Consider the following 43,169-nt stretch of genomic DNA (forward strand, 5'->3'; position numbering starts at 1 on the left):
ATAATAAAAGTAAGGGTCGTTAGTGATATCTATTAATAAAAAGTTGTGGTCGTTTAACTTCGGCTGCCTAATTGCAGGCACGTTTTTTTGGTTAGTCAGTTTTGGAGTCTCTGCTCCTATCTCTGAAGTATTTCATTCTTATCCCCATTTTATACTTAATTATCATGCCGGAGTTGTAACCGCTTTCACCGCATTCTTGTTAACGGGCGCTATTATTTTTATTATGCGCAGCTTGTTCAATGTCTGTGCAAGTGAACATACATTTTGGCTAATGTTACCAAGTTTAGGTTTTATTATTTTAGCGATACTCTTTAGTCAGTCAATATTAATAACCATGCTCTACGCCGCATTCCCAGCATTAATTGTTATCTTAACCAGTGCAATAAAGAGACGGATACCTAAATATAAAACGTTAGCGTAAAGTCCTCAGTTAAGTCTTAGTAGCTGATGTTTATTAATGACTGCTCATGTGATTATTTATTTTATTGGTTAACTAATCCTTTAAAAATTATCGAGTTTGCTCTGCAGAGGCAGTAAACTAGGCTTTACTGTCTCTATTGTTAATGCGCTTACAAAGCGCATTGACCAAAATATTACTGCACCGCTGCGTTGACATCTTGATATTAAAAAAATACGGGCAAGTCGACAAACAAAACTATTAATGATGCCAGTAGTAAATTCATTTCACTAATCTCTGATAATTACTTGCATGAACTGTCACCTATTCAAAATTTGTATTTGTTATTCGTATTAAAATAATTAATGTTAAATCAGTATTTATGCGTTATCACCGACAGCATAAAGAGCCGCTGCTACCTCTGGTGTATCTTTTTTATATTCATTGTGAAGCTATTGAAAATTTAAAAAACTATATCAATAAGGCGGATATTATTTCTTGTGCTACGCTAAATACACAAGCATTATCTTTTGGTTAATGATTACAAAAAGATCAACATTTAGATATGGTTGGAACCTATAGACCCGAGATGAGAGAAATGGATAATCTGTGCTTAGTGTGCGCATATTTTTTGTCGACAACATGGAAAGTGCCTTACATTAAACTGGCTATTTAGCTATGCTGTTAAAAGCGAAGGCTATACTTGCTGACCGTATTAATACTGATTTATTTTCGATGTCTGATAAACCTTATTTTGTAGAACATAAGGCAGTAGATATTATTATTTATAAGCTGCTAGTACAGGCACTAGAAGATATAACCGCAGCAAAATTTGTCGCTAGATATGTTAATACATCTAAGTCAAACCTTGCTCGTTAGAGGCGTTTTTTTTTATGCTGATTAATAGCTTTATGTCGTTATTTTTATTGACATTAAACAAGATCAATATTTAAATGATGTTATAAAAACTTTTTTAAGTAATACAGATAGTCGTATCTATTTTACTGCTTTTATTGATGGTGTGATAAATGGAAAAATCTGGATCCTTTAATAGTAAGTTAAGCCGTAGAGTACTTATTTACATATTGCTATGTAGTTCGGTATTGTCTATCAGCTCAACTTTTCTGCAATTGTATGTTAACTACAATGAAAGTCTAACGACGTTAAATCAAAGATTTAGCAATGTTGAAACAAGTTATCTTCAATCTATATCCACTAGCTTGTGGGATTTTAACGAGCCGTTAGTACAACAGCAAATTCAAGGTATTGTAAAATTACCTGATATTAGTCATGTGAAAATTGTCACAGGTTTTGGCAAAACTTATCAGTTTGGTGACGAAAATATCTCAGCCGATAAAGTCGTTGAGTACCCGATATTTTATAGCGAAAATGATATTGGTGTGCTTATTGTTACCGCGAGCTATAAAGATATTTATCAACGATTGTGGCAGCAAGCAGGATTTATTTTAACTGCCGAAGTGATCAAGATTTTTATTGTGGCGTTTTTTATTATATTCATTGTTCATTGGCTTATTACTCGTCATATTTATCATATTACTTATTACTCGCAACAAGTTGCGGCTGATGAAATAGATACGCCCTTGGTATTAAGCTCTCGTCCAAAAGCCAAAGACGAACTTGATGAGCTTGCCGAAACGATTAATAACATGCGTACCACTTTAAAAAACGATATCTTAAAGTTAGAAGATGCAGAAAATGCGTTAATTAACCTTAACGGTGAACTTGAAGTAAAAGTGTATGACCGAACGGCTAAATTGGCCTCGAGCAACAACCAATTACAACAATCTTTAGATGACTTAACGTTAGCAAAAGATCAACTAGTACAATCAGAGAAAATGGCCTCTTTAGGGCAATTGGTTGCAGGGGTTGCACACGAAGTTAATACGCCATTGGGTATCTGTGTTACATCAATAACGGCATTAAAAGAGAAAGTCTTGGAGTTAAGCCATTCGGTAGAGACTGAAAATCTGACCAAATCACATTTAACTAAAACCTTGAGTCTGTTGATTGAATATCAGAATATTATTGAAAGGAGTTTAAACAAAGCGGTTGAATTAATCAGAGGTTTTAAATCAGTTGCTGTTGAGCAACATACCGACCCAGAGTTGAAAATTAATTTATCCAGACACGTTAATGATGTTGTTAACACGGTAAAAACTCTCTTTAAACGTAAAAAATATGTCATTAATATCGAAGTTGATGAAAAACTTAATTTGCTCACTTATCCAAGTGCATGGAATCAAATTCTGACAAATTTTTTAACCAATTCGCACATTCATGGTTTTGACGAAAGAGAAAGTGGTGAAATCTCAATAAAGTTTGTTGAGGATAATGGCTTTTTAACACTGACCTATAGTGATAATGGCAAAGGATTAGATAGCAGTGTTGTTAATCGTATCTTCGACCCTTTTGTTACAACCAAACGTGGTCAAGGTGGTTCAGGTCTAGGAATGAATATTGTTTATAATTTAGTGGACGCAAAATTAAAAGGCACTATAAAATGCCTAGATACAAAAGTAGGCTGTAGTTTTGAGGTCAGGGTACCGATAAAGGATAAACAAGGTGAACTTGAAGCATAAACCTTATTTTTCTGTTAAAAAAAAAGCCCTTGAGGCTTTTTTTTTATTAATAGCCTGAAATGATTTTTAGGCTATTATGATTAAAGTCGTTGTTTGAGTTTAGTCTATTTTAGATAACTGCTTTAAGGGGATGTCACGAGCGTTAACCATATCATCAACAAATAAAGCGGAAATTAACTGCTGTAATTTATCATTAAAAATAATGGCCAATTCAAAATATTCATTTTTAGTGGTTGTTGTAGCTGCGTTAAGTTCTTTTAAGTTATTGTCTGGCTTTAACAAGGGTTTTTCTTTAGCGCCACCTTCATCTACCACTTTAGGAAAAGCAAACATATAAGTAATCGTCTTTAGCTCTTTGTTCATTTGTGCGTTACTTGATTCTGCTGAAGCAGTCGAAAGGGTACAGCACAATCCAATGATGCTGAATATGGCACTTAACGCTACCGTTCTAATTTGTGATTTCATGTTGCGATCCTCGTCTTATAAATTCACATAGCATTGACTACAAAATTTCTGTATTGAAAACAATGTTACTTGTACTATTCTATCTAATTGAAATTGTAACTATATTGTTTACACCCTAACTATAAATTGTTAAGAAATATATAGCCAACGATATAAGTTCAATGGTTAAAAATTTGAGTTTAATGGCTTTTTAGTCTTACTTAACTCAGGTAAATCATCATTAAAAGTGTATTAGTTAGTTAGATAGACAGGCAATTGTGGAGGAAAGTTTCATTGAGCTTAAATAAAAAAAGAAATATTAAGATTAATATTTCTTTTTTAGAGGGCGTATTAGACGAGACTAACTGAGTTGCTTCACTTTTAGTCGGTAACTATGTAATAAAGGTTCGGTATAACCATTAACTTGTGTTGTGCCTAAAAATACTAAATCACAAGCCGCTTTAAAAGCGATACTCTTTTCAAAGTTACTTGCCATTGGTTGATAGTTAACATCATTTTTATTTTGGCTATCAACAGTTTTAGCCATCTTTTTCAAACTAGCTAACACTTGTTGTTCACTACAAACCTCATGCTTCATCCAATTGGCCATATGTTGACTGGAGATACGTAAAGTTGCTCTGTCTTCCATTAAACCGACATTATTAATATCAGGCACTTTTGAACAACCGACACCTTGATCAATCCATCGTACAACGTAGCCTAAAATACCCTGAGCGTTATTATCGAGTTCATCAGAGATCTCCTGCTCACTCCAGTTGGTGTCTTTTGCGAGTGGTATCGTTAAGATATCATCTAAGTTAGCCGGAGTACGTAGCATTAACTTTTTCTGAAGCGCGAAAACATTCTCTCTATGATAATGCAAGGCGTGCAGGGTTGCTGCTGTAGGAGAAGGTACCCAAGCTGTATTTGCCCCTGCTTGTACGTGATTAATTTTAGTAGCTAACATATTCAACATTTGATCAGGAATGGGCCACATGCCCTTACCAATTTGTGCTCTGCCACTAAAGCCACAGGCTAAGCCTACATCAACGTTATTATCTTCATAAGCGCTTATCCAAGGTGTTAACTTGATATCTGCTTTTTTAGCCATAATACCAGCCGCCATTGATGTATGAATTTCATCACCGGTGCGGTCTAAGAAGCCAGTGTTAATAAAGACCACACGAGACTTAGCTTGAGCGATACAAGCCTTTAAATTAACACTTGTACGACGCTCTTCATCCATTATACCCATTTTTATGGTGTTTCTTGTTAACGCTAAAGCATCTTCGACTTGTTCAAATAATGTATTAGCAAAAGCGACCTCTTCTGGACCATGCATTTTTGGCTTAACAATATAAATTGATTTTTCTGCACTATTACAAAATGACTTGGCATCGGCAGTTTGTTGTAAATTAAGGCTAGCGATTAGTGAGGTTACCATGGCATCAATAATACCTTCTGGCACTTCAGAGCCATCAGCTAATAAGATGGCATTGTTCGTCATTAAATGCCCAACATTACGGACAAACATTAAACTACGGCCTTTTAGCGTTAAGTTCGCGCCATCAGTTTGATGATACTGTCTGTCAACCGCCATAGTGCGCTGAATAGTTTTACCATTTTTGACTAAGTCAGTGGTTAAGTTACCTTGCATTAATCCCAACCAGTTTTTATAAGCGACCACTTTATCATCAGCATCAACGGCTGCGACAGAGTCTTCACAATCCATAATGGTGGTTAAAGCCGACTCAAGGGTAATGTCAGAAATACCTGCTTTATCACTTTTTGCGATAACACTACTTTTATCAAAGTTAATTTCAAAGTGTAAACCATTATGTTCAAACAATAGCGCGGTTGGTGCATCTACTGTGCCTTGATAACCTTTAAAAGCATCGCCATTTGCAAGTTTAACGGTTTCGCCACTTTCAAGTGTAACCGTTAAAAAAGCACCAGATACGTTGTAGTGTTTCGCTTGGACGTGACTACCAGCAGTTAATGGAATACTTTGATCTAAAAATTGTCGGGCAAATTCAATAACCTTTTGACCACGAATGGCATTATAGCCACCAGCGTTTTCAGCCCCATTTTCTGAAGAAATAACGTCGCTACCATAAAGGGCATCATACAAGCTTCCCCAACGAGCATTAACGGCGTTAATGGCAAACCTAGCGTTCATTATTGGTACCACGAGTTGCGGGCCCGCCATTGTTGCTAATTCAGCATCTACATTTTTGGTTGTTATGGCAAAGTCATCAACCTCAGGTACCAGGTAATTGATGTCTTTTAGAAATTTTTTGTATGATGAAAAATCAAAGTTATCGGCAAAGTTATTCTGATGCCAGCCATCTATTTTTGTTTGTAAATCATCACGTGTTGCTAACAAGGCTTTATTAATAGGTGTTAATTTTTCAATGATTGTTGAGAAGTTTTGCCAAAAATCTGTTGGTGAAATTAGGCTATGAGGAAGTACATCCTGTTCAATAAATTGATGTAAACATTGCGCTACTTGGATATTTTGGATCTTTATGTACGGGGTCATCATGTTTCCTCTTGTGCAATCATTTACGCAACTTCTATTTGAATATTTAACTATGGCGTAAATATTTTTATCATAAATGTATTTAACCCTCTTTCTAAAAGAGCATTAAACATAATTAATAACAGTATCTAAGTGCAATGTAGGAGGTATTATTTTTTCATGCAAGAGCTGAAAAAAGTTTCCTAAAGAAATTAGTTGTTATTTTTGTATTTTGATAAGTGATTTTTATTATATCTAAATGATAATTATAGACTATTTAGTTTTTGATTTTATTAAAATCGGTCCAATAACTAATTATTGTTATTAATAATAGCTACCATAAATATTGTGAATGTAAGTTGTTTGATTTGTTTTTTTTGTGAATGTAACTTTTGATAAAGCGCGTCAATCATTTTTCATCAAAAATATTATGGTGAAGCTGTTGCCGAGTATTCATAGTGAGCACTCTATATAGTAAAATCGTTGTGGGCCGTTAGCGTAAAAAAAGTACCAAAGTATTAATAATCATTGGACTAAAGATGGCAGTGATAACCGCTGAAATAATCAAAGCCAAAGAACTGTAGGCGGCATGCTCATAACTCACTTTGCTAATTGTTGCGGTTCCCAATGCATGGCTCGCCGCGCCAATAGCTAAGCCTTGTGCTTTAGGTGAGGTGACCTTAATTAAAGATAGCCAAGGAGGACCTAATAAAGCGCCAAACAATCCGGCTAAAATTATCGCAAACGCAGTGATGGAATTACTGCCATTGAGTTGTTCCGTTAATGCTATGCCAATCGGTGTTGTTACTGATTTCAAAGAAAGCGATACGGCAATATCGTATTGATTAATGGTCAATAAAGTGATGATAAAACTTATCGATATGGCGATAAATACCCCAACCAATAGCAGTACCATTATATGTCGCCATTGTTTTTTAATCGTTTGAAGATGCTGGTATAACGGGAAACCCAAAGCCACAACAGCAGGCTCTAAGAGTTTATTTAATGAGGCGGTGGCTTGGTAATATTGTTCAAAAGGAATGTTAAATATTAGCAAAAATGGGATCAGCGTTAGAATCGACAACAGCATTGGATTTAACCAGGCTTTTTTTAATTTTTGTTGTAACTTGGCATAAGCATGATAAACCGCAAGTGTAAGCAGTATAAAAAATAAGGCAGCGCTTATCATTGATAAAAGGGGGGGGCTTATCACTTGTTTTGCTCGCTAGTTGCGGTTAATTGCTGTCGATTAAGTTGTCGCTGATAAACAAGTCCAACAAAGGTGAGTAATAAAAAGGTCGTAAAAAAGATGATGGCAATTAAGGTGAAGCCATGCGCTTTAATTAATTCGAAGTGATTAATGATGCCAACACCCGCAGGGACAAAACAAACCGCCATATTAGCCAACGCCCACTCAATACAAGGTTGAATACGCTTGGCATTAAGTATCTTAAAATGCAGTAGCATGGTGAACATCATCATGCCATATAAACTCGCAGGTAAGATAGGCAGGAAAGTCTCAATCACTTTTCCTGCTAACAAACAAATACCTACCGAGAATATACTGTAGATTATATGACTAAACATGGCGTAATATTACCCTTGTGCTGCCGCTTCAATAACCAGTTGTCTAAACCAAATATGGCTAGCATCATGATGTAATAACGGGCTCCAAATCATTTTTAATTCTATATCAGGAATGTCAAAAGGGGGATCAACAATGGTATATTTGTTATCATCTTTGTGTAATAAAGCCGCTTTTGTCGGTAAAGTGGCGATTAAGCCATCTTCATGAGCGAGTTGCATAGCAACATGATAATTACGGGTAAATACCTTTATATCTCTTTGCTTGCCTAAACGTGCTAACGCTTCATCTACCCAACCCAATTTTTGTACGTCTTTGGGATCCATACCCACTCCAACCCCAAAGCCAGTTTTTGACACCCAAACATGCTTTGATGACAGATAAGTATCTAAATTGAATTCAGCTACATAAGGGCTATTAGCACTTAACAAACATGAGAATGAATCACGCCAGATGGTTTTCTGATGAAATGACTGTGGTAATTCATCAAAGCGGTTAATCGCCATATCAATTTTACCAGCTTCAACATCGTGAAAAGTTACGTCACTTGGCGTCATAATATCAATGGTCACATTCGGGGCAATTTCATTTATTTTTCTTAATAAACTTGGCAGTAACGTTGAAGCCGCGTAATCACTTGCCATAATGCGGAAAACACGTTGGCTGTGCTTTTCATTAAACTCTTCTTCACCCTGCAACGCTTCTTCAAGTTCTAATAAGATTTTTCTGATCACCGGTGCTAAAGCGCGCGAGCGTTCGGTTGGTACCATGCCATCAGATGTTCTTACTAATATCGGATCATTAAATAAGTTTCTTAGTCTTTTTAAACCGTTACTCATTGCCGGTTGGGTAATATTAAGCTGGCTTGCTGAACGAGTAACATTTTTTTCTCTTAATAAAACATCAAGGTAAATAAGAAGATTTAAATCGATTTTAGCAATATTCATAGTTTTTATGACCAACAGAAATAATATAACTAATGTATATGTCATGTGCAGAAAAATAAATCAAGAAGTTTTCATTGTCTAATAAAAATATTAATAAGCTTTTAAAGCGGTAATACTGAGGTTTATGCTTATTACCTATTGAAAAATAAGTACAATTATTATTTGTGAGTTTGGTATTTATCTTGTGAATGGTAGTGATTGATATTATATATTTTAAGAATACTCTCAGGATGTTCTAGACTTTGTCTTGTTCGGTGTGTTTGCTTTAATTTTTACTTTTTATTTTAAGTGTTGAAGCGAACAAGACCTTTTAAAAATATTATCAGACTCTTGGAGAGTACTATGTCTAATTATCAAAATGCAATAGAAGCGGTTAAAGCGATTAAAGCAAATGCAGGTACCTCTTGGGATACTATTAATCCTGAGTCAATAGCTCGTATGAGAGCACAGAATAAATTCAAAACTGGTTTAGATATCGCTCAGTATACTGCCGACATCATGCGTCGCGATATGGATGCTTACGATGCTGATAGCTCTAAGTATACTCAGTCTTTAGGTTGCTGGCACGGTTTTGTTGGCCAACAAAAAATGATTTCTATTAAGAAACATTTTGGTGGCAAAACAGACCGTCGTTACTTATACCTTTCAGGTTGGATGGTTGCAGCACTTCGTTCAGAATTAGGTCCTCTTCCTGACCAATCAATGCACGAGAAAACATCTGTCGCTGCTTTAGTTAAAGAACTTTATACTTTTCTTCGTCAAGCCGATGCACGTGAACTCGGTGGTCTTTTTCGCGACCTAGACGCAGCAAGTGCCGCTGATAAAGCCGCTATTCAAGATAAAATTGATAACCATGTTACTCACGTTGTACCAATTATTGCTGACATCGATGCTGGTTTTGGTAATGCAGAAGCAACTTACCTTATGGCTAAGCAAATGATTGAAGCAGGCGCTTGTGCTCTTCAAATCGAAAACCAGGTTGCCGATGAAAAGCAATGTGGCCATCAAGATGGTAAAGTAACGGTTCCTCATGCAGATTTTCATTCAAAAATTCGTGCTTTACGTCATGCATTCCTAGAACTAGGTATCGACAACGGTATCATCGTTTCACGCACTGACTCTGAAGGTGCTGGCCTGACTAAAGAAATCGCGGTTGTTAAAACGCCAGGCGATCAAGGTGATATCTATAACTCTTTCTTAGATGTTGAAGAGATTGACGTAGCTGACATGGCTGAAGGCGATGTATGCTTTAACCGTGACGGTAAACTTGTTCGTCCTAAACGTTTACCTTCTGGTTTATACCAATTCCGTCAAGGTACTGGTGAAGAGCGTTGTGTTTTTGACAGCATAGAAGCAATTAAAGCGGGTGCTGATTTGTTATGGATAGAAACAGCGACACCTAACGTTGCCGATATCACAGCCATGATGGATGAAGTTCGTAAAGAAATTCCAAATGCTAAACTTGTTTACAACAACAGCCCATCGTTCAACTGGACATTAAACTTCCGCCAGCAAGCGTTTGACGCTATGGTTGCTGCGGGTGAAGATGTATCTAACTATGTACGTGCTGATTTAATGAATGTTGATTACGATACGACTGAGTTAGCTGCATCAGCAGATGACAAAATCCGTAGCTTCCAAGCTGAGACTTCACGTAAAGCTGGTATCTTCCATCACTTAATCACGCTTCCTACTTACCATACAACAGCATTGTCTGTAGATAACCTAGCTAAAGAATACTTTGGCGACGCGGCGATGCTTGGTTATGTTGAAGGTGTACAACGTAAAGAAATTCGTCAAGGTATTGCCTGTGTTAAACATCAAAACATGTCAGGCTCTGACATGGGTGATGATCACAAAGAATACTTTGCTGGTGAGAACGCGCTTAAAGCAGGTGGCGAGAACAACACCTCTAACCAGTTCTAATCACGATTAAAAACAGTTTTCTCTAGAAGTAAAAACCGAATAGCATTAAATGTTATTCGGTTTTTTTATGTACAGGATGTACGGTATGTCGTGGTGCCATGGATGGCAATGAACGACGAATGTATACGACTGCATGGATGCATGGATGCAGGAGGTAGAGCGAAGCATGGATGCCCGAGCCGAGGATGTACGGTATGTCGTGGTGCCATGGATGGCAATGAACGACGAATGGTCAGCATTCGTCTTGCGCACTTATCGTCATGCTGAATTTATTTCAGTATCTGTTCTTGAAGTTGCAGTAAAATATCCTAAAACCGTCATGGTAGAAATTACCGATCCTTGCTTAAAATAATACTGCTAAATGTCACTTATAAACAATCATTTAAAAATAAATGCAGCTTTATTAAAATAAACTGTAATAAAAAGTCTAAGGCTGAGACTATATGTTCGATATTTTAAAAGGAATAAAATAATGAAAATAAAATGGCAAAGCCTTTTAGCATTAAGTTTACTGAGTTTTAGCTCACTACTTTTAGCTGAAGACAATAATACACAAAATAATAATAAAGAAGTTTTAAGCTTGGAAAACTGCCACCTAAAGGGCATTAAGTCGCAAGTTCAGTGTGGCACATTACAAGTACCAGAAAATTATAGTTTACCTGAAGGTGAAAAAATAAGCGTTAATTTTGCGGTGTTGCCGGCTATTGATAGTAGTCAAAATAAAACGCCTTTAATGTTTTTAGCGGGTGGGCCAGGTCAAGCATCCGTTGAACTAGCTGCGCATATATTTAGTACTTTTGGTGAAATTAAAAAGTCGCATGACATTATTTTAGTGGATCAACGGGGTACGGGGAAATCACATCCTTTATCGTGTGATGAAAATGAAGTAAGAAACGCTTATGAAATTATTCCTGAAGACTTTTCTCCACAAGAAATCAAAGACTGTATCGCACAATTCAAAGGCGACTTAAGTCAATATAATTCAGAAAATGCTATTCGTGATTTTGATGCAGTACGCGTTGCACTCGGCCATGAAAAAATTAATATTTATGGTGGTTCTTACGGCACACGTGCGGCTTTGGTTTATATGCGCCTTTTTCCTGATGCACTTAACAGTGTCGTACTAGACAGTGTTGGTCCCATTGAAGTGCCTATTGGTACTTTTGGTCAAAGTTCCGCGCGTTCATTTAATTTATTACTCGAAAACTGCCAGCAAGATGAAAGTTGTAACAGCGCTTACCCTTCATTAAAAGATGACTTTACAGCGGTTATTGCTCGATTAGAACAAGCGCCGGTAAATCTTAAAATAGCGCATCCCCGTTTAGGTACAAAGACTGACTTCGTGTTAAGTCGTAGCAAGTTTATTAGTAATTTACGCATGCAATTATACTCTATGCAAACCCGTACTTTAGTGCCCTTGGTTATACATCAGGCTTTTTTAGGTAACTATCAACCTATGATTGGTTTAATTGCCATGTCAGAAGGGGGAATGGGTATGTATGTGGGCTTAACGTTAAATATTGTCTGTAATGAAGACTTTCCTAAAATTACTACTGAAATGTTTGCTGGCGATGCCAACAATACTTTTGGTGGCAACGACAGCCATAGTGCTTGGCTACAAGCCTGTCCGTTATGGCCTAAGTATGCGGTTAGCGATGATTTCTATCAAAGTGTAACGGCTAATATCCCAACACTTATTTTATCAGGAAATTTAGACCCAGTAACACCGCCGAGTAACGGTGATGAATCTGCCAAAACCTTACCTAATAATCACCACATTGTTTCTAAAAACAGTGCACATATTGTTGCTTCAACGCCTTGCGGTATTGAAATTGTTAATGAATTTCTAACAACACTCGATCCGAATGATTTAGATGAATCGTGTTTAGCTGAGTTAAAAAGTGAAACATTTATGACGCATTTAAACGGCAACCTATAAGGATATAATTATTATGATTGAAGTTAACAATTTACATAAAAGCTTTATCGATAAAAAAAATACGGTAAAAGCCCTAGATGGTTTGTCGTTTACCGCGAAAAATGGTGAGATCACTGGTATTTTAGGTCCAAATGGTGCGGGTAAAACGACTTGTTTACGTACTCTCTATGGTTTGCTAAAAGCTGATGAAGGTTCGGTATTAGTCGATGGTATTAATGTTTTAGAAGACCCTTTAGCGGTTAGGCAACGATTAGGAATCTTCCCCGATAAATTTGGTTTGTACGAGCGTTTAACTGCCTATGAACAAGTGGACTATTTTGCCAGCCTTCATGGTATGCAAGGAGCGAAGAAAAAAGCGGCAATAGCGCAAATATTTAAAGATTTAGAAATGGAAGAATTAGCGCATCGTAAAACGGTTGGCTTCTCGCAAGGGCAACGGATGAAAGTCACTTTAGCTCAGGCTTTAGTGCATCAGCCGAAAAACTTTGTTCTTGATGAACCGACTCGCGGACTCGATGTAATGAGCACACGAGTTTTGCGCAATCACTTAGCCAAATTTAAAGAGAAAGGTCATTGTATTTTATTTTCATCACATGTCATGCAAGAAGTTGCAGCCTTATGTGATCGGGTCATTATTGTTTCTAATGGCAAATTAGCCGCACAAGGCACGCCACAAGAGTTATGTGATTTAGCGGGTGAAAAATTATTAGAAGATGCCTTTGTTAAATTAATTGGCTCAGATGAAGGAGTTGCCGCATGATCCAGTTTAAAGCATTATTAATTAAAGAATTAAGAGAAGCCTTTCGTGATAAACGTGCCTTGATGGTCGCGTTAAGTATGGGCTTATTCGCACCAATAATGATTATGGTAATATCGAAAACCATGATCAAAGAAATCGTTGATAACCCCCCTATTTATGTGCAATTTACCGGCGCTGAATTTGCACCCAAATTGATTGAGAAGTTTGCCGTCAATAATATTTTACAATTTGCCGATGTACCTGAAGAAGAAAAGTACGCATGGCAAGAACGTAATATTGAAGTAGATATACCAAAAGATTTTGCTGAAAAAATGTTAGCGGGTCAGGCTATAGACGTTGTTTTACGTGCAGATTTTGGTAAAAAAGCCTCTAGTGCACCGATCCGAAGAGTCAAAGAAGTGGTACGAGAATACTCACTTGCTATCGGTTATAAGCGTTTACTGGTCAGGGGAGTTGATATTAATTTATTACAACCTATTGTTCTGCAAGAACAAGATACAGCACTTCCAACCAGCAATGCAGTGATGGTCTCGATGTTTTTAGGTATCTATTTATTGATGGGCGCTTTTGTTTCAGGGCTATCAATTGCCATTGACTCGAGTGCGGGTGAGCGGGAACGTAATGTTTTAGAGATGCTACTATGTCAGCCGGTCAGTACCCTTAAAATAGTGTTGGCAAAAATGACTTGTGCCAGTTCTATTTCAGTATTGTCTATTGTTATCATGTTGGTATTGACCACCGTTTCTGTTGGCTTTATTGATCTCACTAAAATAGGGGCAACCTTTAGTTTAAATGCCTTTAGTATTGCGGCCTTATTACTACTACTTATTCCACTATGTTTTTTTGCAACGGCTTTACAATTATTCTTTTCGTTTCAAGCGAAAAGTTTTAAAGAAGCACAGTCAACCGTCTCTATGCTAATTATGCTTCCTGCTATGGTACCGTTTGCCATTATGATGATTGATGATAAGCCTGAATGGGTGAATTGGTTACCTATTTCAGGACAATCAATGTTGATGGAAGATGTTTTTAAGGGCTTACCTGTCGATTGGACTGTGCTTGCAAGTACCACCGCAATTACGGTGGGGATGACCGTGGCATTAGTGCTGGCACTCGCACAAAAATTAAAATCAGAAAAAGTGGTGATGTCATTAAGTTAATCTTTATGACAATACGCTGAGTTGGTATTAAGATGAATAACTCGATAGAATTAACATTACAGCAACAAGACCGCTTTCAAACGGCGTATCAACATATATTGAGTTATTCTTTGAAACGTACTGCAAATTATCAGCAAACATTCACCCAATGGATGACAGAGTATGAAAAATTACTCCGTCATATCATTACCGGATTTGAAGCAAAACCGTCAATTCAAGATGAGCTTTTTCAAGAAATAGCCCTCAATCTTTGGCGGGCACTACCTAGCTTTAGAAATGACTGTACGGTAAAAACTTTTGTCGCTCGTATTGCTCATAATGTTTTAGCTACGCATGTTGCCAAAGCAGTAAAAAGTGTCAAGGTAGAGCAAAGTATTGATGATATTTGCCAAGAGACAGAGCAAGATAAAATTCAACCTACACCCCATCAGAGCTTAGAAAAACAACGTAGACAACAACGTTTAGCTCAATCTATTAGGCAACTTAAACTTGAACAACAGCAAGTGATCACCTTAGCGCTCGAAGGCATGAGTTATCAAGAAATTGCCGATATTTTAGTGATATCCGTTAATCTTGTTGGTGTGCGTTTACAACGCGCAAAAATCGCTTTGAGTAAGTTAATGGAGGCGGTATGAACGAAGAAGATTCCCTGTTACATAAAAAAAGTAAAGTGATTTTATCTACTCAAAGTCAAGCTGAGGCGATACTTGATGTTGCAACTTTACCCAAGAATAAAGCGACTAAACCACTCGATAGTTCGGTAATTGATGAACAATGGGCGCAGATGAGCCAAGACTGGCAAAGCCAACCTATTATTAAAACCGATATTAACCGTTTACTTAAACGAACAAAGCAAAGAACTGTGTGGGCTAAATCTTTATTAGTCATAGATATTATGGCTACGTTGGCTATGTTGTTTGTTGCTAGCTATATGTGGCTCAGTGGCTCGAAAGATCAAGCAACCATTATTTACTTAGGTGGTGGTGGCATTCTTTCCATTATTTTTGTAATATTTGCCATTAAAGCTCGTTTATCGGCATGGAAAATAAATTGTGGCAGTCCTGATAAAGCAATTGAACATGCCATTCTCGGTTGTCAGTCGTCTATTAGCTACATCAAGTTAATAAAGTTCTCTTGTCTCATTATTGGGCCCTTTGCCAATTGGTATGTTTTTGCTGTCACCGAGCAATTAGAAAAATCGCCCATTGTTGGTCTAGCTATTTTGAATATATTTCTGGTGAGTATTTGGCTTGTCAGTCAGTCTTTTTATATAAAAAGGCAAGAAGAGTTAAAACAACTAAATGATATTTTAATAAAATAAATATTGGTTATTTCTTAATAAGATAGATTATATTTTGTTTTTCTGCTTTATTTCTGTTTTAAATTTCTTGTTATTGCTTTTTTTCTTCGTTATATTCTATTTACTGTTAACGTTGATCAAAGCTGTAAAAGTTTTTATCGATAATAACAGCAACACTCTTGGCATATTAGATTACTAAATGAGCTAAAGCTTGTACCTTTATCCGTGTACAACTGAGCTGATTTCAGGCAATATACGCCGCATAAATTTTGCTATCCATTAGACAATTGTCTGTAACAGCTAAGGCTGAATAATTGAGGAAAAACCATGTTTACACGTGATATGAATATTGCTGATTTTGACCCGGAACTTTATCAAGCGATGAGCAATGAGAAAGTTCGCCAAGAAGAGCACATCGAACTTATTGCTTCAGAAAATTACTGTAGCCCGCGTGTTCTTGAAGCACAAGGTTCTCAATTAACTAATAAATATGCTGAAGGTTACCCAGGCAAACGTTACTACGGTGGTTGTGAATTCGTAGATATCGCTGAGCAATTAGCCATAGACCGTGCAAAAGAATTATTTGGCGCAACTTACGCGAACGTGCAACCTCATGCTGGTTCTCAAGCTAATGCTGCAGTTTTTCAAGCGCTTGTTACTCCAGGTGGTAAAGTGTTAGGAATGAGTTTAGCTCACGGTGGTCATTTAACGCATGGTTCTCATGTTAGTTTTTCTGGCAAGTCTTACGAAGCATTTCAATACGGTCTTCACCCAGAAACAGGTGACATAGATTACGAAGAAATGGAACGTTTAGCACAAGAACATAAACCAGAAATGATCATTGGTGGTTTTTCTGCTTTCTCTGGTGTTGTTGATTGGGCACGTATGCGTAAAATCGCAGACGGTGTTGGCGCATACTTTTTCGTTGATATGGCTCATGTTGCTGGTTTAATTGCCGCCGGTTTATATCCAAACCCAGTGCCACATGCGCATGTTGTTACTACAACTACTCATAAAACATTAGCCGGTCCTCGTGGCGGTTTAATTATTTCGGGTTGTGATGATGAAGCTATCTATAAAAAATTAAACTCTGCTGTTTTCCCAGGTGGCCAAGGTGGCCCATTAATGCACATTATTGCAGCTAAAGCGGTTGCATTTAAAGAAGCATTAGAACCTGAGTTTAAAGTTTATCAACAGAATGTTTTAGACAATGCTAAAGCTATGGTTGCTGTTCTTCAGGAACGCGGTTACAAAGTTGTTTCTAACGGCACTGAAAACCACTTATTGTTACTTGACTTAATTGATAAAGATATTACAGGTAAAGATGCTGATGCTGCATTAGGCCGTGCCCATATTACGGTAAATAAAAACTCAGTACCTAACGACCCACGTTCTCCGTTTGTAACTTCTGGTTTACGTTTAGGTACTCCGGCTATTACGCGTCGTGGTTTTGGCGTTGTTGAAACTCAAGCATTAACGGGTTGGATTTGTGATATTTTAGACGATATCAACAATGAACAGACAGTTACTGATGTTAAAGCCAGTGTTAAAGAACTTTGTTCACGCTTCCCTGTATACGCGTAAATTAAGCTAACGACTTTAGTGTCTTAAGCGATATAGCTGTGGCGCTTAAAGTCTAATGGGAAAAGCTATAAATAAGTTAATGTAACAATAGCTTAATTAGACTAAAATGGCCGCATTAGCGGCCATTATTGTTTCTGTCAATTAAACAGAGCTATGTGTCGAAAGTACCGAGTCCATTAAGATAAAAATATACTTATTGGGATTGGTATAACCTTTTTTGGAGCTTTCCATGTATTGTCCTTTTTGTAGAGCCTTAGATACCAAAGTCATTGACTCTCGTTTGGTCTCTGACGGTCATCAAGTTCGCCGTCGCCGCGAATGTCTAGCCTGTCATGAGCGCTACACTACCTTTGAAACTGCTGAGTTAGTTATGCCACGTATTATTAAAAATGATGGTTCACGTGAGCCTTTCAATGAAGATAAAATGCGTAATGGTTTAGTGCGAGCACTCGAAAAACGTCCGGTGAGTGTCGAGCAAGTCGAACTATCGATTAATAAAGTCAAATCAAAGCTACGTGCCACGGGTGAGCGAGAAGTATCGAGTGAGTTGCTTGGTAATATCATCATGGAACAATTAAAAGAATTAGATAAAGTCGCTTATGTGCGTTTTGCCTCGGTTTATCGCTCTTTTGAAGATATTCGCGAATTTAGTGAAGAAATTGCGCGCTTAGGTAATGAAAAATAGATGAAAGAATTTTCAGCCGAAGATTACCGTTTTATGCAACGGGCTATAATGCTTGCCAAACAAGGACATTTTACCACCTCGCCTAATCCGCGCGTTGGTTGTGTTTTGGTAAAAGATGGTGAAATTGTCGGAGAAGGTTTTCATCAAAAAGCGGGTGAAGGTCATGCTGAAGTTAACGCGTTAGCAATGGCGGGTAAAAATGCGCAAGGTGCAACCGCATATGTAACACTTGAGCCGTGTAGTCATTATGGGTTAACGCCGCCCTGTGCTAAAGGACTTATTCTTGCCGGTATTAAACATGTCATAGCGGCGATGGTTGATCCAAATCCTAAAGTTGCTGGTAATGGTTTAAAAATGCTAGCCCAAGCGGAAATATCTTCGCAACACGGTTTGTTAAGACAAGCGGCTGAAGATTTAAATGTTGGTTTTATCAAACAAATGACCACAGGTTTGCCCTACGTCCGTTGTAAATTAGCGGCGAGTTTAGATGGAAAAACCGCGATGAAAAATGGTGAAAGTAAATGGATTACTTCGCCTCAAGCTCGACAAGATGTTCAGCGTTTACGCGCACAAAGTTGTGCGATTATCAGTGGTGCTGACAGTATATTAACCGATAATGCAAAAATGACGGTACGTTGGTCTGAGCTAGGGGAATTAAAATATAGTTATCAAGAGGAAGACGTTAGGCAACCGATAAGAGTGATTATAGATACAAAAAATCGCTTAACGCCTAACTTAGCTTTATTTAATGAGCACAGCCCAATAATTTTAATTCGTCGTACCATTGAAAACATTCATCAATGGCCTCATTTTGTAAAGCAGGTGGTTTTACCTGTAGTCAATACATTAGCTAATGAACAACAGATTGACTTACATGCATTACTTCAATATTTAGCTAAGCTAAATTTAAATGATGTACTCATTGAGTCAGGTGCTCGATTAGCGGGTGCTTTTATTGAACAAAATTTAGTCGATGAATTGATTTTATATCAAGCCCCTAAATTGATGGGTGCAGACAGTAAAAGCTTAGTGAATATGACAAGCATTGAAAGCTTGAGCCAAGCAAAAGAACTAAATATAATTGATTTACGTATGATCGGCAAAGATATCCGTATTATTGCTAAACTTTTACCGTAAAATTTTAGTATGGTGTTGAGTTTTACTTGACCTAAAAATGACTTAAAGAGTGATTATGTTCACAGGAATAATTGAAGCAGTTGGTAGCATTCAAGCGATAAACATTACTGGACAGGGTGCAAGAATTGTTATTTCCACCGGTTTATTAGATATGAGTGATGTTAAATTAGGTGATTCAATAGCCACCAATGGCATTTGTTTAACCGTTGTCGCTTTTGACTCATCAACTTATAGTGCCGATGTTTCTAATGAAACCTTACAGCGTACTGGCTTTGTTGATTATCAAACAGGGCAGGCTGTTAATTTAGAAAAAGCCATGTTACCCACCACTCGTTTTGGCGGACATATGGTGTCTGGCCATGTCGACGCTGTGGTTGTAATAACCTCGATTGAACATAATGGTAATAGCCTAGAATACTGGCTTGAAATGCCAAGTGATTTAGCGCCATACATTGCCGAAAAAGGCTCTATCACAATTGACGGCACGAGCTTAACAGTTAACAGTGTCACCGATGATAAATTTCGTCTAACGATCGTTCCTCACACTAACGCGCAAACCATTATTGCTCAATATAAAGCGGGCACTAAAGTCAATTTAGAAGTTGACTTAATCGCCCGTTATATCGAAAGGCTATTAACAAAAAAAGCCGCTAGCACGGCCGAGCACCATAGTTCTGGTGTGACTCATGAACTATTAGCACGTAACGGTTTTATGAAGTAAACAAACAAGGTGGCGTCTGTATATCAAGCGCACTATTGTATTCCTCAAAATTATGAAAAAAAATTAAATAAAAGAGATGATCATGAATTTAAATACCCCACAAGAAATTATTGACGATATTGCTCAAGGTAAAATGGTCATTTTGATGGACGATGAAGACAGAGAAAATGAAGGTGACTTCATTATGGCTGCTGAAAAAGTAACCCCCGAAGCCATTAATTTTATGGCGACTCACGGTCGTGGTTTAATTTGTATGCCGATGACGGTTGAAAAATGCCAGCAGCTCAAGTTACCTTTGATGGTTGAAAAAAATGACGCTCAATTTAGCACTAATTTTACGGTGTCAATTGAGGCCGCTCAAGGAGTAACTACCGGGATTTCTGCTGGCGATCGTGCAACGACTGTATTAGCTGCTGTTGCCAAAGATGCTAATCATTTAAGTATTGTTCAGCCGGGGCATATTTTTCCATTAATAGCCAAAGATGGAGGTGTATTAAATCGCGCAGGCCATACGGAAGCTGGAACCGATTTAGCGCGTTTAGCGGGTTTAGAGCCTGCCGCCGTTATTGTTGAAATACTCAATGAAGACGGTACTATGGCGCGCCGCCCAGACTTAGAAATTATTGCTGAAAAGCATGATTTAAAGATGGGCACCATTGCCGACTTAATTGAATATAGAAATGCTAATGAGACCACTATTGAACGTGTCTCTCAATGTAAGTTACCAACAGCCTTTGGAGAATTCGATTTAACAGTATTTAAAGACACCATTGATGGACAGGCGCACTTTGCCCTAACTAAAGGTGAGATTAAAGCTGACGAACCAACACTAGTTCGTGTTCATCTAGAAAATACCTTTAGAGATTTATTATTTAGCCAACGTGAGAGTGTTGCTCAATGGCCAATGGCTAATGCTTTAGAAAAAATTGCCAAAGAAGGCGGTGTTTTAGTACTTTTAGGTAAGCATGAATCTACTGCGGAGTTAATTTCTCAAGTTGAAAAGTATGCAAAAATTGATGCGGGTGAAGTTGTTAATGAAATAAAGCGTCATGTTGGCTCTCGTAACGTTGGCGTAGGCTCACAAATCCTTTCTAACTTAGGTGTTAGTAAGATGCGCTTGTTAAGTTCACAAACTAAGTATCATTCGTTATCAGGATTTGGTCTTGAAGTTGTTGAATATATAGCGGAATAATTAACGTTAGTCCGAGTTTGTTCATCTATAGAAATATTTTTATAGATGAACATTTAAGCTTGTGATTGCGTTAAAATTGATAGCGATAACTCACTGATATTTCTCTGCCTTTTCCTGGTACTTCACCGTTAAATACTCTTGGGTCGAAGACAACATAATCTTTATCCAGTAAATTTTGCGCAATGAATGAAAGTTGCTGTTTTTTATCAAGCTCATAAGTGACTTTACCTGAAATTAAAAAATACTGTTTTTGTATAAAACGGACATCATTAATTGGAGGTAGTGTTACTTCATCTCGCCAAATACCATTAACATTGAATTTCCATTGTCCTGACTTATAGCTTAAATTGGCGCTACCAAAGTGTTTAAAACTCTCGTTAATGGGGTCATCAAAGAGATGGGTGTAATTGACTGAAAAACGTAATTTTGGCGTTAATTCAACACTGGCACTGCTTTCTAAACCACTAATTTCCATATCAACATGGTTAACAAAAGTAAATTGTGCGTCGCCATCGTCAGGAAGCTTATTTATAAAGTCTCGTAAATCATTATGAAAAAAGACCAGTTCACTGGAAAAATCATTATGTTGATATATCCAAACGAGCTCTGTTGTTTTGACAAACTCTGAGGATAAATTAGGGTTGCCGTTAGTCACACTGTCATTTGAATAAAGTTCGTTGTTTACCGGAGTACGAAATGACTCACCATATTGCAGTTTTAAGCTATGGTTTTTATTGGCTTGCCAAACGGCTGCGGCACGCGGTGACAGTTTATGATCAATATCTATCACATTGTCATACCTAGCCCCTAAAAATAAACTAATATTATTGGCGACTTGCCACTTGAGTTGACTGTAAATTCCATGCATTGCTTGGGCTTGGTTTAACGCTTTTGTTTCAGGCATCACAGCGATAGCGACAATTTTGTCGAGATAATTTTCATCACTAACGATAATCCGCTCTTGCTGATAATCATAGTAAGTGACGGCGTTACCCGATTGAAATTGATTAGCGCGGCGATATTCAACCCCAGAATTGAGATGAATACGTGGATTAACTATCCAACTGTGATCTAGGTTTACATCGCTTGATTGAGTGCGCCAAAAGGGCCCCACCAAAAAATCATTTTCGATAAGGCCAGACTCTTTTGCTAAGGCCATCCCAGCAGACTTGATTTCAAAGAGGCTATAAGACGCCTTAATCTCTAGCTGATGCTTGTCATTGTGCCATATCTTACTTTTACCCGATATTGAAAAGCTTTCACTGGTGTGGATATTATCGACAGAATAGCCACCAAGATTAATAAATTCATCGAGTTCATTTTCGCTGTAGCGGATGTTAAGTTTATTATTTTTATAGTGTGCACCGAGTTCTAAATAGGTATTACTATAGGGGTCTTTAACTTGGCGATTCAATGGTGAGGTATATTGATGGCCATTAGACTTCTCAATCGAAATATTACTGTGTAAACGTAAGTTTTTAGAGAGCGACTTTTGCCAGCTAGAGGAAAGTTGCTTATAACCTTTTTCACCTATACTTACTTTAAGCTGCTTAACTGATTGTTGAGTAATTATATTTAACACACCTAAAAAAGCATTGCTGCCATAAAGCGCTGAGCCAGGACCTCGAATAACTTCAATACGTTCAATAATATCAATGGGAATATGGGGGGTATAAACGGAAGCTTTACCAAAGGAAACTTCATTAAGTCGTTCGCCATTGAGCATAACAAGAATATAACCATTGTCTAAATAAACGCCACGTGCATGTTCTTTCGGGACTGCTCCCACCCAATCACCACGAGTCATTTGAAAGCCAGGAACAAAATTCATCACATCATAGGCATTTTTCACCCCTAATGATTCAATATCAGTGCGTTCAAAGACCGTGATTGTTGAAGGTACTGTTAGAACAGTTTCTTCAGTTTTTGTCGCTAAACTAATACGTACTTGCATTAGTTCTTTTATGCTGAGATCAAAGATGTCTTTTTCAACGACAGCAGCAAAACTACTATTAAGGGTAACAATGAAAAGACAGCTAATAATCCAAACGAAAATTTTCATATAAATTAAAAAATTAATAGTTTTGTCATTAAATTAGTTGGTTCTCCCGTGCAATGCAAGCGAAAAGCGACATCACTTCAGCCACCGGCTAACTTTAGAAGTGAAAGTCGAGATTAAAGGCTAAATTTAGCTGTATTTTCAAAGTAAGCTAAAAGTTATATGGCTTTAGCCACTGGCTAGTTTTAGAAGCGATAGTAGAGATTAAAGCCTAAATTTAGTAACATTGCCTGTTCTATTTTAAGACTATCAATCGCAAAGGTAACTGAAAGCCAGTCATTTTTATATTGGATTTCTGGGGCGTTATTTTCAATATCAAATGAAATCCGTGTTGATGAATTTTCGTGTGCGATATCGAATCCTAAATAATAAAAATTTTGCTCGCCCTGTCTTTTATAACGCGCTAGATAACTTATTTGCTCGCTGTGATGATAAAAACCGATAAAGCTTAATTGTTTAGGTAACTTAAACTGATGTTTGCTGGTTGTTTCTTTACCACGATAAACAGGTAAGTAGGCGACCCCGCCAACACTATTAATAAAAGTACCATCGGTATCTATGTTGCCCGCACTAAAGCCAGATTCGTCAACGGTAAAATGGTTATAGATATCTTTTAAGTCAGCGTTAATAGATAAGTATTGGCTTAGCTGCCAACGTAAATGAATATCAATCGTTATACCTGTGCCATCGGCATCCCAATCATTACTGTTGCGGCGCTTTAAAAAATTATTGGCAGTATAAAACTCATCTAATTGTGCAATGGCAGATATATTGCCATTAAGATCACTAGCAAGGGTACCCGTTAAGTTAGACTCCCTCGTGACATTTAAGTCCCAATAACCGAGACGTATTTCACTACTAAAGTTTTCAAATTCATATTTATAGCCGATACGTAAACCATTACTACGCTGATGGAATAACTTTAATGCGATATGATATTCTTCTTGTGTGTCGAGTGCTAAATCGTTTTTGTCTAAATAGAATACTTTTGCTGTATCGGGATTTGAATAAACAAAATAATCATAGCGTTGTGCAACACTCAATGACAAGTGCTGCCAATAACTGCTCATACCCACTTCATTTTGTGTAAAACCGTCACTGGCATTTTTTTTTGGTGATTGTCGCCAGTTGTCAGTAATCAGTTGCTTAACGGGTAAAATATTACTAAATGATTGGCTTGTGGTAAATACTTCAATTTTTGTTGAAGCTTGAGAAAAAGTGGATAAAAATATCAATAGTAATAAAAATAAATAATTAACGTTCATTAACTTCCTTAAGTTCTAGCCGTGTTTTCCATGATATTTATTGTAGTTAAACACAGTTTAAGTTTAATAAAACAACTTAACTTATAAGTAAAAAAATACCAGTCACACACATGACTGGTATTTTATCTCTACTCTTTGTTTAGCTAATGATGGAGGTTATAATGTTTCGGTTGTTTCATCGGTAAATACAAACCAAATAACACCATCACGATCTTCTATATCAGCAACTTTAGTTGCTGAAGAACCTACTACAATACTACCAATAACATCGGATGTTGAATCTTCCACATCATTCATTATGAGTAATACACCTTCGCTGTTATTTACACTAAAAGAGCCTTCTTCATCAGTTTTCATATGGGCAACAAACTTACGCATATTCTCATCGCCAGGCAATTTGTAACTCATTTCAAGATCGAACTTACCGTCATCAAAAGCGGTACGTTGACCTGATAGCATTAAGTTTACTTGGTAATCACCTAAAGTTGCTTCTAATGAGAGCGCAGCACTTAAATCTAAGAAAACATCTTCGTTTTCTAATGATTCATCACTATCTGGATGCGTGTTAACACCAGAAAAGGTTGTACTACCTATAACTATTGAAGCAATATCTTCGGTTGATAGTTCTGCTTCCACTGAACCTACACCGTCGATATATGTTGTTAAGTAAGATCCTCTTCCATTCACTATAAACTGCTTATAAGCTTCTAAAGCATTTGTTGTTGAAAAAGGATTAAAAGGTATCTGCCAATGAAGTTCAGCACTCTCCCAAGTATCAAATGCATAAAAAGGATTCTCTATTAAAGCGATACCATCTTCATCAACTAATACGCCTTCTTCATTGATGTAATCGCTATATGTGTATGATTGAGTAAAGTAATCAGCTAAACCATCATTATTTTCATCAATAGGAGTGATTCGAACTAATAGATAAAACTCATCGTCTATACCAAAAGAAGCGTGTCGGTTTATTAAGAGCTCTTCTACATCTAAATCAACATCATTTGTTGAAAAAGTTCTTATATCTGTAACCTCGTCTCCGATATTACTTGTTACATGGCGAGTAAAGGTAAAGTTAGCCGTGTTCGTATAATCAACACCATAGACTCGAGTATAAGTATCGTCTTTTACAGTAACTGTGTTGCTGTCATCACTCACCGTTATTGTAAATACATCTTCAATTGGCAAACTCGAAGTAATATTTGCAGCAATTACTGTGACCCCCCCTTCAGCGATTGCAGAATAATCATTATCGCTAAAGAAAACTGATGCACGAGCACCTGTCGTTAAGTTAGTTTCAAGTTCATTACGTTCAAATGCTTTAATCTCAAATATAAATGCATCTGCTGCATTCGCTATTGAAGCGGGATACATTCTATGTGCTTCCATCAACTCTTCAAATGTATCATAGCTACTTGAGCCCCATTCAGGTGTTACTAAATCATGAACTTCACCCTCATTATTAACTAAAGCGTAATCGTCATTGATTATAGAACCCGAATAGCCTTTCCAAGTGTAACTATCAGCAACGCCATCACCATTATCATCATTTGGAGTAACTGTTTCGAAGAAAGCCCATTCGTCTAAATTGGTTGCAGTATCAAAGCCAGACATTGTGCCATATGTTCGAGGAATTCGTGTTGTAGTGTTGACTCGATGTGGTGTTTCAGTAGATTGATCTGGATTCCAAATTGTTTCTTCGCTACTCCAAGCACCTTGTGTGTCATGAGAGGTAAAAACAAAAGTATAATCGACAGGTTGAGACATTAACTCTGAAGATATTGCATTCAGAGTGTTTTTATCATCAGATACGGTAATTGTATACATATCGGCAACCGGAGCGCCAATGTATTTAAATTCAGGAGCTTCGTAATTTTCTAAGTTTTTAATGTTAACAGTTAAAGTTGCTCTAATTAAGTTACCTTCTAACGAGCTAAACCCACCACTTAAGGTTAGCATTTCTGGAAGAATATTAGTTTCGGTACTCTTTAAGTATCGATCAACTTCACGCACAGGGTTACCATTTTCATCCCTAATAATTATGTAATTTTCATCTCTTGCATATTGTTCAACTGCATCTAAAACATGTGATTTAACCGGCTTTAGCTTAGTTTTAATCATGCCAGTAAAAGCGACGGGGTCTATTACTGTATCACTTGCTTTTTGTTCTAAGATAACTTCAAGCGATAACTCACCAGAGGTTATTTCTCCTGCGTAGGTATCATCTTCAAGTAAGGTTCGAGTGATCGCACTATCAAGGTTAACTTTTGCGAAGCTACCTTGAGTTAACGATAGCATGGCACCCGCTGATTCAATTGAACCATCAAGGTTTAAAACAATGCTCAAGCCGTCTTCAGCAAAAACAGCAGAAGCATTTAAGCTGATTTTTTCACTACCTGAAGTGGCACTGATTTTAAATAATATGCCGCCATTAGCCGTTTCTTCATCAAGCGTTATAGAGCCTACCGCACCATCAATACTCAAAAATGGGCCTATTGGGAAGGTTCCCTCCGTAATGGTGCCTGCTTCATACCTTATGCCCATTTCTGATAAGGCGTCGGTAACGTCTGCTAGTAATAAAAAGCTCGCTGCTTCAGCCTCAATCATTAAACCAGCACTATCAATGAGCTCGATGTACTTGTCGCCTTCGGTAGTTACACCGGTATTGGCTTCTTTACCCACTTCAAATAGATGACTAAAGAGACGCACATCAGCAACCATAGCTTTTGCTTTAGCAATAGCATCACCTGTTGTTGGTACTTCCGTTTCAGGTTCACTGCGGCCATCTTCATCTTCATTGGCCTCTTCATATTCTGATTGATTTTCTAAGGTGATTTCTTGTTGGTCAAGCTCGCCCAGTATTTCACTGTTATCTTGGCTTGATAATATTGGATCTGCAGCTATCGCTTGAGCTGCAGCAGCTGCGACATCGCCAGCACTATCAAGAACTTCAACTAAAGACAGTTCAAAACCTTCATCGTTATCATCTTGATGTACCAGTAATGCGCCATTGTGTTCGACTATATCTTCAATAACATCGGCTAATCTATTTGATAGAACACCCGTAGCATTTTCTTGGCCGGCAAACAAAACAGACATAATGCCAGCATTGATCAAGCCGTAGCGTAACTCATTAACATTATCTTCACCTGCAACACTGGCTGCATTTTCGACAGCCGTTGGCTCAAGTGCCGTTAAACTGCCCATAATATTAAAAGCATTGGCAATAATAGAAGAGTGCGCTTGTATTGTTGTTTCACTAACTCCGCTTTCATCGGCTTCTATAAGTGCTGCGGCTAAATGGGTGAGAGCTGAAATATTTACATTTGCGGTCCCTGCATTATCACTCCCTACGGTTGAAATCGCTGATAAGACTAAGGTTGGATCAACAGTGGCTAGTGCTATTGGGGCGCCGTGGGCTAATTCACCACAACCTGCAGGAGCATCACATATCATCGTGGTGTTTTCACCTACAGATAATTCTACTTTGATAGCGCCGTCGTAATCTAAAAGGGTAATGGTATAGCTACCATCATCTTCAGTAATAATTGAAGATGCAGCTAACTCGTCATCTTCAAGTTTAACCGCTTTTCCGTCAACGTATTTATAAACAGTAACCACAGCGTTTGCTATTGTGCCTTTTATCGCTTTACCTTTGACAACGGTTTGTATGAGGACTGGAGCAGGTGGTGGTGCTATTGTAGGGGGTTTAGTACTAGAGCTACTGGAGCCACCACAAGCGGTGAGGGCTGAAATTAGCGCAAGAGAAATAATATTTTGAGTGAATTTCATTAAATAATCCTTATTCATATATGAGAAATATATCACGTATATTATTTAAGCAGATAAAGACAAGTTTTTAAAGAAAAAATAATAATTAGTCGTAACAATCTAAGAATAATTAGAAGGAAAGAGAAGGGGGGATAAAGATTAAGTCACTAATAATTAACTATTATTAGTGACTTTTGGTGGACGTTTTAACAATATTTAGCGTTCAATAAAATGGGTTATTTTATCAATAATACCTTTACTATCTAAACCAAGTTCTTGATGAATCTCTTGTTGGGTACCATGCTTGATAAAGGTATCAGGTAAGCCAATATTTAATATTTTAATCGCAACACCTTGGCTTAGTATATATTCATTGACTGCTGAACCTGCGCCACCCGCAATTGCATTATCTTCAACGGTCACAATAATACTATGGCTTTTTACAATGTGGTCGATAAGTGTTACATCAAGCGGTTTTATAAAACGCATATCAATGAGCGTAGTATTTAATTGTTGAGCCGCTACTTTGGCTTCATCAAAAGTACTACCAAAGTTTAAAATGGCAACCTTCGGCTCAGCACTCTCAGTGGTTGTTTCTAAAATAGTTTTTGCTTTACCTATTTCAATTGTCTCGCTGATGTCAGGTAAAGGCGCACCATTGCCTGACCCTCTTGGATAACGAACAGCCGCAGGACCATCATGCTTAAAACCCGTGCTAAGCATCAATTGACATTCTCGTTCATCCGATGGCGCCATAATAACAATATTTGGAACACAACGCATAAAGCTTAAATCAAATGAGCCTTGATGAGTTGGCCCGTCTGCGCCAACAATGCCGGCTCGGTCAATCGCGAACAAAACGGGTAAGTTTTGGATCGCCACATCATGAATGAATTGATCGTAACCACGCTGTAAAAAGCTTGAATAAATAGCGACTACCGGTTTTTTACCGCCAATAGCGAGACCCGCAGCAAAAGTTACCGCGTGTTGTTCTGCAATCGCGACATCAAAGTACTGCTTAGGAAAGCGCTGACTAAATTCAACCATGCCAGAGCCTTCACCCATGGCAGGTGTAATGGCTATTAGTGAATCATTATTTTCTGCTGTTCTGCAGAGCCAATCGCCAAATATTTTTGAATAAGTGGGTAAACATGGCTTACTCTTTGGCAAACTCGTTTGTGCGGGATCAAATTTAGGGACAGCATGATATTTTATCGGGTCTTGCTCTGCTGCGTGATAACCTTTGCCTTTTTTCGTGGCAATATGAAGGATTTGAGGCCCTTTTAAGTTACGCATATTAGTAATGGTATCAACCAAACCATTGACATCATGACCGTCGATAGGGCCAATGTAATTAAAGCCTAACTCTTCAAAAAAGGTACTGGGTACAACCATGCCTTTTAAATGTTCTTCTGCACGACTTGCTAATTCTTTAATAGGTGGAATACCCTTTAGTATGCGCTTACCACCCTCGCGTATTCCTGTATATATACTGCCAGATAACAATCGAGCAAAGTGATTATTCAATGCACCAACATTTTCTGAAATTGACATTTCATTGTCATTTAAAATAACCAGCATATCGCTTTTAATATCACCAGCATGATTTAACGCTTCAAAAGCCATACCTGCTGTCATTGCGCCGTCACCAATAACAGCAACAACTTTACGATTTTTTGCTTCTTGTTCTGCAGCAACAGCCATACCTAGTGCCGCAGAGATAGACGTGCTTGAATGGCCAACACTTAATACATCATATTCACTTTCTTCACGCCACGGAAAAGGGTGCAAACCATCTTTTTGACGAATAGTATGCAGTTGATCGCGCCGACCCGTTAAAATTTTATGTGGATAAGCTTGATGGCCAACATCCCATATAAGGTGATCAAAAGGCGTTTTATAAACATAATGTAATGCGACCGTTAATTCTATTGTGCCTAAACCAGAAGCAAAATGGCCACTACTTTTACTTACAGAACTTAATAAGTAACTACGCAGTTCTGTACTGGCCTGAATTAGCTGGCTTTTATTTAACATGCGCAGATCGTCAGGAGAATTTATATTGGCCAATAAAGGGTAGTCGGCAAGATTTATAGTCATATTTATTTTGTTTATTCTTTAAATTGCAAGAGCAAGATCAATGAGCGCGTTTGATAATAAACGTCGCAAATTGAGCTAAGTTATCTGTATTGTAGGGTAAAGTTGCTAAAGCTTGAAGTGCTTGTTGATATAAGTTGTCAGCTTTTTGCTGAGCGCCCTGTAAACCTAATAGCGCAGGGTAGGTACTTTTATTAGAGGAAACGTCTGAACCTGCTGGTTTTCCTAGTTCTTCTTCACTAGAAATAATATCAATTATATCATCGCGCACTTGATAGGCTAAACCAATATGATCAGCATAAATGGCGAGTTGGTGCTTTTCATCGGCAGAAATATCGTTACTTAACTCTGTAACCATGGTCACAGAAGCTTTTAACAACGCACCTGTTTTTAGTGAATGTAGTTTTTCTAGTTCAGCTAAAGTGATCACTTTATCGGTCGCAGAAATATCAAGTGCTTGTCCACCGCACATGCCTTGGTAACCTGAAGCATTGACTAATTGACGGATTAAGCTAATACGTTTTGATTCAACCGCGGCGCTAAAGTTATGATTAACTAAAATATCAAAGGCAAGTGTCTGTAAACTATCACCTGCTAAAATAGCGGTCGCTTCATCAAACGCTTTATGACAAGTTGGTTGCCCACGACGTAAATCATCATCATCCATCGAAGGTAAGTCATCATGAATTAATGAAAAAGCATGGATACATTCTAATGCTGCCGCAATACCGTCAACGTCAGATAATTCAAGTCCCAGTGCATCACCGGTAATATAACTTAAATAAGGACGCATACGCTTACCACCAATTAATAAGCCGTATTGCATTGCTGATAGCAATTTTTGATCATTTATTTCATAAGCGGCTAATTTGTCGGCAAGGTATTCATTAATGCGCGTTTGATAAAAGTCGAGTTGGTATAATTGGGTCACTAATTACTACCCAAACTTTCTGAGTCAACTTCGTTTTCAAAATCTTCAAGTTGGGCTTTACCATTTTTAGTCAGTAAAATTTGAATTTTTTGTTCAGCATTTTTTAACTTTTCTTGACTGGCTTGGCTGAGATTTAAGCCGCGCTCAAAAAGGGTCATTGAATCTTCTAAACTCAATGCTCCTTGTTCTAAATTCTGAACAATAGTTTCAAGTTCTAAGAGTGATTCTTCAAAGCTTAAGTTTTCTATTTTTTTCTTAGCCATCATCGAGAGTTCAGTGATTAAATATCTAGGCGCAAATTTATACCAAACGCCTTAATTAATCAATAAACTTCAAATGCTTTTGCCCCTTAATGACTATCATATACTTTCTATTGTCGGTCATTCTATGACTATATTGGCGCTTATATTTATCGTTAAAGCGCTGCGGTTAACGATAACTAGATAAATATAAATTGGGTAAGCTTAAATATGGCGAATTTAGTTGGCAGTATTAACTGTCTCTGGACTATACGTTGTTAAAGATATTGAACAATTATTTTGTTCAGCAAAGTTAACCTTAAAAATAGCGACTAATTACTTAAGTTATTGACAATATGAGCGATAATAAACTTATAGAGCCGTAAGCCATTCATATGCAGTTTTAACTGCGCGCTTTGGATGGTTATGGTTAAATCACGAGTGTGGATAAGAATATAAGTATTCGCGTATCGTAATACCTTAATGTATTATCAAATAATACGACTATCCGTATCATTTTTTTGTGGAGACTTTTTTGTGGATATAGCAACAATATTAGGTGTAGTAGGCGCAATAGGTTTACTCATTATGGCAATGATGTTGTCTGGTGATATCGGCATGTTTATTGACGTTCAGTCAGTTATTATTGTTTTTGGTGGTTCAATATTTGTTGTTTTATCTAACTATAATCTTGGTCAGTTTTTTGGAATTGGGAAAATTATAGGTAAGGCTTTTATGTTTAAAATTGAACAGCCTGACGACCTTATTGAAAAATCAGTTGAAATGGCTGATGCCGCTCGTAAAGGGGGGTTTTTGGCTTTAGAAGAAGCAGAGATAACTAACGGCTTTATGCAAAAAGGGGTCGATATGTTGGTCGATGGCCACGATGCAGATGTAGTACGTGGCACACTAAAAAAAGATATTGAGCTTACTGCTGAACGCCATGAAACAGGCGTAGGTATGATGATGGCACTTGCTGATGTGGCACCCGCGATGGGCATGATTGGCACCTTAATTGGTTTGGTTGCGATGTTATCAAACATGGATGACCCCAAATCTATTGGTCCAGCTATGGCGGTTGCACTACTAACAACCCTATATGGAGCATTCCTCGCTAACGTTATTGCCATTCCTATAGCGTCAAAACTCAGGCTTCGCCTTGCTGAAGAAAAAATGAACCAGGAGCTTATTCTTGACGCTATTCTGGGTATTCAAGACGGACAAAATCCACGTGTCATCGAAGGGTTACTTAAAAACTATCTTGCTGAAGGTAAACGTGCTGTAAATACCACAGAAGAAGAGTAACGGGAGTAATTTATGGCTGAAAAATGTAAATGTCCACCTCCGGGGCTTCCCGCTTGGATGGGTACTTTTGCTGACTTAATGTCACTATTGATGTGCTTTTTCGTTTTGCTGTTATCTTTTTCTGAAATGGATGTTTTAAAGTTTAAACAAATTGCAGGTTCGATGAAGTTTGCGTTTGGTGTACAAAATAAGATTGAAGTAAAAGATATTCCTAAAGGCACCAGTATTATTGCGCAAGAATTTCGCCCAGGTAAACCTGAGCCAACACCTATAGAAGTTATTCAACAGCAAACCATGGAAATGACCCAACAGATGTTAGAGTTTCAAGCAGGTGATGAAACGTCTGCTGGTGGTCGACAAGAACAACGAGGTACAGAACGTGGTGGACAATCACAAAGTACTGCAGATGAAATGTCAGCCCAGGCAATGCAAAAGGCTCAAGACGAATTAGAGCAGGCTTCGCAAGAGCAAGTAAATGAATTAGTTAAAAAAATTGCTGATCAATTAGAACAACAAATTCAAGATGGTGCCATAGAGCTTGAATCTCTCGGACAACAAGTGATTATTCGTATTCGTGAAAATGGTTCTTTTCCTTCGGGTTCTGCTTTTTTACAACCACAGTTTCGCCCTATTATTAGAGAAATAGGTGAGCTACTCAACACGGTTCCGGGTGAAATTATGGTTTCTGCACACACAGATGATCGCGGTATTAGTTCAGAGTTATTTTCTTCAAATTGGGATTTATCAAGTAAACGAGCTGTCGCTATTGCTCATGAATTAATTAAAGTCCCTGAGTTTGACCAGTCACGTTTACTGGTTGTTGGTCATGCCGATACAAGACCGGTAGTGCCTAATACTAACGCGCTAAATCGCAGAAGAAACCGTCGTGTTGAGATTTCAATTAACCAAGGTAAAGCAAAGGAAACCGAACCTGTTTCTATTATTAAATAATAAATTAAGCCGATAAATTCAACTATCGTGATGGCGTTAAGTGATAAACCCCCGTTTATTGCTTAGCGTACATTTTTCAACTTACTCTTCATTTCAACTTACTCTTTATTTCAATTTCGTGTATAATTCGCGCCATTATTTTTGTCGGCCGATTATGGCCTTTAGTCTAGTTTTATATTTAGGGTCGTTTGTTCATGAAATTCATCGTAAAACTCCAATCTGAAATTGCTGTAAAGAGTCGCCCGGTTCGTAAGCGCTTTACTAAAATTTTAGAATCCAGCATTAAAAATGTTTTACGACGTGTTGATGAGCAAATTACCACTCAGGCAAACTGGGATAATATAGAGGTTAATACTAAAAATAACTGTCCTAAAAATCGTTTGGCACTTGTTGATACCTTAAAATGCGTGCCGGGCATCGCTCATTTTCTTGAAGTTCAACAAACAACCTATACAGATGTGCATAACATTTTTGAAAAAACATTAGCAGCACACGAAAAGACAATTGAAAATAAAACGTTTTGTGTAAGAGCCAAACGAATTGGAACACACGACTTCAATTCCTTACAAGTTGAACAATATGTTGGCGGTGGTTTAAACGAGCACGTTGAATCCGCTAAAGTTAAATTGAAAAAACCTGATGTAACTATTCGATTAGAAATAAAAGATGAATACTTATTTATTGTCACAGAACGACATCAAGGACTAGGTGGTTTCCCAATAGCAAGCCAAGAAGATGTTTTATCATTAATGTCAGGTGGTTTTGATTCGGGTGTATCAAGTTTTCAAATGATCAGAAAGGGTGCTCGTACTCATTACTGTTTCTTTAACTTGGGTGGCGCTGCGCATGAAGTTGGCGTAAAACAAGTGAGTTACTACTTATGGAATAAATTTGGTGCATCACACAAAGTAAAGTTCTTTTCGGTTGATTTTGAACCGGTTGTTGCTGAAATTTTAGAAAATGTTGAAAACGGTCAAATGGGCGTTATTCTAAAACGTATGATGATGCGTGCTGCTGCGAAAATAGCGAAAAGAGCGAATATAGAATCTTTAGTTACGGGTGAAGCGTTAGGTCAAGTATCTAGCCAAACATTAACTAATTTAAATGTGATAGACCGAGTTACTGATACGTTAATTCTCCGTCCATTAGTCGCTTATGATAAACAAGATATTATTGATATCGCCCGTAAAATTGGTACTGAAGACTTTGCTAAAACTATTCCGGAATATTGTGGTGTAATATCAAAGCGCCCAACCATTAAAGCGGTATTATCTAAAATTGAAGCAGAAGAAGAAAACTTTGATTTTGATGTTTTAGACAAGGTTGTTGAAGCAACGCGTATGTACGATATACGTGATATTGGTAAAGAAAGTGAAGAAGAAATTCATGCAGTTGATACAGTAGACGATCTTCCTAGCGATTCAATCGTTATTGACATTAGAAGCCCTGATGAAGAAGACGAAAATCCTCTAGAACTTGAAAACGTCAACGTTGTTCATATTCCTTTTTATAAGCTATCTAATAAGTTTAGTGAGCTAGAGCAAGACAAAGAATATTTACTGTATTGTGATCAAGGTATAATGAGTAAGCTACAAGCACTTTACTTAATTGGTGAAGGCTATAAGAACGTTAAAGTTTACCGTCCTTAATATGACTCGGTAACTCGGGTCAATATTTATCCTCAAGTGCTTTAACAGCTAACCATAGTTGAGTATTCATCGCTGTGGTTAGTTTATGTTTCTCCCCTAAACGGTGAATGTAACCGTTGATATACTCTATTTCTGTACGACGTTTATTACGCACATCAGCGCGCATCGAAGAAGTGTTTCTATTGGTGCTTTTAGCAACATTATGGATTAACTGTCGTAATAATATTTCACTTAATATTACGCCTTCCTTCGTCGCTACAGCAACGACTTCACTGATAATATCTTCGGTCATTCTTTGGTAAGCTTTTTGATTTACTTCACCATTTTCAATGTCGTTTAGTGCTGAAATAGGGTTGATCACACAGTTAATGGCTAACTTTTTCCATTGCGCTTGTTGAATGTTTTCTTGCCAGCTAAGCTGTTTCAGGCTTTTATTAAGGTGTTCTAACAATTGCTTTTGCTTTATTGAGTCCAGCGTCCCATAAATAATACCCAGATCGCTATGGCCCATACCGGTATGTTTAACATGATAAGGGGCGACTTTTTTAGCGCCTTGCGTAAGTAACAAAGCCAATAAACATTGTGATGGTTTAAGTCGTGGGTTAATTTCTTCGAGAGTTCCTAAACCATTGTGGGTAAGAATAATAATTGCATCGTCACTGATTAAATGATCAACAGCTTTTAACGCCTCGGTGACTTGATAAGATTTTACACAAAAAATTATAACGTCAGCACTGGCTATTAATTGGTTATCAGCCATTGTAAATGGAAAGCTTTTTGCAAGACCATTCATTTCACTAAAAAGGTAATCAGATAATGTTGTTGGCGTTGACGGCCACAATGACACTAAGTTATCACCTTGTTGGTTAATTATCGCTTGAGAAAGCCGATGATAACAAAGTAAACCTATTGCACCTTGGCCAACAATAACAATATTCATCTTATCTTTTTATGCCTTTGGGCTGTTGATAAAGTAAAAAAATCCACTGAAGAACAGCAAAGAAAGATATGCCTACAACATCAGCGACAAAGTCAAAAAATTCCCCACTGCGAAAGCCTAAGTAATACTGGCTTAATTCAGTCAATGCACTATAAAAAAATAAACAAATAACCGTATTGATTAAAGGTAGTTTCATCAAACCGACTAAAATCCAAGTCAGACCAAAAAAACCAATAACATGGCCAATAGTATCTATTTGTATTTTATTAATAACGGTGGTTTTTAAATCGTCAGGGATCAAAAAAATCAGTGCTAATACCAGTAAAAAAACTAATATAATTAGTAGTTGAATGTAACGTTTCATTAAAGGGTAATTTTATGAAGTCATTAGTTTAGAATTATTCATCATAACATGTGAAAATAGCGGTTGCGATCACCTTTACCCGCTAGTGGTAATCTTGCTAAGATTGCCAACACTTAAATTATTGAATTATCGAAAGGTCAAGATCATGCCCTCAATGGATATCGTTTCCGAAATTAATTTGGAAGAAGTAAGAAATGCAACTGAAAACTGCAAGAGAGAATTAGAAACGCGTTTTGATTTTCGTGGTGTTGAAGCGAGCATTGAATGGAAAAAGCCCAATGTGGTAATAAAAGCTGAAGGTGACTTTCAAATAAAACAACTGGTAGATATGGTGCGCGTGCAGTTGGCAAAGCGTAATATCGATGCTAAAGCCCTGACCCTTTCTAATACTGAGCATACAGGTAGAACCTTCACTCAAAATCTTTCATTTAAAGAAGGTATTGAGCAGCCTATCGCTAAAAAAGTCATTAAGTTAATTAAAGACAGTAAGTTAAAAGTACAAGCGGGCATTCAAGGCGATCAAGTACGAGTGACCGGTAAAAAACGTGATGATTTACAAGCGGTCATGCAATTAATTCGTGAAGGCGATCTAGAGCAATCTTTTCAGTTTAATAACTTTCGCGACTAATACAGCGCTTTCTTAATACGTTCAGTCTTTGAAGGGTGAATATCTTAATACTAAAAAACAGCACTATCGGTGCTGTTTTTTTATACGTTTACTTTTTGTTTTACCCGGTAAGTAATCTTATCTTTACAAGTACACGATGATTTTAGTGACAAATTGCTTACCTTTAGACAATTAACGCTGTTGTTTTGATGACACATTAAGTAGATTAACCGCATTCTAATAATAATAAAGATTACGTTTAATGAGTGTTTCAAGAGGTGGGTTTAGTTCTCGGATTGGTTTTATCATGGCAGCGGCAGGTTCCGCTGTTGGTTTAGGCAATATTTGGGGATTCCCAACACAAACAGCAAGTAATGGTGGTGCTGCTTTTGTTTTAGTTTATTTAGTTTTAGCCTTTTGCTTAGCTTACCCTGCATTTATGGCCGAATTATTGATAGGCCGATACGGGCAAGCGAATGCAGTTAGCTCGTTAGAAAAAATGTCACGCAGTCTTTGGCAGAAAAAATTCGCCTTCTTTGTTGGTTTTGGAGGCATAGTTTGTGCGGCACTTATTCTTAGTTTCTATGGGATTCTAGCTGGCTGGATGATGTCTTATGCCGTTGAACCCGTTTTAACCTTTGTTGGTTTAAGTGATGCAGCGCAATGGATTATTTCACAATCTTTGTGGCGTAATTTAGGCTTTACCGCCTTATTCATGGTCTTGACCGTTTTTATTATTCGCCATGGCGTTGAAGATGGTATTGAAAAATGGTCAAAACGTTTAATGCCAATGTTGATCGGTTTATTAATACTGTTAATTATTTATGTTGTTACCTTAGATGGTGCAGCTGAGGGATTAAATGCTTATTTGAACCCTGATTTTTCCCGTGTATTTGAAGCTGATTTATTAATTAGCGCATTAGGGCAAGCCTTCTTCTCTTTGTCACTAGGCACCAGTGTGATGATTATTTATGGTTCATATATTTCTAAAAAAGAGAATTTAATTACCCTAGGTGCACAAGTCACGCTTATTGATGTGTCTATCGCATTCCTAGCCGGCTTATTAATTATTCCTGCTATGTATGTTGCTCAAGCGCAAGGCGTGGCGATATTTGCTGATGATGGCAGTTTAATCAATGGTTCAAGTCTGGTTTTTACTGTCTTACCCAGTTTATTTGAAAGCATGGGTAATGTGGGCAGTTTTGTCGCTTTTGCTTTCTTCTTATTAATGTCTATTGCCGCTTTAACATCTTCTATTTCAATGCTTGAAGGACCGGTATCTTACGTGGTTGAGCGTCATGACCTTCCAAGAGAAAAAGCGACCACCTTAATTGGTATTGGTATTTTCTTATTGAGCGTGGTTATCGTTTTAAATATTGAAACTATGCTCGATTTTGTTGCCATTGCTGCTACGCAATATGGGCAACCTATTATAGCGATGCTATGTTGTGTTTTTGTTGGCTGGATTTGGCATAGAAATGATGTGCTTATGGAGCTTAAGCAAGGTCATGATAGTGCAGAGCATAGTGTGTTTTGGAAAATTTGGCCTTGGTATACCAAGTTTGTTTGTCCAACAGCGATAGGTGTCGTGTTTATTCATTCATTAAATCTTTTTTAAAACAGTAGAGTTTAAAAATGAACATAAAAAAAGCGAGCTTAGCTCGCTTTTTTTATGTTCACAGTCTCAGTGAATTGGTTAGGATGACTATGCGTTAGTAAGTGGGATGGTGTTTTTCTTTCACCTTTGTCGTCATGCTGAATTTATTTCAGTATCAGGATGACGAAGTCTTGGCCTAGATGACGCGTTCAGTAGGGGACGTTGCTAGCTTATATTTGGCCAAGTAAGTGACCAAGGGGTCTTAATGGCCTCTAATTGTTGTTGGCAAGATTCACTTAAATATTTTTCTCCAGAAGATGGGCAAAGTACAAATTGATATTTTTCCCCATCTAAAGTGAAGCTCAGCGCGTATGCATGTAAATAACCACGTTGCTCTTGATAAGCGTCTTGCGTTGCGTAAAGTGGATCACCGAGTATTGGAGAGCCAATACTGGATAAGGCAACACGTAGTTGGTGGGTTTTACCACTTCGCGGTTTTAATAAATACAAACGCTGACCATCGCTAAGTGAATACGACAAAAACTGTGTAATCGCGGGGTTGACTTGTGTTCGTAGTAATTTCCACATGCCTCGGCGACTTTTTTCCATATCGCCTTTAATCAAACCTTGTTTTTTCTTAGGTTTTTTATCACTGATCGCCAGATAATATTTTTCAACCTTATGTTGTTCAAATAACGTTTGAAACTGTTGCGTAGTCGCTAAGTTTTTTGCAAAAATCATTAAACCTGAAGTCATTTTGTCAAGGCGATGCACCGGGAATAAATCATCAAATTTACCTTGCGCTTTTCCCTGTTTTTTAACTTGGTTGAAAAAACCTTGCTCAAGGTCGCCTTCATCATGGAAGTTAACATCGGCCGGTTTCTCTACAATAATAAAATTATTGTGTTCAAAAATTATATTAATCGATTGCACTTATGAAAGCCCTAATCCTACCAAGATATAAAGAATAATTGTGAGCACAGCACCAAATAATGCATAAGGTAATTGTGTCTTAACATGTTCGAAATGATCACAGCCACTGGCGATGGATGCAACCACGGTAGTATCAGAAATAGGAGAGGCGTGGTCGCCAAATACGCCACCACCTAACACTGCTGCGACTAAAAATTCTATCGGTAACCCACTCTGTTGAGCGATAGGTACAGCAATAGGCACCAATATAGCAAAAGTCCCCCAAGAGGTTCCTGTTGCAAAAGCCATTAACGCCGCGGCAATAAAAATAACGGGTGCCATTAAAAATAACGGCAGTTCAACATTAAATAATTCACTGACATAAATACCTGTGCCCAAACCTTTTATTGCGTCACCAAAAGCAAATGACAAGACTAAAATGGCAACAGCAGGAAACATATGTTTAATGCCTGCAGCTGAGCTGAGGGTTATTTCTTTAACACTAAGGAGTTTATTCAAGGTAATTAATAGCACTAATAAAATAAAAGCGCTGATGATTGACCAAAATACAGCAAATGAGCCTGAGCCACGGCGTATGTCGCCATCACCTGTTATCCACAATAAAATTAGGGTCAGTGCTAATAACGTTAATAAAGGCAACCACATGATATAGGCTGGCGCTATTTGTTTTACAGTATCTTGTTGCTGGTCGGTTACCAAAGACTCTGCTCTTTTCATTGGACCATAAATTTTTCCGCTGTAGGCGGTATAAAAAGCCAATGAAATAGCGATTATTGCGTAAAAATTATAACTAACAGTACCGATTAGAACACCCACTGAGTCGGCAAGTTGATAATCATCAAGTAACCCTAATACATAAGCACCCCAGCCGTTTACTAATAATAAAATGCTTACTGGCGCGCAAGTTGAGTCAATTAGGTAGGCTAGCTTTGCGCGGCTCATTTTATATTTATCAAAGAGTTTCTGACTAGCCATACCAGCAGTAAACATACTTAAATTAGTATCGGTAAAAATACTGGTACCAATAATTGTCGGCAGCATACTCGCTTGTCGAGCGTTTTTGACTAAATTTAATGAGGACAGTTTTTCGATAAAACCATTAACCGCGCCTGATTTATTCATTAGGGTTACTAACGCGCCAATTAATAAACTAAAACTAACAATATAAAGGTTACTGGTAGAAGTGAATACACCACCAATCGCCAAAAAACCATCGGTTATGCCCGTTATTATTTGCCAGTTTGTCGACATTATACTTGCTAAAATTAAACCGCAGAATAAAGCTAGTAGAGCGTTTTTTCGCCAAATGGCAATCACAATAGCAACAAGTGGAGGAAGTAATGATAAAGGACTGTCTTGCATGATTTTAACTATTTTCTTATTATTATCTTATAAGGCACTTTACCGTAAGCGCTAATGTTTAGAAACTGCTTTGTAAGAGATTCATACAAATTTGATTAGTTTTATTTTGAAAATAAAACTAGCGTATTACGGTCTAGTGCTTTTAGAAAATGAATGTTTATTTTGAGGATGTCACTTAAGATTGATTTTTAATACGATAAAGTATTGAAAAGTTAATTATTACCCTCAAATAGTCAATAGCAGCTACGCTTAATGTATTAGGGATTATTTTTGAAACTTTCTTTTGATGACTATGTAATGGCATTTAGCCAAGATGAACATTTATCTTCCTTAACAGGCATTGGGCGAGGCATAGAACGAGAAGGCTTACGCGTTTTACCTGAAGGACGTTTGTCATTAGCCCCCCACCATAAAAGCTTAGGCGCTGCGTTAACACATCCTAATATCACTACGGACTACTCAGAAACGTTATTAGAGTTTATTACACCGGTGAGTTTTGATCCCGAAACAACTATCGCGCAATTACAAGATATTCAAAAATATACCTTAAGTAAAATTGATGGCGAACTGCTGTGGCCAATGAGTATGCCATGTTTTGTTGATAATGATGATGCTATACCGCTAGCAAACTATGGTTCATCAAACGTAGGTCAAATGAAAACAGCCTATCGTCAAGGGCTAAAAAATCGCTATGGTAGTATGATGCAGGTTATTTCTGGTATTCATTTTAATTTCTCATTTTCTCAAAATTTTTGGCAAAGTATGCAAAAAATTTCAGAAAATAAGGCACCGATAAATGATTTTATATCAGAAAAATATTTTTCATTATTACGTAACTACAAACGATATTGCTGGTTGATACCTTACCTTTACGGTAGCTCGCCAACTATTTGTGGTTCATTTTTGAAAAATAAAACCACCACGCTTCCTTTCAAAAAGTCAGCGAGTGGTTATATGTACCTTGAGTACGCTACATCGTTGAGAATGAGTGATTTAGGTTACACCAATAGCGAGCAAGCATCGTTGAAAATTTGTTATAACGATTTAAGTGGTTACTTAGATGGTGTACAAAATGCGATTAATTTACCTTCAGAAAAGTTTGCTGCCTTTGGTGTAAAGGTTAACGGAAAATATCAGCAACTTAACAGTAATATTTTACAGATTGAGAATGAACTTTATGCGCCTATTCGGCCTAAGCAAGTTGCTAAATCTGGAGAGAAACCCTCAGAAGCATTAAGAAATAGAGGGGTTGAATACATTGAAGTACGCGCCCTTGATGTTAATCCATTCTCTGATACGGGGATAAGCATTGAGCAAGTTTATTTTCTCGATGTTTTCATTACCTATTGTGCCTTAGCAGATAGCCCTTTATTTACTTATCAACAACAAGAAAGCTGCGATGCCAATATGGACGAAGTTGTTGTTCGAGGCAGAGATCCACTTTTACTACTCAATGATAATGGTTGTGATAAATCAGTGAAAGCCTGGGGCAGTGAAATTTTCCAACAAATGGAGAAAGTCGCAATCTTATTAGATAGTGCTTATGGCAGTGACAAATATAGTCAAGCGGTGGCCAATGAACAACAAAAATTGCTTGATCCTAATTTAACACCTTCCGCTCAATTACTTGATTGTGTGGTAAATCAAAATCAAAGCTTAACGGGCATCGCTTTACAAAAAGCACAAGACTATCGTCAACAGTTACTAGCGGCAGATTATCAGGTGTTTAATGAGCAGTATTTTATTGACGCGGCAACAAAATCACATCAAGGACAAAAGGATATTGAAAACGCTGACCAAGTAGATTTTGATACTTTTTTAGCTGACTATTTTGGTAAATAGTCTTTAATAATTACTCGCCAGAATAGCGCGTTAGTTAACGTGCTATTCTATCTTTCACTCCTGACAATAAAACTCTTGTTCAAGTATAACCGTTCTCGTAAGACCTCACTTCCTTGTTGCGTTGACTTTACTCATTTCATTTTGCTAAATAATAAGCAAACATTTTGCTAAATAATAGGCAAAAAAAAACGCATTACTTAAAAAAGAATGCGCAACAAAAACATAATAATTAAGGGAAACATAAACACTTATAAAGTAAGAGTGTTAGTTGTGGTTTTAGTTCCATTTATTTAGCTATTTTTATTCATTGTTTTATCGACAGAGTCGTTGGTGATTAAATCGGTTGTTGCGGATAAAAT

36 protein-coding genes are annotated in these 43,169 nt (G+C 37.4%); 21 read left to right on the top strand and 15 right to left on the bottom strand.

Features of this window, described 5'->3' with window-relative positions; all coding sequences use genetic code 11:
* The first annotated feature begins 22 nt into the window (after nt 1-22).
* From H4J69_RS16285 to H4J69_RS16295, 3 genes are all read left to right on the top strand, one after another.
* Entirely contained in the window at nt 23-421 is a 399-nt protein-coding gene (locus H4J69_RS16285; protein ID WP_182222783.1) for a hypothetical protein, read from the top strand.
* A 654-nt stretch (nt 422-1,075) separates the two neighbouring features.
* Nucleotides 1,076-1,276 carry a hypothetical protein gene (locus tag H4J69_RS16290; RefSeq protein ID WP_182244819.1) on the top strand — a complete coding sequence of 67 codons (201 nt, stop codon included), beginning with the start codon at nt 1,076-1,078 and terminating at the stop codon, nt 1,274-1,276.
* Between the two features lie 149 nt (nt 1,277-1,425).
* Nucleotides 1,426-2,997, top strand: coding sequence for an ATP-binding protein (locus H4J69_RS16295; RefSeq protein WP_182244820.1), 1,572 nt, complete (start codon nt 1,426-1,428; stop codon nt 2,995-2,997).
* A 99-nt stretch (nt 2,998-3,096) separates the two neighbouring features.
* Here the strand turns inward: H4J69_RS16295 and H4J69_RS16300 are convergent, their stop codons facing one another.
* The 5 genes from H4J69_RS16300 to H4J69_RS16320 all read right to left on the bottom strand — a co-directional run bounded on the left by H4J69_RS16300 (nt 3,097) and on the right by H4J69_RS16320 (nt 8,494).
* Complete coding sequence (locus H4J69_RS16300; RefSeq protein WP_182244821.1) at nt 3,097-3,462, bottom strand: hypothetical protein; 366 nt, start codon at nt 3,460-3,462, stop codon at nt 3,097-3,099.
* Nucleotides 3,463-3,802: 340 nt separating this feature from the next.
* Nucleotides 3,803-5,983, bottom strand: coding sequence for a malate synthase G (locus H4J69_RS16305; protein WP_182244828.1), 2,181 nt, complete (start codon nt 5,981-5,983; stop codon nt 3,803-3,805).
* 472 nt (nt 5,984-6,455) lie between these two features.
* Entirely contained in the window at nt 6,456-7,175 is a 720-nt protein-coding gene (locus H4J69_RS16310; RefSeq protein WP_310733619.1) for an LrgB family protein, read from the bottom strand.
* A complete protein-coding gene (locus H4J69_RS16315; protein WP_182222785.1) occupies nt 7,172-7,549 on the bottom strand; it encodes a CidA/LrgA family protein in 378 nt (125 codons plus the stop codon). The genes H4J69_RS16310 and H4J69_RS16315 overlap by 4 nt, the downstream gene beginning before the upstream one ends.
* Nucleotides 7,550-7,558: 9 nt before the next feature.
* Nucleotides 7,559-8,494, bottom strand: a complete 936-nt coding sequence (locus H4J69_RS16320) for a LysR family transcriptional regulator (protein ID WP_146795953.1) — start codon at nt 8,492-8,494, stop codon at nt 7,559-7,561.
* Between the two features lie 342 nt (nt 8,495-8,836).
* Here H4J69_RS16320 and H4J69_RS16325 point away from each other — a divergent pair, with 342 nt between their 5' ends.
* The 12 genes from H4J69_RS16325 (at nt 8,837) to ribBA (ending at nt 20,898) form a co-directional block, all read left to right on the top strand.
* On the top strand, nt 8,837-10,420 hold the full coding sequence (locus H4J69_RS16325; protein ID WP_182202968.1) for an isocitrate lyase: 1,584 nt from the start codon (nt 8,837-8,839) through the stop codon (nt 10,418-10,420).
* Nucleotides 10,421-10,586: 166 nt separating this feature from the next.
* Nucleotides 10,587-10,772 carry a hypothetical protein gene (locus H4J69_RS16330; protein ID WP_182244822.1) on the top strand — a complete coding sequence of 62 codons (186 nt, stop codon included), beginning with the start codon at nt 10,587-10,589 and terminating at the stop codon, nt 10,770-10,772.
* 120 nt (nt 10,773-10,892) lie between these two features.
* Nucleotides 10,893-12,359 (top strand): alpha/beta fold hydrolase, encoded by a 1,467-nt coding sequence (locus H4J69_RS16335; RefSeq protein WP_182216696.1) that lies wholly within the window; start codon nt 10,893-10,895, stop codon nt 12,357-12,359.
* 13 nt (nt 12,360-12,372) lie between these two features.
* Nucleotides 12,373-13,119 (top strand): ATP-binding cassette domain-containing protein, encoded by a 747-nt coding sequence (locus H4J69_RS16340; RefSeq protein ID WP_182216697.1) that lies wholly within the window; start codon nt 12,373-12,375, stop codon nt 13,117-13,119.
* Nucleotides 13,116-14,279, top strand: a complete 1,164-nt coding sequence (locus H4J69_RS16345) for an ABC transporter permease (protein ID WP_070375855.1) — start codon at nt 13,116-13,118, stop codon at nt 14,277-14,279. The genes H4J69_RS16340 and H4J69_RS16345 overlap by 4 nt, the downstream gene beginning before the upstream one ends.
* Nucleotides 14,280-14,311: 32 nt before the next feature.
* The gene (locus tag H4J69_RS16350; protein WP_070375856.1) at nt 14,312-14,914 is read left to right on the top strand and encodes an RNA polymerase sigma factor; all 603 of its coding nucleotides are present in this window, start codon (nt 14,312-14,314) and stop codon (nt 14,912-14,914) included.
* Nucleotides 14,911-15,600: a hypothetical protein gene (locus H4J69_RS16355; RefSeq protein WP_182216699.1), complete on the top strand. Its 690-nt coding sequence runs from the start codon at nt 14,911-14,913 to the stop codon at nt 15,598-15,600. Before H4J69_RS16350 ends, H4J69_RS16355 begins: the two co-directional genes overlap by 4 nt.
* Nucleotides 15,601-15,906: 306 nt before the next feature.
* Nucleotides 15,907-17,163 carry a serine hydroxymethyltransferase gene (glyA, locus tag H4J69_RS16360; protein ID WP_070375858.1) on the top strand — a complete coding sequence of 419 codons (1,257 nt, stop codon included), beginning with the start codon at nt 15,907-15,909 and terminating at the stop codon, nt 17,161-17,163.
* Between the two features lie 229 nt (nt 17,164-17,392).
* On the top strand, nt 17,393-17,848 hold the full coding sequence (nrdR, locus tag H4J69_RS16365; RefSeq protein WP_070375859.1) for a transcriptional regulator NrdR: 456 nt from the start codon (nt 17,393-17,395) through the stop codon (nt 17,846-17,848).
* Nucleotides 17,849-18,985 carry a bifunctional diaminohydroxyphosphoribosylaminopyrimidine deaminase/5-amino-6-(5-phosphoribosylamino)uracil reductase RibD gene (gene ribD, locus H4J69_RS16370; RefSeq protein WP_182244823.1) on the top strand — a complete coding sequence of 379 codons (1,137 nt, stop codon included), beginning with the start codon at nt 17,849-17,851 and terminating at the stop codon, nt 18,983-18,985.
* Between the two features lie 55 nt (nt 18,986-19,040).
* Nucleotides 19,041-19,706 (top strand): riboflavin synthase, encoded by a 666-nt coding sequence (locus H4J69_RS16375; protein ID WP_182222788.1) that lies wholly within the window; start codon nt 19,041-19,043, stop codon nt 19,704-19,706.
* An 82-nt stretch (nt 19,707-19,788) separates the two neighbouring features.
* Nucleotides 19,789-20,898 carry a bifunctional 3,4-dihydroxy-2-butanone-4-phosphate synthase/GTP cyclohydrolase II gene (gene ribBA, locus H4J69_RS16380; RefSeq protein WP_070375862.1) on the top strand — a complete coding sequence of 370 codons (1,110 nt, stop codon included), beginning with the start codon at nt 19,789-19,791 and terminating at the stop codon, nt 20,896-20,898.
* A gap of 70 nt (nt 20,899-20,968) precedes the next feature.
* Here the strand turns inward: ribBA and H4J69_RS16385 are convergent, their stop codons facing one another.
* The 6 genes from H4J69_RS16385 to H4J69_RS16410 form a co-directional block, all read right to left on the bottom strand.
* Nucleotides 20,969-22,960, bottom strand: coding sequence for a TonB-dependent siderophore receptor (locus tag H4J69_RS16385; protein WP_182244824.1), 1,992 nt, complete (start codon nt 22,958-22,960; stop codon nt 20,969-20,971).
* A 182-nt stretch (nt 22,961-23,142) separates the two neighbouring features.
* Complete coding sequence (locus H4J69_RS16390) at nt 23,143-24,222, bottom strand: hypothetical protein (protein ID WP_182216707.1); 1,080 nt, start codon at nt 24,220-24,222, stop codon at nt 23,143-23,145.
* A 156-nt stretch (nt 24,223-24,378) separates the two neighbouring features.
* Entirely contained in the window at nt 24,379-28,014 is a 3,636-nt protein-coding gene (locus tag H4J69_RS16395) for a hypothetical protein (RefSeq protein WP_182216709.1), read from the bottom strand.
* A gap of 195 nt (nt 28,015-28,209) precedes the next feature.
* Nucleotides 28,210-30,093 carry a 1-deoxy-D-xylulose-5-phosphate synthase gene (dxs, locus tag H4J69_RS16400; RefSeq protein ID WP_182216711.1) on the bottom strand — a complete coding sequence of 628 codons (1,884 nt, stop codon included), beginning with the start codon at nt 30,091-30,093 and terminating at the stop codon, nt 28,210-28,212.
* 37 nt (nt 30,094-30,130) lie between these two features.
* Entirely contained in the window at nt 30,131-31,021 is an 891-nt protein-coding gene (gene ispA / locus H4J69_RS16405; RefSeq protein WP_182216712.1) for a (2E,6E)-farnesyl diphosphate synthase, read from the bottom strand.
* Nucleotides 31,021-31,284: an exodeoxyribonuclease VII small subunit gene (locus tag H4J69_RS16410; protein WP_070375867.1), complete on the bottom strand. Its 264-nt coding sequence runs from the start codon at nt 31,282-31,284 to the stop codon at nt 31,021-31,023. Before H4J69_RS16410 ends, ispA begins: the two co-directional genes overlap by 1 nt.
* A 513-nt stretch (nt 31,285-31,797) precedes the next feature.
* On the opposite strand from H4J69_RS16410, the gene pomA reads away from it, so the two are divergent.
* The 3 genes from pomA to thiI all read left to right on the top strand — a co-directional run bounded on the left by pomA (nt 31,798) and on the right by thiI (nt 35,165).
* Nucleotides 31,798-32,565 (top strand): flagellar motor protein PomA, encoded by a 768-nt coding sequence (pomA, locus tag H4J69_RS16415; protein ID WP_182216714.1) that lies wholly within the window; start codon nt 31,798-31,800, stop codon nt 32,563-32,565.
* 12 nt (nt 32,566-32,577) lie between these two features.
* A complete protein-coding gene (locus H4J69_RS16420; protein WP_070375869.1) occupies nt 32,578-33,516 on the top strand; it encodes a flagellar motor protein MotB in 939 nt (312 codons plus the stop codon).
* Nucleotides 33,517-33,710: 194 nt separating this feature from the next.
* Nucleotides 33,711-35,165, top strand: coding sequence for a tRNA uracil 4-sulfurtransferase ThiI (gene thiI, locus H4J69_RS16425; protein ID WP_182244825.1), 1,455 nt, complete (start codon nt 33,711-33,713; stop codon nt 35,163-35,165).
* 19 nt (nt 35,166-35,184) lie between these two features.
* On the opposite strand, the gene H4J69_RS16430 is transcribed toward thiI, so the two are convergent.
* On the bottom strand, nt 35,185-36,105 hold the full coding sequence (locus H4J69_RS16430; protein WP_182244826.1) for a ketopantoate reductase family protein: 921 nt from the start codon (nt 36,103-36,105) through the stop codon (nt 35,185-35,187).
* Nucleotide 36,106: 1 nt separating this feature from the next.
* On the bottom strand, nt 36,107-36,469 hold the full coding sequence (locus H4J69_RS16435) for a VanZ family protein (RefSeq protein ID WP_182230284.1): 363 nt from the start codon (nt 36,467-36,469) through the stop codon (nt 36,107-36,109).
* Nucleotides 36,470-36,614: 145 nt separating this feature from the next.
* Between H4J69_RS16435 and H4J69_RS16440 the strand changes: the two genes are divergently transcribed.
* Together H4J69_RS16440 and H4J69_RS16445 are read left to right on the top strand one after the other, a co-directional pair.
* Nucleotides 36,615-37,097, top strand: coding sequence for a YajQ family cyclic di-GMP-binding protein (locus H4J69_RS16440; RefSeq protein ID WP_182216720.1), 483 nt, complete (start codon nt 36,615-36,617; stop codon nt 37,095-37,097).
* Nucleotides 37,098-37,338: 241 nt separating this feature from the next.
* Nucleotides 37,339-38,694 (top strand): sodium-dependent transporter, encoded by a 1,356-nt coding sequence (locus H4J69_RS16445; protein ID WP_182244827.1) that lies wholly within the window; start codon nt 37,339-37,341, stop codon nt 38,692-38,694.
* 204 nt (nt 38,695-38,898) lie between these two features.
* On the opposite strand, the gene H4J69_RS16450 is transcribed toward H4J69_RS16445, so the two are convergent.
* Together H4J69_RS16450 and H4J69_RS16455 are read right to left on the bottom strand one after the other, a co-directional pair.
* Nucleotides 38,899-39,606 carry a TIGR01621 family pseudouridine synthase gene (locus H4J69_RS16450; protein WP_182216724.1) on the bottom strand — a complete coding sequence of 236 codons (708 nt, stop codon included), beginning with the start codon at nt 39,604-39,606 and terminating at the stop codon, nt 38,899-38,901.
* Nucleotides 39,607-40,968: a Na+/H+ antiporter NhaC family protein gene (locus H4J69_RS16455; protein ID WP_182222797.1), complete on the bottom strand. Its 1,362-nt coding sequence runs from the start codon at nt 40,966-40,968 to the stop codon at nt 39,607-39,609. It lies immediately after the preceding gene.
* Nucleotides 40,969-41,238: 270 nt separating this feature from the next.
* On the opposite strand from H4J69_RS16455, the gene gshA reads away from it, so the two are divergent.
* Entirely contained in the window at nt 41,239-42,810 is a 1,572-nt protein-coding gene (gene gshA, locus H4J69_RS16460) for a glutamate--cysteine ligase (protein ID WP_310733620.1), read from the top strand.
* The last annotated feature ends 359 nt before the right edge of the window (nt 42,811-43,169 follow it).

The organism is Colwellia sp. BRX10-9 (genome assembly GCF_014077405.1).
In the GTDB taxonomy this organism is placed as follows: Bacteria; Pseudomonadota; Gammaproteobacteria; order Enterobacterales; family Alteromonadaceae; genus Colwellia_A.

Bases quoted from the DNA above. Each gene is read 5' to 3' on its own strand.
- H4J69_RS16345 (WP_070375855.1), top strand. From the start codon at position 13,116: ATGATCCAGTTTAAAGCATTATTAATTAAAGAATTAAGAGAAGCCTTT.
- H4J69_RS16430 (WP_182244826.1), bottom strand. From the start codon at position 36,105: ATGAATATTGTTATTGTTGGCCAAGGTGCAATAGGTTTACTTTGTTAT.
- H4J69_RS16445 (WP_182244827.1), top strand. From the start codon at position 37,339: ATGAGTGTTTCAAGAGGTGGGTTTAGTTCTCGGATTGGTTTTATCATG.
- H4J69_RS16395 (WP_182216709.1), bottom strand. From the start codon at position 28,014: ATGAAATTCACTCAAAATATTATTTCTCTTGCGCTAATTTCAGCCCTC.
- nrdR (WP_070375859.1), top strand. From the start codon at position 17,393: ATGTATTGTCCTTTTTGTAGAGCCTTAGATACCAAAGTCATTGACTCT.
- ribD (WP_182244823.1), top strand. From the start codon at position 17,849: ATGAAAGAATTTTCAGCCGAAGATTACCGTTTTATGCAACGGGCTATA.
- H4J69_RS16350 (WP_070375856.1), top strand. From the start codon at position 14,312: ATGAATAACTCGATAGAATTAACATTACAGCAACAAGACCGCTTTCAA.
- glyA (WP_070375858.1), top strand. From the start codon at position 15,907: ATGTTTACACGTGATATGAATATTGCTGATTTTGACCCGGAACTTTAT.
- H4J69_RS16440 (WP_182216720.1), top strand. From the start codon at position 36,615: ATGCCCTCAATGGATATCGTTTCCGAAATTAATTTGGAAGAAGTAAGA.
- H4J69_RS16385 (WP_182244824.1), bottom strand. From the start codon at position 22,960: ATGAAAATTTTCGTTTGGATTATTAGCTGTCTTTTCATTGTTACCCTT.
- thiI (WP_182244825.1), top strand. From the start codon at position 33,711: ATGAAATTCATCGTAAAACTCCAATCTGAAATTGCTGTAAAGAGTCGC.
- H4J69_RS16290 (WP_182244819.1), top strand. From the start codon at position 1,076: ATGCTGTTAAAAGCGAAGGCTATACTTGCTGACCGTATTAATACTGAT.
- H4J69_RS16315 (WP_182222785.1), bottom strand. From the start codon at position 7,549: ATGTTTAGTCATATAATCTACAGTATATTCTCGGTAGGTATTTGTTTG.
- H4J69_RS16390 (WP_182216707.1), bottom strand. From the start codon at position 24,222: ATGAACGTTAATTATTTATTTTTATTACTATTGATATTTTTATCCACT.
- dxs (WP_182216711.1), bottom strand. From the start codon at position 30,093: ATGACTATAAATCTTGCCGACTACCCTTTATTGGCCAATATAAATTCT.
- H4J69_RS16300 (WP_182244821.1), bottom strand. From the start codon at position 3,462: ATGAAATCACAAATTAGAACGGTAGCGTTAAGTGCCATATTCAGCATC.
- H4J69_RS16295 (WP_182244820.1), top strand. From the start codon at position 1,426: ATGGAAAAATCTGGATCCTTTAATAGTAAGTTAAGCCGTAGAGTACTT.
- H4J69_RS16340 (WP_182216697.1), top strand. From the start codon at position 12,373: ATGATTGAAGTTAACAATTTACATAAAAGCTTTATCGATAAAAAAAAT.
- H4J69_RS16355 (WP_182216699.1), top strand. From the start codon at position 14,911: ATGAACGAAGAAGATTCCCTGTTACATAAAAAAAGTAAAGTGATTTTA.
- H4J69_RS16375 (WP_182222788.1), top strand. From the start codon at position 19,041: ATGTTCACAGGAATAATTGAAGCAGTTGGTAGCATTCAAGCGATAAAC.
- H4J69_RS16320 (WP_146795953.1), bottom strand. From the start codon at position 8,494: ATGAATATTGCTAAAATCGATTTAAATCTTCTTATTTACCTTGATGTT.
- H4J69_RS16335 (WP_182216696.1), top strand. From the start codon at position 10,893: ATGAAAATAAAATGGCAAAGCCTTTTAGCATTAAGTTTACTGAGTTTT.
- H4J69_RS16330 (WP_182244822.1), top strand. From the start codon at position 10,587: ATGGATGCCCGAGCCGAGGATGTACGGTATGTCGTGGTGCCATGGATG.
- H4J69_RS16305 (WP_182244828.1), bottom strand. From the start codon at position 5,983: ATGACCCCGTACATAAAGATCCAAAATATCCAAGTAGCGCAATGTTTA.
- H4J69_RS16455 (WP_182222797.1), bottom strand. From the start codon at position 40,968: ATGCAAGACAGTCCTTTATCATTACTTCCTCCACTTGTTGCTATTGTG.
- H4J69_RS16325 (WP_182202968.1), top strand. From the start codon at position 8,837: ATGTCTAATTATCAAAATGCAATAGAAGCGGTTAAAGCGATTAAAGCA.
- H4J69_RS16410 (WP_070375867.1), bottom strand. From the start codon at position 31,284: ATGGCTAAGAAAAAAATAGAAAACTTAAGCTTTGAAGAATCACTCTTA.
- ribBA (WP_070375862.1), top strand. From the start codon at position 19,789: ATGAATTTAAATACCCCACAAGAAATTATTGACGATATTGCTCAAGGT.
- H4J69_RS16420 (WP_070375869.1), top strand. From the start codon at position 32,578: ATGGCTGAAAAATGTAAATGTCCACCTCCGGGGCTTCCCGCTTGGATG.
- H4J69_RS16435 (WP_182230284.1), bottom strand. From the start codon at position 36,469: ATGAAACGTTACATTCAACTACTAATTATATTAGTTTTTTTACTGGTA.